This is a genomic window from Roseateles asaccharophilus (assembly GCF_031458115.1).
GTDB classification, from domain to species: Bacteria; Pseudomonadota; Gammaproteobacteria; order Burkholderiales; family Burkholderiaceae_C; genus Pelomonas; species Pelomonas asaccharophilus_A.
The window spans coordinates 1-56,400 of record NZ_JAVDXV010000012.1 but is presented as its reverse complement, the minus strand read 5'-3'; the positions used below and the strand labels follow the sequence as shown (position 1 = coordinate 56,400).

General features: G+C 66.9%; 53 protein-coding genes and 1 tRNA gene (1 of these 54 only partly in view). 29 read left to right on the top strand and 25 right to left on the bottom strand.

What is annotated here, in order from left to right:
- The 3 genes in view from J2X21_RS25205 to kdgR are tightly spaced (at most 45 nt apart) and all read left to right on the top strand, a layout consistent with a single transcriptional unit that may run on beyond the window.
- On the top strand, positions 1-546 hold the 3' portion of the coding sequence (locus tag J2X21_RS25205; RefSeq protein ID WP_310332896.1) for a pectinesterase family protein. 534 nt of this gene lie to the left of the window's left edge; the window shows 546 of its 1,080 coding nt (coding positions 535-1,080); the start codon falls outside the window, past its left edge; it ends in the stop codon at positions 544-546.
- A complete protein-coding gene (locus J2X21_RS25200; protein WP_310332895.1) occupies positions 543-1,781 on the top strand; it encodes a pectate lyase family protein in 1,239 nt (412 codons plus the stop codon). Before J2X21_RS25205 ends, J2X21_RS25200 begins: the two co-directional genes overlap by 4 nt.
- 45 nt (positions 1,782-1,826) lie before the next feature.
- Positions 1,827-2,627, top strand: coding sequence for a DNA-binding transcriptional regulator KdgR (kdgR, locus tag J2X21_RS25195; RefSeq protein ID WP_310332894.1), 801 nt, complete (start codon positions 1,827-1,829; stop codon positions 2,625-2,627).
- A gap of 34 nt (positions 2,628-2,661) precedes the next feature.
- Here kdgR and J2X21_RS25190 read toward each other — a convergent pair whose 3' ends face one another.
- Complete coding sequence (locus tag J2X21_RS25190) at positions 2,662-3,657, bottom strand: PEP-CTERM sorting domain-containing protein (RefSeq protein WP_310332893.1); 996 nt, start codon at positions 3,655-3,657, stop codon at positions 2,662-2,664.
- A gap of 203 nt (positions 3,658-3,860) precedes the next feature.
- Here J2X21_RS25190 and J2X21_RS25185 point away from each other — a divergent pair, with 203 nt between their 5' ends.
- From J2X21_RS25185 to J2X21_RS25165, 5 genes are all read left to right on the top strand, one after another.
- On the top strand, positions 3,861-4,880 hold the full coding sequence (locus tag J2X21_RS25185; protein ID WP_310332892.1) for an NADP-dependent oxidoreductase: 1,020 nt from the start codon (positions 3,861-3,863) through the stop codon (positions 4,878-4,880).
- The gene (locus J2X21_RS25180) at positions 4,880-5,326 is read left to right on the top strand and encodes a GNAT family N-acetyltransferase (protein ID WP_310332891.1); all 447 of its coding nucleotides are present in this window, start codon (positions 4,880-4,882) and stop codon (positions 5,324-5,326) included. Before J2X21_RS25185 ends, J2X21_RS25180 begins: the two co-directional genes overlap by 1 nt.
- 2 nt (positions 5,327-5,328) lie before the next feature.
- On the top strand, positions 5,329-6,213 hold the full coding sequence (locus tag J2X21_RS25175) for an SDR family oxidoreductase (protein WP_404666577.1): 885 nt from the start codon (positions 5,329-5,331) through the stop codon (positions 6,211-6,213).
- Between the two features lie 19 nt (positions 6,214-6,232).
- Complete coding sequence (locus J2X21_RS25170; RefSeq protein ID WP_310332889.1) at positions 6,233-7,486, top strand: TIGR03862 family flavoprotein; 1,254 nt, start codon at positions 6,233-6,235, stop codon at positions 7,484-7,486.
- Positions 7,487-7,579: 93 nt separating this feature from the next.
- On the top strand, positions 7,580-8,584 hold the full coding sequence (locus J2X21_RS25165; protein ID WP_310332888.1) for a PEP-CTERM sorting domain-containing protein: 1,005 nt from the start codon (positions 7,580-7,582) through the stop codon (positions 8,582-8,584).
- A 1-nt stretch (position 8,585) separates the two neighbouring features.
- Here J2X21_RS25165 and J2X21_RS25160 read toward each other — a convergent pair whose 3' ends face one another.
- Together J2X21_RS25160 and J2X21_RS25155 are read right to left on the bottom strand one after the other, a co-directional pair.
- Positions 8,586-9,758 (bottom strand): hypothetical protein, encoded by a 1,173-nt coding sequence (locus J2X21_RS25160; protein ID WP_310332887.1) that lies wholly within the window; start codon positions 9,756-9,758, stop codon positions 8,586-8,588.
- Positions 9,755-10,639 carry a hypothetical protein gene (locus tag J2X21_RS25155; RefSeq protein WP_310332886.1) on the bottom strand — a complete coding sequence of 295 codons (885 nt, stop codon included), beginning with the start codon at positions 10,637-10,639 and terminating at the stop codon, positions 9,755-9,757. Before J2X21_RS25155 ends, J2X21_RS25160 begins: the two co-directional genes overlap by 4 nt.
- 252 nt (positions 10,640-10,891) lie before the next feature.
- Between J2X21_RS25155 and J2X21_RS25150 the strand changes: the two genes are divergently transcribed.
- From J2X21_RS25150 to J2X21_RS25095, 12 genes are all read left to right on the top strand, one after another.
- Entirely contained in the window at positions 10,892-13,219 is a 2,328-nt protein-coding gene (locus J2X21_RS25150; protein WP_310332885.1) for a Tex family protein, read from the top strand.
- A 170-nt stretch (positions 13,220-13,389) separates the two neighbouring features.
- Entirely contained in the window at positions 13,390-15,657 is a 2,268-nt protein-coding gene (locus J2X21_RS25145) for a TonB-dependent receptor plug domain-containing protein (RefSeq protein WP_310332884.1), read from the top strand.
- A gap of 61 nt (positions 15,658-15,718) precedes the next feature.
- The gene (locus tag J2X21_RS25140; protein ID WP_310332883.1) at positions 15,719-16,816 is read left to right on the top strand and encodes a patatin-like phospholipase family protein; all 1,098 of its coding nucleotides are present in this window, start codon (positions 15,719-15,721) and stop codon (positions 16,814-16,816) included.
- A gap of 192 nt (positions 16,817-17,008) precedes the next feature.
- Entirely contained in the window at positions 17,009-18,916 is a 1,908-nt protein-coding gene (thrS, locus tag J2X21_RS25135) for a threonine--tRNA ligase (RefSeq protein WP_310332882.1), read from the top strand.
- A gap of 69 nt (positions 18,917-18,985) precedes the next feature.
- Positions 18,986-19,531 (top strand): translation initiation factor IF-3, encoded by a 546-nt coding sequence (gene infC, locus J2X21_RS25130; protein ID WP_310333015.1) that lies wholly within the window; start codon positions 18,986-18,988, stop codon positions 19,529-19,531.
- Positions 19,532-19,650: 119 nt separating this feature from the next.
- A complete protein-coding gene (rpmI, locus tag J2X21_RS25125) occupies positions 19,651-19,854 on the top strand; it encodes a 50S ribosomal protein L35 (RefSeq protein ID WP_028601240.1) in 204 nt (67 codons plus the stop codon).
- A gap of 26 nt (positions 19,855-19,880) precedes the next feature.
- Positions 19,881-20,237, top strand: a complete 357-nt coding sequence (gene rplT / locus J2X21_RS25120) for a 50S ribosomal protein L20 (RefSeq protein WP_025564000.1) — start codon at positions 19,881-19,883, stop codon at positions 20,235-20,237.
- A gap of 84 nt (positions 20,238-20,321) precedes the next feature.
- On the top strand, positions 20,322-21,365 hold the full coding sequence (pheS, locus tag J2X21_RS25115) for a phenylalanine--tRNA ligase subunit alpha (RefSeq protein WP_310332881.1): 1,044 nt from the start codon (positions 20,322-20,324) through the stop codon (positions 21,363-21,365).
- A gap of 15 nt (positions 21,366-21,380) precedes the next feature.
- Complete coding sequence (pheT, locus tag J2X21_RS25110) at positions 21,381-23,822, top strand: phenylalanine--tRNA ligase subunit beta (RefSeq protein WP_310332880.1); 2,442 nt, start codon at positions 21,381-21,383, stop codon at positions 23,820-23,822.
- A gap of 19 nt (positions 23,823-23,841) precedes the next feature.
- On the top strand, positions 23,842-24,210 hold the full coding sequence (locus J2X21_RS25105; protein ID WP_310332879.1) for an integration host factor subunit alpha: 369 nt from the start codon (positions 23,842-23,844) through the stop codon (positions 24,208-24,210).
- A gap of 35 nt (positions 24,211-24,245) precedes the next feature.
- Complete coding sequence (locus J2X21_RS25100) at positions 24,246-24,782, top strand: MerR family transcriptional regulator (RefSeq protein WP_310332878.1); 537 nt, start codon at positions 24,246-24,248, stop codon at positions 24,780-24,782.
- A gap of 57 nt (positions 24,783-24,839) precedes the next feature.
- Positions 24,840-24,916 (top strand) — tRNA-Pro (locus J2X21_RS25095).
- Positions 24,917-25,432: 516 nt separating this feature from the next.
- Here J2X21_RS25095 and J2X21_RS25090 read toward each other — a convergent pair.
- The 7 genes from J2X21_RS25090 to J2X21_RS25060 all read right to left on the bottom strand — a co-directional run bounded on the left by J2X21_RS25090 (position 25,433) and on the right by J2X21_RS25060 (position 36,505).
- Positions 25,433-28,609: an efflux RND transporter permease subunit gene (locus J2X21_RS25090; protein WP_310332877.1), complete on the bottom strand. Its 3,177-nt coding sequence runs from the start codon at positions 28,607-28,609 to the stop codon at positions 25,433-25,435.
- The gene (locus J2X21_RS25085; protein WP_310332876.1) at positions 28,606-29,844 is read right to left on the bottom strand and encodes an efflux RND transporter periplasmic adaptor subunit; all 1,239 of its coding nucleotides are present in this window, start codon (positions 29,842-29,844) and stop codon (positions 28,606-28,608) included. Before J2X21_RS25085 ends, J2X21_RS25090 begins: the two co-directional genes overlap by 4 nt.
- A complete protein-coding gene (locus tag J2X21_RS25080) occupies positions 29,841-31,073 on the bottom strand; it encodes a TolC family protein (RefSeq protein ID WP_310332875.1) in 1,233 nt (410 codons plus the stop codon). The genes J2X21_RS25085 and J2X21_RS25080 overlap by 4 nt, the downstream gene beginning before the upstream one ends.
- Before the next feature lie 77 nt (positions 31,074-31,150).
- Positions 31,151-31,534, bottom strand: a complete 384-nt coding sequence (locus J2X21_RS25075; protein WP_310332874.1) for a hypothetical protein — start codon at positions 31,532-31,534, stop codon at positions 31,151-31,153.
- Between the two features lie 65 nt (positions 31,535-31,599).
- Positions 31,600-32,403 (bottom strand): sulfite exporter TauE/SafE family protein, encoded by an 804-nt coding sequence (locus J2X21_RS25070; RefSeq protein ID WP_310332873.1) that lies wholly within the window; start codon positions 32,401-32,403, stop codon positions 31,600-31,602.
- 28 nt (positions 32,404-32,431) lie between these two features.
- A complete protein-coding gene (locus J2X21_RS25065; RefSeq protein ID WP_310332872.1) occupies positions 32,432-34,372 on the bottom strand; it encodes an FTR1 family protein in 1,941 nt (646 codons plus the stop codon).
- Between the two features lie 57 nt (positions 34,373-34,429).
- Positions 34,430-36,505: a heavy metal translocating P-type ATPase gene (locus J2X21_RS25060; RefSeq protein ID WP_310333014.1), complete on the bottom strand. Its 2,076-nt coding sequence runs from the start codon at positions 36,503-36,505 to the stop codon at positions 34,430-34,432.
- A 345-nt stretch (positions 36,506-36,850) separates the two neighbouring features.
- Here J2X21_RS25060 and cadR point away from each other — a divergent pair, with 345 nt between their 5' ends.
- A complete protein-coding gene (cadR, locus tag J2X21_RS25055; protein WP_310332871.1) occupies positions 36,851-37,303 on the top strand; it encodes a Cd(II)/Pb(II)-responsive transcriptional regulator in 453 nt (150 codons plus the stop codon).
- An 81-nt stretch (positions 37,304-37,384) separates the two neighbouring features.
- Here cadR and J2X21_RS25050 read toward each other — a convergent pair whose 3' ends face one another.
- The gene (locus J2X21_RS25050) at positions 37,385-37,720 is read right to left on the bottom strand and encodes a YnfA family protein (RefSeq protein ID WP_310332870.1); all 336 of its coding nucleotides are present in this window, start codon (positions 37,718-37,720) and stop codon (positions 37,385-37,387) included.
- Positions 37,721-37,818: 98 nt separating this feature from the next.
- Here J2X21_RS25050 and J2X21_RS25045 point away from each other — a divergent pair, with 98 nt between their 5' ends.
- The 4 genes from J2X21_RS25045 to J2X21_RS25030 are packed head-to-tail and all read left to right on the top strand — an operon-like array spanning position 37,819 to position 39,358.
- Positions 37,819-38,073 carry a hypothetical protein gene (locus J2X21_RS25045; protein ID WP_310332869.1) on the top strand — a complete coding sequence of 85 codons (255 nt, stop codon included), beginning with the start codon at positions 37,819-37,821 and terminating at the stop codon, positions 38,071-38,073.
- The gene (locus J2X21_RS25040; protein ID WP_310332868.1) at positions 38,060-38,434 is read left to right on the top strand and encodes a hypothetical protein; all 375 of its coding nucleotides are present in this window, start codon (positions 38,060-38,062) and stop codon (positions 38,432-38,434) included. Before J2X21_RS25045 ends, J2X21_RS25040 begins: the two co-directional genes overlap by 14 nt.
- A 10-nt stretch (positions 38,435-38,444) precedes the next feature.
- Positions 38,445-38,918 (top strand): MerR family transcriptional regulator, encoded by a 474-nt coding sequence (locus J2X21_RS25035; RefSeq protein ID WP_310332867.1) that lies wholly within the window; start codon positions 38,445-38,447, stop codon positions 38,916-38,918.
- Entirely contained in the window at positions 38,915-39,358 is a 444-nt protein-coding gene (locus J2X21_RS25030; RefSeq protein WP_310332866.1) for a GNAT family N-acetyltransferase, read from the top strand. Before J2X21_RS25035 ends, J2X21_RS25030 begins: the two co-directional genes overlap by 4 nt.
- 71 nt (positions 39,359-39,429) lie before the next feature.
- On the opposite strand, the gene J2X21_RS25025 is transcribed toward J2X21_RS25030, so the two are convergent.
- From J2X21_RS25025 to J2X21_RS24975, 11 genes are all read right to left on the bottom strand, one after another.
- A complete protein-coding gene (locus J2X21_RS25025; protein WP_310332865.1) occupies positions 39,430-39,966 on the bottom strand; it encodes an arsinothricin resistance N-acetyltransferase ArsN1 family B in 537 nt (178 codons plus the stop codon).
- Positions 39,963-41,168 carry an MFS transporter gene (locus tag J2X21_RS25020; RefSeq protein ID WP_310333013.1) on the bottom strand — a complete coding sequence of 402 codons (1,206 nt, stop codon included), beginning with the start codon at positions 41,166-41,168 and terminating at the stop codon, positions 39,963-39,965. The genes J2X21_RS25025 and J2X21_RS25020 overlap by 4 nt, the downstream gene beginning before the upstream one ends.
- A gap of 2 nt (positions 41,169-41,170) precedes the next feature.
- Positions 41,171-43,033, bottom strand: a complete 1,863-nt coding sequence (gene arsN2, locus J2X21_RS25015) for an arsenic resistance N-acetyltransferase ArsN2 (RefSeq protein WP_310332864.1) — start codon at positions 43,031-43,033, stop codon at positions 41,171-41,173.
- Positions 43,024-43,512, bottom strand: a complete 489-nt coding sequence (locus J2X21_RS25010; protein WP_310332863.1) for a MarR family winged helix-turn-helix transcriptional regulator — start codon at positions 43,510-43,512, stop codon at positions 43,024-43,026. Before J2X21_RS25010 ends, arsN2 begins: the two co-directional genes overlap by 10 nt.
- A gap of 114 nt (positions 43,513-43,626) precedes the next feature.
- Positions 43,627-44,355 carry an arsenical resistance protein ArsH gene (gene arsH, locus J2X21_RS25005; protein ID WP_310332862.1) on the bottom strand — a complete coding sequence of 243 codons (729 nt, stop codon included), beginning with the start codon at positions 44,353-44,355 and terminating at the stop codon, positions 43,627-43,629.
- Positions 44,348-45,034 carry an aquaporin gene (locus tag J2X21_RS25000; RefSeq protein ID WP_310332861.1) on the bottom strand — a complete coding sequence of 229 codons (687 nt, stop codon included), beginning with the start codon at positions 45,032-45,034 and terminating at the stop codon, positions 44,348-44,350. The genes arsH and J2X21_RS25000 overlap by 8 nt, the downstream gene beginning before the upstream one ends.
- 2 nt (positions 45,035-45,036) lie before the next feature.
- Positions 45,037-45,540 (bottom strand): arsenate reductase ArsC, encoded by a 504-nt coding sequence (locus tag J2X21_RS24995; RefSeq protein WP_310332860.1) that lies wholly within the window; start codon positions 45,538-45,540, stop codon positions 45,037-45,039.
- A gap of 8 nt (positions 45,541-45,548) precedes the next feature.
- Positions 45,549-46,043 carry an arsenate reductase ArsC gene (locus tag J2X21_RS24990; protein WP_310332859.1) on the bottom strand — a complete coding sequence of 165 codons (495 nt, stop codon included), beginning with the start codon at positions 46,041-46,043 and terminating at the stop codon, positions 45,549-45,551.
- Positions 46,044-46,054: 11 nt separating this feature from the next.
- Positions 46,055-46,381: an ArsR/SmtB family transcription factor gene (locus J2X21_RS24985; RefSeq protein ID WP_310332858.1), complete on the bottom strand. Its 327-nt coding sequence runs from the start codon at positions 46,379-46,381 to the stop codon at positions 46,055-46,057.
- Positions 46,382-46,653: 272 nt separating this feature from the next.
- Positions 46,654-47,415 carry a hypothetical protein gene (locus tag J2X21_RS24980; protein WP_310332857.1) on the bottom strand — a complete coding sequence of 254 codons (762 nt, stop codon included), beginning with the start codon at positions 47,413-47,415 and terminating at the stop codon, positions 46,654-46,656.
- On the bottom strand, positions 47,412-48,413 hold the full coding sequence (locus J2X21_RS24975; RefSeq protein WP_310332856.1) for a hypothetical protein: 1,002 nt from the start codon (positions 48,411-48,413) through the stop codon (positions 47,412-47,414). Before J2X21_RS24975 ends, J2X21_RS24980 begins: the two co-directional genes overlap by 4 nt.
- A gap of 1,514 nt (positions 48,414-49,927) precedes the next feature.
- Between J2X21_RS24975 and J2X21_RS24970 the strand changes: the two genes are divergently transcribed.
- From J2X21_RS24970 to J2X21_RS24955, 4 genes are all read left to right on the top strand, one after another.
- The gene (locus J2X21_RS24970) at positions 49,928-50,047 is read left to right on the top strand and encodes a rubrivinodin family lasso peptide (RefSeq protein WP_310332855.1); all 120 of its coding nucleotides are present in this window, start codon (positions 49,928-49,930) and stop codon (positions 50,045-50,047) included.
- A gap of 56 nt (positions 50,048-50,103) precedes the next feature.
- Positions 50,104-50,832, top strand: a complete 729-nt coding sequence (locus J2X21_RS24965; protein ID WP_310332854.1) for a lasso peptide biosynthesis B2 protein — start codon at positions 50,104-50,106, stop codon at positions 50,830-50,832.
- 6 nt (positions 50,833-50,838) lie between these two features.
- On the top strand, positions 50,839-52,476 hold the full coding sequence (locus tag J2X21_RS24960; protein WP_310332853.1) for an asparagine synthase-related protein: 1,638 nt from the start codon (positions 50,839-50,841) through the stop codon (positions 52,474-52,476).
- 377 nt (positions 52,477-52,853) lie between these two features.
- Positions 52,854-54,068: an endonuclease/exonuclease/phosphatase family protein gene (locus J2X21_RS24955; RefSeq protein ID WP_310332852.1), complete on the top strand. Its 1,215-nt coding sequence runs from the start codon at positions 52,854-52,856 to the stop codon at positions 54,066-54,068.
- A 334-nt stretch (positions 54,069-54,402) separates the two neighbouring features.
- Here J2X21_RS24955 and J2X21_RS24950 read toward each other — a convergent pair whose 3' ends face one another.
- The 3 genes from J2X21_RS24950 to J2X21_RS24940 all read right to left on the bottom strand — a co-directional run.
- On the bottom strand, positions 54,403-54,939 hold the full coding sequence (locus J2X21_RS24950; protein ID WP_310332851.1) for a DUF6900 domain-containing protein: 537 nt from the start codon (positions 54,937-54,939) through the stop codon (positions 54,403-54,405).
- Positions 54,940-54,950: 11 nt separating this feature from the next.
- Positions 54,951-55,625 carry a DNA methyltransferase gene (locus J2X21_RS24945; protein ID WP_405048810.1) on the bottom strand — a complete coding sequence of 225 codons (675 nt, stop codon included), beginning with the start codon at positions 55,623-55,625 and terminating at the stop codon, positions 54,951-54,953.
- Between the two features lie 549 nt (positions 55,626-56,174).
- A partial coding sequence (locus tag J2X21_RS24940; protein ID WP_310332849.1) for a hypothetical protein occupies positions 56,175-56,400 on the bottom strand: 226 nt, incomplete at its 5' end.

Here is a 56,400-nt window from a genome sequence, read left to right as displayed (position 1 = left end):
GAGGTGGGCGAGAACGGCGGCGCGCAGGCCGTGGCCCTCACGCTGACCGGCGACCGCATCCAGCTGGAAAACGTGCGCCTGCTGGGCCACCAGGACACGCTGTACGTGAAGCGCGCCAAACCCGACGCGCCCGCTCGCCAGCTGATCCGCCACAGCCTCATTGCTGGCGATGTGGACTTCATCTTCGGCGCCGCGACGCTGGTCATCGAGCAGTCCACCATCCTGACCCGCGCCAACCGCCGCAAGCCCGGCCAGGGCGGCATCGTCCTCGCGCCCAGCACGCCGCCGGGCTTGAAGCAGGGGTTCCTCGTCACACACAGCCGCATCGTCGGCGAGCCTGGCATCAACCCCGGCGCCACGGCGCTGGGCCGTGCCTGGGACGCGGGCGTGAAGGCCGGCACCTGGACGGCCGGCGTGAGCCCTGACGGCATGGCCGTCGTGCGCGACAGCGACCTCGGCGCGCATGTGGGCCCCTGGTCGGCCAGCACCTCGCGCCGCCCGCCCGACGCCAGCCGCCTGACCGAATTCAACAACCGACAGCCATGAACTTCACCCGTCGCGACCTGCTGGCCCTCGCCGCCCTGCCCGCCCTGGGCGCTCGTGCCAGCACGCCGGCTGCAGCAGGTGCTCCGCTGGGCTGGGCCGGTGTGGGCAAGACCACCGGCGGCAACGGCGCCCGCCCCGAACACGTGTTCGACGTGCGCGACCGCGCCGGCCTGGATGCCGCGCTGAAGCGGGGCGACGTGCCCAAGATCATCCGCGTGCACGCGCTGATCGACCTGGGCCCAGGAGGCGCCGAGTCCTTCCGCGACCCCGCCTTCAGCTTCGACGCGTTCGACCGCGCCTTCGACCCCGCCACCTGGGGCCGCGTCGACCCCAAGGGCCCGCTGGAAGACGCCCGCGCCCGCTCCGCCAAGCGCCAAGCGACGGCCATCGTCGTGCGCGTGCCGTCCAACACCACGCTGATCGGCGTCGCGCCCGGCGCCGGCTTCCAGCACGGCACGCTGCTGCTGGACAAGGTGGAGAACGTCATCGTGCGCCACCTGGACCTGTCCGACGCCTACGACCACTTCCCCGCCTGGGAACCGCGCGACAACGGCCACGGCGAGTGGAACTCCGAGTACGACCCGCTGAGCATCACGGGCGGCGCCCGGCGCGTGTGGGTGGACCACTGCAGCCTGAGCGACGGCAACCGCCCCGACCACCTCGAACCCGTGCGCCTGGGCCGCCGGGTGCAGCACCACGACGGCCTGCTGGACATCACCCACGGCGGCGACCTGATCACCATCTCCTGGTGCCGCTTCAGCAGCCACGACAAGACCATGCTGATCGGCGGCGACGAGAAGCACACCGAGGACATCGGCAAGCTGCGCGTCACGCTGCACCACAACCACTTCCACGGCTGCAAGGAGCGCACGCCGCGGGTGCGCTACGGTCGCGTGCACGTCGCCTGCAACCTGTTCAGCGCCGACCACGCCGACGACTTCGGCTACTCGCTGGGCGTGGGCTACCAGTCGCAGATCGTCGCCGAGTCCAACAATTGGCAGCTGCCGCCCGGCATAGCCGCCAACCGCCTGATCCGTCGACTGAAAGGCAACGCCCTCACCGACCGCGGGGGCAACCGCCTCAATGGCAACCCCGTGGTGTTGGCGGGCGAAGGCCTGTCGCCGGACGTCGGCTGGCGACCGGAAGACAGCTACGACACCGCCCTGCTGCGGACGGCCGACGCCAATCGTCTTGTTGAGCAAATCCGCGCTGGCGTGGGCCCCCGCCCGGTCTGAGTCAGAATCCACCATCCGGAACAAGCGCCCGAAAGAATCAAAACGATGGATGAAGACATTGGCGACTCAAAGCAGCCCGAATCGGTCGCCGCGGTTCTCAAGGTGTTCGCCATCCTGAACGCCCTGGGCGAACGCAGCGACATCGGCATCACCGACCTGTCGGTCCGGCTGGCCATGCCCAAGGCGACGGTCTACCGTTTCCTGCAGACCATGAAGGGCCTGGGCTATGTGCGCCAGGAGGCCGACAGCGAGCGCTACGGCCTGGCCATGCGCATGTTCGAGATCGGCGCCAAGGCCCTGCCCTCGCCCGACCTGGTGGACCTGGCCAAGCACCACATGCAGATGCTGGCCGACGCCACCGGCGAGACAGTCCACCTGGGCAACTTGATCGACAGCGAGATCATCTACATCCACAAGGTGGACTCGCGCCACATGCTGGGCATGTACTCCCGCGTGGGCCGCCGCGCGCCGCTGCACTGCACGGCCATCGGCAAGGTACTGCTGGCCTGGGAACACCCGGCCCGCCGCGACCGCATCCTGGACGGCGCCGTGTTCACGCGCTTCCGCGACAAGACCATCACCGAGCGCCCGGCCTTCCTGGCCGAACTGGAGCAGGTCAAGAAGCAGGGCTTCGGCGAGGACCGTGAGGAGTTCGACGACCACATCCGCTGCCTGGGCGTGCCCATCTTCGACCGCCTGGGCCAGCCCATCGCCGGCATGAGCGTGTCCTTCCCGACCTTCCGCTTCGACGTGGAGAAGGCGCCCGAGGTCGTCAAGATGCTGCAGACCGCCAGCCGCGAAATCTCCGAGAAGCTGGGCTGCACCAAGTACCCGATCTCGATCTGAGCGCCCTGCGTGTGAGGCACTCGGCCTTCGAGCATCAGAGGTGCCGACGCAGTCGGCGCGCCCTGGCTGCCAGCACTACCAGGCCGGCCGTCAATGCCCAGACCGTGCCCGGCTCCGGCACTGCGGCCACAGCGGCGAAGCGGTAGTCCAACCCGCTGTCACTAACGCTGAGCGCCGTGAACTCACCGATCAACTGGCCACTGGCATCGCGCAGCTCGCCGATGCCGCCCCAACCCATCGTGTGGCTGAGATCAGCCGCGAAGGCGCTGCTGGCGGACGACCCACCCAAGCCGCCCTGGCTGGCATAGAAGTCGTAGCCCACGCTGGCGCCCGAGTAGACGTGTCCCAGCATGCTGAACGTGATGTTTTGGCCGAAGATGAACTCGATGGTGTAGAGCTGACTGCCTGCGCCGCTGCCCGTCACCGAGCTGTGGATGACGCCGGCCTGGTTCTCGGAGACCGACTCTCCACGCAGCCACTCGACGTAGCTCGGCTGTACCTGGCCAGGCACCCACCCCGCGTTGACGCCCCCGCTGGTGTCCCAGGCCGCATTTCCGGACCAGCCGCCCACGCCGCCGCCGGGGGTACTCGTGCTGTACGCGCCGCTACCTCCGATGCCTCCATTGACGTTGATGGCGAAGGTCATCGTGCCGTGCGCGCCGGCCCCACACAGGCCGGCGCTCGCGCAACCCGGGACGTTGATGACGAAACTGTCGCTGATGCTGCCCCAAGCCGAACTCCCGCCCGTGCCGACGATGGCGCCACCATTGGTGCTGATCATCGCCGCAGAGCTCTCGGCCAGCAGATGGATGGCACCCCCGCCGGCCGTGGCGGCCGACTGGCTGCTGCCCCAGCCGTAGCCACTGCTGAAACCGCCCGGCGTGACGGTCTCGTCCTGGTAGGAGTTCACCGCCCGTGACTGCCCCGCTGGGCCGCTGCCCGAGTCGTTGTTGGTCGGGCCGGGACGGTTGATCGTGCCGCTGGCCGCGTTAACGCCGACGCCATAGGTAGCGGCTGTCGCAGGCGGCATGATCAGTACCAGCGGCGCAACAGCCGCAAGCAGGGATGACAGACGGTACTTCATGGGAACCCTTTGCACGGGTGGTGGCCGCCAATTGTGAAGATCCTGGGCAGAGCCCTCCACCCCTAGCCATATCTCTGTCGCCCCTGGGACGCGGGGGACTACCGAGGCAATGCTTCAATGGCAGCTGTTTGTTGAACCGACAGCCCGCCATGAGCCAAACCAACCGCCAGATCGTCCTCGCCTCGCGTCCCAAGGGCGAGGTCAGTCCCGACAACTTCCGCCTGGTCGAGGCCGCCCTCGCGCCACTGGCCGACGGCCAGGTGCGCGTGCGCAACCACTACCTGAGCCTGGACCCGTACATGCGCGGCCGCATGAACGACAGCAAGAGCTATGCGGCCTCGCAGGCGCTCGATGAAGTGATGATTGGCGGCACCGTCGGCGAGGTGGTCGAGTCCAGGAACGACCATTTCAAGGTCGGCGACAAGGTCGTCGGCATGGGCGGCTGGCAGGAGTTCCAGACCGTGGACGCCAGCCAGCGCGGCGTGCTGCAGAAGGTCGACACGGCGCACATCCCGTTGTCGGCCTACCTGGGCGCCGTCGGCATGCCCGGCGTCACGGCCTGGTACGGCCTCGTGAAGATCATCAACCCCAAGGCCGGCGAGACGGTGGTCGTCAGCGCCGCCAGCGGCGCGGTCGGTTCGGCCGTGGGCCAACTGGCCAAGGCGCGCGGTGCGCGCGCCGTGGGCATTGCCGGCGGCGCCGACAAGTGCCGCTACGTCGTCGAGGAACTGGGCTTCGACGCCTGCATCGACTACAAGCAGCACGGCGACGTGAAGTCGCTGTCGGCCGCGCTGAAGGCCGAATGCCCCAACGGCATCGACGGCTACTTCGAGAACGTCGGCGGCTACATCCTGGACGCCGTGCTGCTGCGGGCCAACGCGTTCAGCCGCATCGCGATGTGCGGAATGATCTCCGGCTACGACGGCCAGCCCATCCCTATGGCCGCGCCGCAATTGATCCTCGTCAACCGCATGAAGGTCGAAGGCTTCATCGTGTCGGAGCACATGGAAGTCTGGCCCGAGGCGCTGAAGGAGCTGGGCGGCCTGGTCGCTACCGGCAAGCTCAAGTACCGCGAATCGATCGCCGATGGCATCGCCGCGGCGCCCGAGGCCTTCATGGGCCTGCTCAAGGGCAAGAACTTCGGCAAGCAGCTGGTCAAGCTCATCTGATGCGCTGGACCTGCCTGCCGTTTGCCGAGCTGAGCGTGCAGCAGCTCCACGACGTGCTGCAGCTGCGCTCTGAGGTCTTCGTCGTCGAGCAGAACTGCGTGTTCCTCGAGATCGATGGCCTGGACCCCAAGACCTCGCACCTGCTGGGCCGTGGAGATGACGGCGAGATCAAGGCCTATGCGCGGCTGATCCCGCCGGGCGTGAAGGCGCCCGACGCGCTGATCGGCCGCGTCGTCACATCGCCCACGGCGCGCGGCGGCGGCACCGGCCGCCTGCTGATGACCGAGGCCATCGCGCAATGCGAGCGCCTGTGGCCCGGCCACGCGATCACGCTGCATGCGCAGGCGCACCTGGAGCGCTTCTACGACAGCTTCGGTTTCACGCCTGTCGGCGAGCAATACATGGAAGACGGCATTCCCCACGTGGAGATGCGCAAGGAGACATGACCTTGAAAAAGACCGCAGTCATCACCGGCGCCGGCTCCGGCTTCGGCCTGGAAACCGCCCGCCTCGCCGCCCAGCGCGGCATGAACCTCGTGCTCGTGGATGTGCAGGCCGACGCGCTGGACAAGGCGGCTGCCGAGTTCACGGACGTGGAGGTTTTGTCCCGCGTCGTCGACGTCGCCAAGGCCGACCAGATGGAGGCGCTGGCCGCCGCCGTGCAGCAGCGCTTTGGCGCGCCGCACTTCGTCTTCAACAACGCGGGCGTCGGCTCCGGCGGGCTGATCTGGGAGAACTCCTTAAGCGACTGGGAATGGGTCATGGGCGTCAACGTGATGGGCGTCGTGCACGGCGTGCGCCTGTTCACGCCCCTGATGCTGGCCGCCGCCAAGGCCGACCCGGCCTACTCGGGCCACATCGTCAACACGGCGTCCATGGCCGGCGTGCTGAACCCGCCGAACATGGGCGTCTACAACGTCTCCAAGCACGCGGTGGTGGCGCTGTCCGAGACGCTGTACCAGGACCTGTCGCTGGTGACGGAGCAGGTCCACGCGTCCGTGCTGTGCCCCTTCTTCGTGCCCACCGGCATCAGCCAGAGCCACCGCAACCGGCCGGCCGAATTCGCCAGTGCCAAGCCCACCAAGAGCCAGTTGATCTCGCAAGCCCAGACCGACAAGGCCGTGTCCTCCGGCAAGCTGACCGCGGCCGACGTCGCGGCGCTGGTGTTCGACGCCATCGACCACAACAAGTTCTACATCTTCAGCCACCCGCAGGCGCTGGCCGGCGTGCAGACGCGCATGGAAGACGTGATGCTGCAGCGCAATCCCACCGACGCCTTCGCCGACCGGCCCGAGATCGGCGCCGGGCTGCGCGCCAAGCTGCGCGCCGAGTAGCAGCGCAGACAATCGGGGCATGAGTTCCCCGATTTCCATCGCCATCATCGGCGGCGGCCCCGCCGGCCTGATGGCTGCCGAGGTGTTGGCCGCCACCGGCCACGCCGTGACGGTCTATGACGCCAAGCCCTCCGTCGGCCGCAAGTTCCTGCTGGCCGGCAAGGGCGGCCTGAACCTGACCCATTCCGAGCCGTTCGAGCCCTTTGTGGGCCGCTTCGGCGCGCGCGCACCTCAGATCGAGCCGCTGCTGCGCGGCTTCGATGCCGATGCGCTCCGCACATGGGCCGCCGGTCTGGGCGTCGACACCTTCGTCGGCACCTCGGGCCGCGTCTTCCCCAAGGACTTGAAGGCCGCGCCGCTGCTGCGCGCGTGGCTGCAACGGTTGCGCGCCCGCGGCGTGAAGTTCGCGATGCGCCACCGCTGGACGGGCTGGAGCGACGACGGCGCGCTGCGCTTCGACACGCCCGACGGCGAAAACCTCACCCGACCGCAGGCGACGCTGCTGGCGCTGGGCGGCGCCTCCTGGCCGCAGTTGGGTTCTGACGGCGCCTGGGCGCCGTGGCTGGCTGCACGCGGCGTGGATGTGGCGCCGCTGCAGCCGGCCAATTGCGGCTTCGACGTGGGTCCGACGACGGCACATTCCGCTAGCCCCGGCTGGAGCGAGCGCTTCGCCACCGAGTTCGCCGGCCAGCCGGTCAAGCCGGTCGCACTGGCCACCGACGGCTTTGCCAGTCGCGCGGGTGAATTCGTCATCACGGCCAGCGGCATCGAGGGCTCGCTGGTCTACGCCGCTAGCAGCGCGCTGCGCGAGCAGATCGCCCGCGCCGGCCATGCAACGCTGCAACTGGACCTGCTGCCGCAGCTGACGGCCGAGCGCGTGCTGGCCGAGGTGAAGCATCCGCGCGGCAGCCGCTCCCTCTCCTCGCACCTGAAGAGCCGGCTGCATCTGAGCCCGCTGAAGATGGGCCTGTTGCACGAACTGCTGACGCGCGAACAGATGCTGGATGCGGCCACGCTGGCCGCAGCGTTGAAGGCGCTGCCGCTGACGCTGCATGCGCCGCGGCCCGTGGCCGAGGCGATCAGCACCGCCGGTGGCGTGCGCTTCGAGGCGCTTGACGACGGCCTGATGCTGACCGCCCTGCCCGGCGTGTTCGTCGCCGGCGAGATGCTGGATTGGGAAGCGCCGACCGGTGGCTATCTACTGACGGCCTGCTTTGCCAGTGGCCGCGCTGCCGCGCAGGGGTTGGCTCACTGGCTGGCCTCGCGAGCCTAGCGAGTCCATCCCACAAACCGCGGTGCCGATTTCACGGTGCCGGGGCGCATCGCCTCCATAGACTTCGGCGTCATCGTCTAACGGTCTGGTCTGATGCAACTGCTGCGCCCCACCCTGCTGGCCCTGAGCCTCGCTGCCATGCTTACGCCGCGCCCCGCCGCGGCAGATGTCGCGCCACCCGCGCTGCCCATCAGCATCCCTGATCTGTCCAACCTGTGGGGGCTGGAACTCAACCAGTGGTACATCGGCGGCAATGCCGTGGTGGCCGGCAGCATCATTGACGGCAATCTCAGCCAGGCTGTCGACTGGCGCTTCCTGCCCTCCGCTGCCGAGCTGACGCGCAGCATCGAAGATTCGCAGACCTCCGGCAGCAAGCTGGGCTCGGCCTTCGCCCGCGTATCGCCGACCAGCCTGGGCGCCAGCGCTTCGGCGCGCGATCCGCTGAACGCGGCGAGCGCGTCCACCGTGTCGGTCGGCTACTCGGTGATCTCTTACTGGGCCATGCTGGACCAGGACACCGCCTTCAAGTTCAACATCCAGCTCAATGGCCAGCTGCGCACGCTGGGCGAACGTGCGGGCGATCCCGGCCGCTCGGGCGCGGCGGTGGCCGCGCTGGCGCTCGGATCGACGACCGGCATGAGCACGGCCGAGTACGTGGCCACGATGGAAGCCGCTGGCCTGGGTGCGCTGGCCGAAGGAGTCGACGCCGATGCCGCGCTCCTTCAGCTCAGCACGCTGAAGTCCAGCACCCAGACGCACCTGGACGCCTTCGGCGCGCAGACCGACACGATCACGACATCCCTGGACGTGCACGCCTCGCTGCAGGTGACGTCCCACGGCACGCAGATCAACTGCGACAAGCCGATCTCGCCCGCATGCGGCCGCTACTTCTACTCGTTCAGCGTGCTGCTCTTCACCGGTGCGCAGAACGGAGGCGTGGCTGATTTCTCGCACAGCCTGGCAGTGACCGGCGTATCGCTGGATGGCGGCGCGACGCTGCCCTTCAACGCGGTCTCGCCGGTGCCGGAACCGGCGCCTGCCCTGATGCTGACACTGGGTCTCGCGGGCCTCGCGCTGCGGCGCCGGAACGCGCGCTGATTCAGGGGCGCGGGGCCAACTGCCCCTCCAGCTGGCTGACGTCCCTGCCCAGCTCCGCCAGGTAGCGCTCGCGCTCCTCGCTGCTCCACTCGGCGTCGGAGAAGCTCTTGGCCGCATAGCTGCCGCTGCGGTGCACCACGCCCTCGCGGCGCGGCAGCATCGCGCGGTCGGGGAAGCGGTCCTGCAGCAGCAGGAAGCCCTGCAGGTCGCGCAGCTTCAGCGGCATGGCCGGCGCGCCGTCGCGCAGCAGCTTGCCGAACACGCGCAGCCGCGCGGTCTGCGCACCGGTGCCCAGTTCCTCGTTGAACGACACCAGCGCGAACGGCCGGCCTTGCGCGTCGTCCACGCGGGCGTCGACGACGTAGCGGCCGGCCTGCCTCACGTTCAGGCCCACCATGAAGTCCAGCGAGCCGTCGGCCAGGCGCTCCATGATGGCGCCCCAGTCGGCCGGCACCAGCGGCTGGTAGACGATGTCGAAGTTGACGACGCCCTGGCGCCCCTCCTGGTTCAGCATGACCTGCAGACGCACGGTGCCGGCGAAGTCCGCAAACACGGTCTGCGACGGCTGCAGGCGCGCCCTGTAGACGCCGTCCCGGCCCGTGAAGTCCAGTGCCAGCTGCGGCCGGCCGGCCGCCTGGCGCGGGTCCGGCAGGTCGAAGGCGACGGCGCGCGTGATCAGCAGCGGCAGGGTATTGCCGGCATCGTCCTGCGCGGCCACGCTGACCGTCACGGTCTCGTCGCCGCTCATGAACACGCGGTCCTGCGTGGTGACGATGCGCACGCCCGGCACGGCCGCCTTGCTGCCCGGGAAGCGCAGCGGCAGGCTCTCGCGCACCGGCGCGAAGGGCTGGACCTGGTCGGGATGTTCGGCAATCGGGCGCGACTCGTGCGGGTAGCGCGTCTGCGCGCGATACGTGTCCAGCGCGACGCGGGCGCGCTCCAGGCGCTGCTGCAGCAGTTCGCGCTGCGCAAGCCGCTCACGCAGCGCCACGTCGGTGAACGGCGAACCCGCCGGGCGCGACGCGGCAGCGCTGGCCGACGGCATGGGCAGCGCGAGATGCGGCCGTGTCGCCGCATCCGCCACCGATGCCGGCGCCACGGCCTGGCTGGGCCAGGCCCACCAGGCGATCACGCCGGCCAGCACCGTGCCGGCCAGCCATGCGGCGGGCTTCACTTCGCGAAGTTCACCATGTCGGTCCGCACCAGGCCGACCGTGCCCTGCCAGTTGCCGTTCGTGTAGTGGTTGTAGGCCTCGGACGTGTCACGGAAGACGACCGAATGGTTGGTCCACTTGGCCTTGCCGCCCTCGGCCGCGGCCGTGCCCAGCGTGAGGTCGTTGCACAGCCAGTCGCTGGGGTTGCAGTAGCTGCCGCCGCCGCTGCCGGAAATGCCGCCTGCCGAGTGATAGGCGATGGCCTCGTCGTCCTGCCCGGGCAGCACGAAGGAGTAGGCCGTGCCCTTGGCGCCCGCCCACAGATAGAACATCTTGCCGCGCGTGTTGTTGTGGTCGTACATGGCCCGCGCGGTGGCCGTCTTCAGGTCGGCCACGAGCGGCTCGGAGAGCGCCCAGTCGCCCGCGTTGGCCAGTTCGCTGCCGCCGGCCGCGCCGGCCGCCACGTCCACCCACTTGATGTTCCAGCCGGTCTGCGTCGTGCCGTCGCTATTGGCGCAGGTGCCATCGCTGCCGGGCGTCGCGTTCTTCTTGTAGCGCGCCGAGCCGCCGTACATGGACAGCGTGTAGCCGATCATCAGATTGCCCGCGCTGTGCACGGCCACGTAGCACCAGTTGGGGCCGGTGCAGTAGCAGTCCAGCGCGTTGCGGATCAGGTAGTTCTGGTCGGAGATGCGGTTGTAGCCGTCCCAGTTGACGGCCTTCTTGTTGACGCCGGCCGCCGTGCTGCCGGGGCCCCAGTAGGTGAAGTCGGCATAGTTGCCGGCCACGCCGCCGCCGGTGCGGCCGTTGATCCACAGCGAGTAGTTCGTCGCGAGCGCGGCGCCAGCCAGCGTCGCGATACCGAGGACCACGAGAAAGCGCCGGGGAAGGAATCGTCCCATTCTTGTCTCCTGTTGATGTCGTTGTCGGTACTGCGCTGGCGACTGTATGGAGCCACATGTCGAGGCAAACCCTCGGTAACCCGCAGAAACCGCCGCCACCCATCACGGGCCGACGGGACAGGAAAACGTGAATTGATGCGACCCGCATCAGCAGGCCGGAAGGCCTGAGAGCCGCGCAGCGGCTCGCTTACGTTTCGCCAGAACCCCTGTGGGAAACTGCCGCCCCTTGTTTTTGTCCTTGCAGTCGCTGTTGTGGATCACTTGATCGTTTCCCAAATCGCCGCCGAACTGAAGGTGCGGCCCGCCCAGGTGCAGGCCGCCGTCGAGCTGCTGGACGGCGGGGCCACCGTGCCCTTCATCGCCCGCTACCGCAAGGAGGCCACCGACGGCCTCGACGACATCCAGCTGCGCGAGCTGGACGCACGCCTCGCCTATCTGCGCGAGCTTGGCGAGCGCCGCGAAGCCGTGCTGAAGAGCATCAACGAACAGGGCAAGCTCACGCCCGAGCTGGAGGCCGCCATCCGCAGCGCGCCCACCAAGCAGGAGCTGGAAGACCTCTACCTGCCCTACAAGGTGAAGCGCCGCACCAAGGGCCTGATCGCCCGCGAGGCCGGACTGGAGCCGCTGGCCGACCAGCTGTTCGCCGACCCGGCGCTGGAGCCGCTGGCCGAGGCCGCCAAGTTCGTCAACGCCGAGGCCGGCTTTGCCGATGCCCACGCGGTGCTGGACGGCGTGCGCGACCTGCTAAGCGAACGCTGGGCCGAGGACGCCGTGCTGGTGGGCAAGCTGCGCGAATGGCTGTGGGCGGAAGGGCTGTTCCAGTCCAAGCTGATGGAGGGCAAGAACGGCGAGCTGCCCGACAACGCCAAGTTCCGCGACTACTTCGACTACGCCGAACCCATCCGCACCGTGCCGTCGCACCGCGCGCTGGCCGTGTTCCGCGGCCGCACGCAAGAGCTGCTGGACGCCAAGCTGGTGCTGGACGAGGAGCCCGTCGCCGGCCAGCCAGGCCTGGCCGAGGGGCGTATTGCGTCGCACCTGGGCTGGCGCCACGCCAACCGGCCGTCCGACGCGCTGATCCGCAAGACCGTTGGCTGGACCTGGAAGGTCAAGCTGAGCCTGAGCCTGGAGCGCGACCTGTTCGCCCGCCTGCGCGAGGCGGCGGAGGCCACCGCCATCAAGGTGTTCGCCGAGAACCTGCGCGACCTGCTGCTGGCCGCACCCGCCGGCAAGCGCGTGGTGATGGGGCTGGACCCCGGCATCCGCACCGGCGTGAAGGTGGCCGTCGTCTCCGACACCGGCCGCGTGCTGGACACGGCCACCGTCTACCCGCACGAGCCACGCCGCGACTGGGACGGCTCGCTGCACGCCCTGGCCAAGCTGTGCGCGACGCACGGCGTGAACCTCATCGCCATCGGCAACGGCACGGCCAGCCGCGAAACCGACAAGCTGGCGGGCGAGCTCATCAAGAAGCTGCAGGCACTGGACGCCAACGTGAAGATCGAGCGCGTGGTGGTCAGCGAGGCCGGTGCATCCGTCTACTCGGCCTCCGAGTTCGCCTCCAAGGAGCTGCCCGACCTGGACGTGTCGCTGCGCGGCGCCGTGTCCATCGCACGCCGCCTGCAGGATCCGCTGGCCGAGCTGGTCAAGATCGATCCCAAGAGCATCGGCGTGGGCCAGTACCAGCACGACGTGAACCAGAGCGAGATGGCGCGCGCGCTGGACGCCGTCGTCGAGGACTGCGTGAACAAGGTGGGCGTGGACCTGAACACCGCGTCGCAGGCGCTGCTGGCCCGCGTGTCGGGCCTGTCGGCGTCGGTGGCCAGCGCCATCGTGCGCTGGCGCGACGCCAACGGCGCCTTCCGCAACCGCCAGCAGCTGCTGGACGTGACGGGCCTGGGCCCCAAGACCTTCGAGCAGTCCGCCGGCTTCCTGCGCATCCGCGGTGGCGACAACCCGCTGGATTTCTCCGGCGTGCACCCCGAGACCTATCCCATCGTCGAGAAGGCGCTGGCACAGCTCAAACGCACGGCCGACGAGATCGTGGGCCGCAGCGAAGTGCTGCGCACGCTGAAGCCCGAGCTGCTGGCCGACGACAAGTTCGGCGTCATCACGGTCAAGGACGTGCTGGCCGAGCTGGAGAAGCCCGGCCGCGACCCGCGCCCAGACTTCAAGGTGGCCCGTTTCAACGACGGCGTCGAGGACGTCAAGGACCTGCAGCCCGGCATGCTGCTGGAAGGCACGGTGAGCAACGTCGCCCAGTTCGGCGCCTTCGTGGACCTGGGCGTGCACCAGGATGGGCTGATCCACGTCAGCCAGCTGAGCAACAAGTTCGTCAACGATGCCCGCGAAGTGGTCAAGACCGGCGACATCGTCAAGGTCAAGGTGCTGGAGGTGGACTTGGCACGCCAACGCATCTCGCTGACGATGAAGCTGGACGCGCAGGCGCCGCGTGGCCCCAAGACCGACAACGCCTTCCGCCCGGCCGCCCGCAACGAGCGCGCCGGCGGCGGTGGGCGCGACGCGCAGCCCGTTGGCGGCAACGCGATGGCCGCGGCCTTTGCCAAGCTCAAGCGCTGAAACAACAGTCAAGGCCTGACCTTAGTCATTGACACATGGGGCCGCCAACATGCGGCCCGTACGCCCAGCCGTCGCTTGGTGCCTCGCAAATCGCAGTTGGTCGCAGCACCGCTGCGTTGTGTCGCTCCCGCCGCTATGGTCCGCGCCGCAAAGAATCCCCGGAGCCCGTCTTGAGAACCCTCACCCTCGCCTCGCTGTGTCTGCTGTGCCCCACGCTGGTCCTGGCCCAGCAGGAGGTCGACCGCGCCGCCACGTCGCCCACCCAGAACAACAATCAGCTGGAGCGCGTGTCGATCACCCGCCAGCAGACCGACACCGACCTGCGCCGCCGCGAGCCGGTGGCCAAGCAGCTGTACGGCCGCGACGAGCTGGACAAGTACGGCGACACGCAGCTGTCCGACGTGCTCAAGCGCCTGCCCGGCATCAACGTCTCCGGCGGCCAACTGCGCATGCGCGGCCTGGGCGGCGCCTACACGCAGATCCTCGTCAACGGCGAGCCGGCGCCCCCGGGATTCAGCCTGGACAACCTGAACCCCGCCCAGGTCGAGCGCCTGGAGGTCACCAAGGCACCGACGGCTGACCAGAGCGCCCAGGCCATTGCCGGCACGCTGAACATCATCCTGAAGGACGCGCCGCGCGTCGTGCAGAAGGACCTGCGGCTGGGCCTGGCCTACGCCAGCGAGAAGCCGGTCATCAACGCAGGGTTCACCTATGGCGACCGCGTGGTGGGCGGCTTGGGCTTCGTGCTGCCAATCTCGGTCTACCAGTGGAACTTCGTCAATGAGACGGAAAGCGAACGGCTACGCGATGGCGGCGCGACCCGCCTGAGCAGTGCAGGCTGGGACCGCGCCCATGGCCGCGGCTTCAACGTGTCTCCGCGCCTGAACTGGAAACTGGGCGACGACGAAACGCTGACCGTGCAGGGCTTCTTCGTGCAGAACAGCTTCCGCAACGAAGGCGAGAACACGACGCAGGAACTGTTCTTCGACCCGGCCAGGAGCGTGCGGCCGGTCAGCGTGCTCGACGAGACGCGCAACCGAGGCACGTTCTCCGCCAACCGCGTCAACCTGCAGTACAACAACCGCTTCGGCGAAGATCGCCGCATCGAGCTGCGCGCCGGCACGGGTAGCGGCGGCGCCGATTTCAACTTCAACTTCTTCGGTCGTAACAAGGACGGCGTGCCCGTCATCGAGCGCACCACGACGGGCGACAACCGCAACCGCAACACGACGCTGTCGGGCAAATACAGCCAGTACGCCGGTGAAGCGCACACGGTGACCGTCGGCAGCGAGATCGAGCGCCGCACGCGCGATGAAGTCCGCAGCACCGTCGAACGGAACCCGGTCACCGGCGTGGTCAAGGACCTGCTGCCCGGCCTGGAAGGCCAGCCCTTCAACGCGACCATCACCCGCACTGCCCTCTACGGACAGGACGAGTGGGAGATCAACAAGCAATGGTCGGCCTACTTCGGCGTCCGCCATGAGCAGATCAAGACGGTCAGCGAGGGTGTGGGCAGCGAGTTCAACAGCACCAGCAAGGTGACGACTCCCTTGCTTCATTTGAACTTCAAGCCGGACCCAAAAGGCCGCGACATGGTCCGTGCCAGCTTGACGCGCAGCTACAAGGCGGCGGACGTGCAGCAGCTGATCGCGCGACCCAGCATCAACACGGACTACCCGGCCACGAGCCTCGCGGTAGGAGACCCGGGCGGGCCGCGCGTAGCGGTCGAGAACACGCAGTCGGCGCCGGACCGCGTCGGCAACCCCGACCTCAAGCCCGAGCTGGCAACAGGCCTCGACATCGCCTGGGAGAGCTACCTGCCCGCGGGCGGCATGATCTCGGTCGGCATGTTCCATCGCCGCATTACGGGCCTTGTGCGCAACTCGCTCGTCAAGGAGAACAACGTCTTCTGGGCTGAAAAGGCTCGCTGGGTCGCCAAGCCGATCAACCTCAGCAGAGCGACGACACAAGGCCTCGAACTCGAGGTCAAGGGCCGCGCTGGCGAACTCTTCCCCAGCTTGTTCGACCCGGCGACGGCACTGAGCCTGCGTGCATCGCTAAACCTGTACCGCTCCAAGGTCTACGACATCATCGGCCCGGATAACCGCCTGGAAGGCCAGCAGCCCTGGCAGCTCAACTTCGGCGCGGACTACCGCATGAAGACCTTGCCGATCAGCATGGGCTTCAGCGCCCAGATCGCGCCGAAGTTCGACGTGCAGCAGACCAACCTGCAAAGCCAGGAAAGCCTGGCAGCACGTTCGCTGGATGCGTTCGCCATGATGCAGGTCAGCAAGCAGGACAGCGTCCGCGTCAGCGTGAACGGCCTGTTCCAGCCCAAGCAAGGCTCGTATGTGACCTACACCGGGTCGCCTGACTTCGCGCTGAACCGCCGCCAGCCCGTCGCCTGGTACGCCGTGAACTGGGAGCACAAGTTCTGAGGCCCAGCGCCGTCCCGACCGCGTCAGGCGATGCGGCCAGCGTCGGCTATCTTGTAGGGCGATGAGTTCTCCCGCCCTTCAAATCTTTGCCGGTCCGGCCGCCAGAGCGCGGCTGGCCGAGCGTGGACTGCGCGCCGAGGATGTCGGGCTGATCCCCGCAGCGGCCGGCGGCCCCAAAGGCCTGATCCTCAACGGCCTGGACCGCTTCGTCTTCGGCGATTGGCTGCCGCAAAGCCGCCAAACCGTGCACCTCGTCGGCGCCAGCATCGGCGCCTGGCGCATGGCCACTGCAGCACTCGCCCACCGTGATGTCGCCGACGCGTTCAACGTGATGGCTGAGGCCTACGTGACGCAGCAGTACGACGTGCTGCCGGGCGAGAAGCGCCCGCGGCCGGAAGGCGTCAGCAAGCGTTTCGGTGAAATCCTGGGCGAGATTTTTGAGGGCCGCGAAGCGGAAGTGCTGGCCCACCCGCGCTGGCGACTGCATATCGTCACGTCACGTGGCCAGCACAAGGGCTTGGGCCTGCTGGCGCGCGAGGGCCGGCTGCGCACACCGCTGGGCTACCTGGGCGCCTTCGCGGCCAACGCGGTGTCGCGCCCGCTGCTGGGCCGCTTCCTGGAGCGCGTGGTTTTCTCCGACCCGCGCGACCGGCTGCCGCTGAAGCTCAACGACTTCACGACCCGCGAGGTCCACCTGTCGCGCGCCAACCTGCGCGGCGCACTGCTGGCCAGTTGCTCCATCCCGTTCTGGCTGCAGGCCCAGCATGACCTGCCCGGTGCACCACGCGGCGCCTACTGGGACGGCGGCATCACCGACTATCACCTGCACCTGGACTACCGCGCGCTGCAGCAGGCCCACGCGCCGTTGGTGCTGTACCCGCATTTCCAGCGACAAGTCGTGCCCGGCTGGCTGGACAAGGCCCTGAAGCACCGCCACCACGCCACGGCCTTCCTCGACAACGTCGTGCTGCTGTGTCCGTCCCCCGAGTGGATCGCCACACTGCCCGGCGCCAAGTTGCCGGACCGCAACGATTTCATCAAGCTGGACGCCGACGAACGCCGCCGCCGCTGGCGCATCGCCGTGAACGAAAGCCAGCGCCTGGCCGACGAATTCGCCGCGTTGACCTCGCGCGACACGATCCAGGCGCTGTCGCTTTAGAATCCGCGCTCCCACCCCTCAAGACTCCTTCAACAAGAGCGAGAAAGGCACCCAGGTTATGACACCGCGAACTACGACCACCGTCACAGGTACCTAGTCGGCCGCGGCTCGTCACGCCAGTCCTTTTCGGACTTCACCAATCAAGCGCGGCAAGTGGCCGCGCTTTTTTGTTTGTCGCTCTCGGAGCACCCCATGATTTCGATTCAACTCCCCGACGGCTCGCGCCGTGAGTTCCCCGCCGCGCTGACGGTCGGCGATGTCGCCGCCAGCATCGGCGCGGGCCTGGCCAAGGCCGCCTTGGGCGGCAAGGTCGACGGCAAGGTCGTCGACCTGTCCCATGTCATCGACCACGACGTCCAGCTATCCATCGTCACCGACAAGGACGAAGACGGTCTGGACATGATCCGTCACTCGACGGCCCACCTGCTGGCCTACGCCGTCAAGGAGCTGTACCCCGACGCCCAGGTCACCATTGGCCCCGTCATCGAGAACGGCTTCTATTACGACTTCTCGTACAAGCGCCCGTTCACGCCCGACGACCTGGCTGCCATCGAATCCAAGATGACGGAGCTAGCCAAGAAGGACGAGAAGGTCCAGCGCCGCGTGCTGCCGCGCGACGAAGCCGTCGAGCACTTCAAGGCCATGGGCGAGGCCTACAAGGCCGAGATCATCGGCAGCATTCCGGCCGACCAGGATGTGTCGCTGTACTCGGAAGGCAAATTTGAGGATCTGTGCCGCGGCCCGCACGTGCCATCCACGGGCAAGCTCAAGCACTTCAAGCTGATGAAGGTGGCCGGCGCCTACTGGCGCGGCGACCACCGCAACGAGATGCTGCAACGCGTCTACGGCACGGCCTGGGCGACGAAAGACGACCTGCAGAAGTACCTGACGATGCTGGAGGAGGCCGAGAAGCGCGACCACCGCAAGCTCGGCAAGGAACTGGACCTGTTCCACATCGACGAGCACGCGCCCGGCGTCGTCTTCTGGCATCCCAAGGGCTGGACGGTCTGGCAGGAGGTGGAGCAGTACATGCGCCGCGTCTACCGCGACAACGGCTACCAGGAGGTCAAGGGCCCGCAGCTGCTGGACAAGACGCTGTGGGAGGCCTCAGGCCACTGGGAGAAGTACAAGGACAACATGTTCACGACGGAATCGGAGAAGCGCGACTACGCGCTGAAGCCGATGAACTGCCCGGGCCACATCCTGATCTTCAAGCACGGCGTCAAGAGCTATCGCGACCTGCCGCTGCGCTTCGGCGAGTTCGGCCAGTGCCACCGCAACGAACCCACGGGCGGCCTGCACGGCATCATGCGCGTGCGCGGCTTCACGCAGGACGACGGTCACATCTTCTGCACGGAAGACCAGATCCTGGCCGAGTGCGTGGCCTACACCGCCCTGCTTCAGAAGGTCTACAAGGACTTCGGCTTCACGGACATCATCTACAAGGTCGCGACGCGCCCCGACGCGCGCATCGGCTACGACGAGGTCTGGGACAAGGCCGAGCATGCACTGATGGAATCGCTGCGCGCCTCCGGCGTGGAATTCATCATCGCCCCGGGCGATGGCGCCTTCTACGGTCCCAAGATCGAATACACGCTGAAGGACGCTCTGGGCCGCCAATGGCAGTGCGGCACGATGCAGGTCGATTTCTCCATGCCGGGCCGCCTGGGCGCCGAGTTCGTCGACGAGGACGGCCAGCACAAGACGCCCGTCATGCTGCACCGCGCCATCGTAGGCAGCCTGGAGCGTTTCATCGGCATCCTGATCGAGCAGCACTCGGGCGCCCTGCCCACGTGGCTGGCTCCGACGCAGGTTGTGGTGGCCAACATCACGGACTCCCAGGCCGACTACGTGTCTGAAATTGTGAAATCGCTGCAAAAACAAGGGCTTAGGGCCTCAGCCGATTTGCGCAATGAGAAGATCACCTATAAAATCCGCCAGCATTCCATGCAAAAGCTGCCGTACATCCTCGTCGTGGGTGACAAGGAAAAGGCGAATGGCAGCGTTGCGGTACGCGCCCGTGGCAACCAGGACCTCGGCGTGATGCCCCTGCAGGACTTCCTCGCCAGGATCTCCGCAGACATCACCAACAAGGTCTGAAAGAGCCGTCCGGGCGCTATTTGTTTTGTTTGGGTCCCTCGCCTTGGGGCCCGTTGAAAGGTCCACACCATCGCTACGTTTGCCGACCGTCGCGCGATTCCGGAGCGCAAGCACCGCCTGAACCGCGAAATCATGGCTCCCGAAGTCCGTCTGAACGGCCCCGAGAATGAACCCATCGGGGTCGTCAGCATCCAGGAAGCCCTGCGCATGGCGGGCGATCTGGACGTGGACCTGGTCGAGATCTCTGCCACCGCCAATCCGCCGGTCTGCCGGCTGATGGACTACGGCAAGTTCAAGTACCAGGAACAAAAGCGCGCCGCTGAAGCCAAGGCCAAGCAGAAGATCATCGAAATCAAGGAAGTCAAGTTCCGCCCGGGTACGGACGAAGGCGACTACCAGATCAAGATGCGCAATCTGCGCCGCTTCATCGCCGAGGACGGCGACAAGGGCAAGGTCACGCTGCGCTACCGGGGCCGCGAGATCACGCACCAGGACATCGGCATGCGCCTGCTGGAGCGGATCCGCGACGAACTGGCCGACGTGGCGGTGGTCGAGAACATGCCGAAGCTCGAAGGTCGGCAGATGATCATGGTCCTGGCGCCCAAGAAGCGCTGAGACCCGCAGAGTTCAACCGGTGGGTTTGGTCGCCCGCCGGTTCACAAGTCTCCTGAGGCCAACAAGCGTGGCGGGCCCTCCGCCACCGCCCCAGGGACACACTTAAAAGGAGCATTCACATGCCCAAGATGAAGACCAAGAGCAGCGCGAAAAAGCGTTTTCGCGTTCGTCCGGGTGGCACCGTCAAGCGCGGTCAGGCGTTCAAGCGCCACATCCTGACCAAGAAGACCACGAAGAACAAGCGTCAGCTGCGCGGCGCTGTGAACGTGCACGAAACCAACATGGGCCACATGGCTCAAATGTTGCCTTTCGCCGGCCTGTAATCCACCAAGACTAGAAGGAGAAACATATGCCTCGCGTCAAACGTGGTGTTACCGCTCGCGCCCGTCACAAGAAGGTCCTGGCCCTGGCCAAGGGCTTCCGCGGTCGTCGTAAGAACGTCTTCCGCATCGCCAAGCAGGCGGTGATGAAGGCGGGCCAATACGCCTACCGTGACCGCCGCACCAAGAAGCGCGTGTTCCGTCAGCTGTGGATCGCCCGTATCAACGCCGCCTCGCGTGGCCTGGGCCTGTCCTACAGCAAGTTCGTGGCGGGTCTGAAGAAGGCCCAGATCGAGATCGACCGCAAGGTCCTCGCCGATCTGGCCGTGAACGACCCGGCTGGTTTCGCCAGCATCTTCGCCAAGGTGAAGGCCGCGCTCGCCTGATTGCGAACCATCCCGATTCGTCGGGATACGCAAACTTTCAGGGCCGGCCCACTGGGTCGGCCCTTTTTCATTCCGAATTCCCGAATGTCTGATCTCGACGCTCTTCTTGAAGCGGCTCGCAGCGACTTTGCCGCCGCGCCGACGCCCGCCGAACTCGAAAACGCCAAGGCGCGCTTCCTCGGCAAGTCTGGTCGCGTGACCGAGCTGATGAAGGGCCTGGGCGCCCTCAGCATCGAGGAGAAGAAGACCCGCGGCGCCGAGATCAACCAGACCAAGGTGGCCATCGAGGCGGCCCTGACCGCCCGCCGTGACGCGCTGGCCGCCGCCGAGCTCGAAAAGCAGCTCAAGGCCGAGGCCCTGGACGTGACGCTGCCCGGCCGCAGCCGCGGCACCGGCGGCCTGCACCCGATCACGCGCGCGATGGAGCGCATCGAGGCCATCTTCGGCTCCATGGGCTTCGACGTGGCCGACGGCCCCGAGATCGAGACCGACTGGTACAGCTTCTCGGCGCTGAACAACCCCGAGAACCACCCCGCCCGCTCCATGCAGGACACGTTCTACGTCGACATGAAGGACGAGAACGGTTCGTGGCTGAACCTGCGCCCGCACACCAGCCCCATGCAGATCCGCTACGCGCAGGCCCACGCCAAGCGCTATGCCGGCCAAGAAACGATGCCCGAGATCCGCGTCATCGCGCCGGGCCGCACCTACCGCGTCGACAGCGACGCCACCCACTCGCCGATGTTCCACCAGGTCGAAGGCCTGTGGGTGGGCGAGAACATCTCGTTCAAGGACCTGAAGGCGGTCTACCTGAACTTCATCACCGCCTTCTTCGAGACCGACCAGCTGCAGCTGCGCTTTCGACCCAGCTACTTCCCCTTCACCGAGCCGAGCGCCGAGATCGACATCATGTTCGAGAGCGGCCCGCTGAAGGGCCGCTGGCTGGAAGTCTCGGGCTCCGGCCAGGTGCACCCGCAGGTCATCCGCAACATGGGCCTGGACCCGGAGCGCTACATCGGCTTTGCGTTCGGCTCCGGCATCGACCGCCTCGCCATGCTGCGCTATGGCGTCAACGACCTGCGCGCCTTCTTCGATGGCGACCTCCGCTTCCTCTCGCAGTTCAAGTAATTCCCAAGAAGAGCTATGCAATTCCCCGAGTCCTGGCTGCGCGAGTTCTGCAATCCGCCGCTCAACACCCAACAGCTCGCCGAGCTGCTGACCATGTCCGGCATGGAAGTCGAAGAGCTGCGCCCCGTCGCACCGCCCTTCCATGGCATCGTCGTCGCCGAAATTCTCGAAGCCGAGCAACACCCCAACGCGGACAAGCTGCGCGTGTGCAAGGTCAATGCGGGCGCTGCTTTCAACGATGGGGAACCGCTGCAGATCGTCTGCGGCGCGCCCAACGCCCGCGTCGGCATCAAGGTGCCGCTGGCCACCGTCGGCGCCGAGCTGCCCTCCGGCGAAGATGGCAAGCCCTTCAAGATCGGCGTCGGCAAGCTGCGCGGCGTGGAGAGCTTCGGCATGCTGTGCTCGGCCCGCGAGCTCAAGCTCAGCGAAGACCACGGCGGCCTGCTGGAGCTGGCCGCTGACGCCGTCATCGGTGAGGACATCCGCAAGCACCTGGCGCTGGACGACACGCTGTTCACGCTGAAGCTCACGCCCAACCTGGGCCATTGCCTGAGCGTCTACAGCGTCGCCCGTGAAGTCGCCGCCCTGACCGGCGCGCCCCTGCTCAAGCCCGAGTTTCCGGCTGTCAAGCCGACGCTGGATGACAAGCTGCCCGTCCGCGTGGAAGCCACCGACCTGTGCGGCCGCTTCTCGGGCCGCATCGTCAAGGGCATCGACACCCAAGCGAAAACGCCGGCGTGGATGGTCCAGCGCCTGGAGCGCTGCGGCCAGCGCTCGGTGACGGCCCTGGTCGACATCTCCAACTATGTGATGTTCGAGTACGGCCGCCCGTCGCATATCTTCGACCTGGACAAGATCAGCGGCGAGCTGGTGGTGCGCTGGGGCAAGGCGGGTGAGCAGCTCAAGCTGCTGAACGGCAACACCCTCACCGTCGACGAGAAGGTCGGCGTCATCGCCGATGCGCGCGAGGTCGAGTCCCTGGCCGGCATCATGGGCGGCGACCACACCGCCGTGTCCGACGACACGAAGAACGTCTACGTCGAAGCCGCCTTCTGGTGGCCCGAGGCCGTCATGGGCCGCGGCCGCCGCTACAACTTCTCGACAGACGCCGGCCACCGCTTCGAACGCGGCGTGGACCCGTCGCTGACCGTCGAGCACATCGAGCACATCACCCAGCTCATCATCGACATCTGCGGCACGCCGGAAACCAAGGTCGGCCCGATGGACGACCAGTCGCCCAATGTCCCGAAGGCCAAGCCCGTGACGCTGCGCGTCGCACGCGCCGCCAAGGTCATCGGCATGCCGGTCACGCAAGCGCAATGCGAAGGCGTGTTCACGCGCCTGGGCCTGCCCTTCACGTCTGCTGACGGCACCATCACGGTGACCCCGCCGAGCTGGCGCTTCGACATCCAGATCGAGGAAGACCTCATCGAGGAAGTCATCCGCGTGCTGGGCTACCCGACGCTGCCGTCCACCGCGCCGCTGGCGCCCATCGTCGGCCGCACCGGCTCGGAATCGCGCCAGGCCAAGCATGCACTGCGCCGCGCGGTCGCTGCGCGCGACTACTTCGAGACTATCAACTTCAGCTTTGTCGAGGAACGCTGGGAGCGCGAACTGGCCGGCGTCACCGACCCGATCAAGCTACTCAACCCCATCGCCGCGCCGCTCTCGGTGATGCGCACCAGCCTCATCGGCAGCCTCGTGCAGGTGCTGCGCCACAACCAGGCGCGTCGTGCGACGCGCGTGCGCGTGTTCGAACTGGGCCGCGTGTTCAAGCGCGATGCGTCGGTCACCAACGGCCCGCTGTCGGTCGCCGGCATCGAGCAGCCGCTGCGCCTGGGTGGCCTGGCCTGGGGCCCGGCCGACCAGCAGCAGTGGAGCCAGAAGGATCGCGCCGTCGACTTCTTCGACGTGAAGGGCGACCTGGAAGCACTGTTCGCGCCTCAGACGCTGACCTTCGAGGCCGCTGAACACCCTGCTCTGCATCCGGGCCGCAGCGCACGCGTGAGCCTGAACGGTGCCGTCATCGGCGTCGTCGGCGAACTGCACCCGCGCTGGCGCCAAGGCTACGAGATCACGGGCGGCGCGCCGGTCGTGTTCGAACTGGACCTGGACGCCGCGCTGACCCGCACGCTGCCGCAAGGCCAGCCGCTGCCGCGCCAGCAGGCCGTGCAGCGCGACCTGGCGCTGGTCGTCAAGGACAGCACGCCTCATGACGCGCTGATGGCGGCCATCAAGGACGCCGGCGGCGCGCTGCTGCGCTCGGCCAAGTTGTTCGACGTCTTCAAGCCCGCCGCCGGTGCCAGCACCGACCTGCAGGCCGACGAACGAAGCCTGGCCGTGCGCCTGGAACTGCTGGACGACGAGGCCACGCTGACCGACGAACGCATCGACGCCGCCGTGGCCGCCATCGTGGCGGCCACCGGCAGCCAACTCGGCGCGCGCCTGCGCGGTTGAGCCCGGAGGAGGACGGAACATGGACGCCAACGACGCGAAGAAGCCCGAACCCGCCGTGGTCATCGGCAGCCTGGAAACGCCCACGCTGACCAAGGCCGAACTGGCCGAACTGCTGTTCGACAAGCTGGGCCTGAACAAGCGCGAGTCCAAGGACATGGTCGAGGCTTTCTTCGACATCCTGCACGACAGCCTCGTCAAGGGCCAGGACGTGAAGCTCTCGGGCTTTGGCAACTTCAACATCCGCCGCAAGGCGCCGCGCCCGGGCCGCAACCCCCGTACGGGCGAGTCCATTCCCATCAAGGCGCGCAACGTCGTCACCTTCCACGCCAGCCACAAGCTTAAGGGGTTGGTGCAAGGTGATACGCCGGGCGGCGAAGACTTCGAGTAGAGTCTGCCTTCCCCTCGCGAACTTGTTGATTTGCAATGGAAAAGGCGCTTCCCGCCATCCCCGCCAAACGTTACTTCACCATCGGTGAGGTCAGCGAGCTGTGCGGCGTGAAGCCCTACGTGCTGCGCTACTGGGAGCAGGAGTTCACCCAGCTCAAGCCCATGAAGCGGCGCGGAAACCGGCGCTACTACCAGCACCACGAGGTGCTGCTGATCCGCCGCATCCGCGACCTGCTCTACGACCAGGGTTTCACGATCAGCGGCGCGCGCAACCAACTCAGCGAGGGTCTGCCTACTTCGGCCGCGCAGAACTTCCGCGACGAAGCCGAGGCCGCGCAGGCGCTTGATGCCGCCGAGGGGCTGGAGGACGACGATGAGGTCGCCGTCGTCGATGTGCCGGTCGAGCTGGCCACCGCGGCGATCCATCGCGCTCATCATCACCACGTGTCGGCTCAGCCGTTGAAGGCCGCCGAAGCCTCGCTCACGCTGCCGGTGCTGGCGGTCGAGAACATCACTTCGCTGGAGCAGGTACGCGCCGAACTGCTGGCCATCAGAGCCAGCCTTCTCGGCTGAAAAAGGCCGGAACCGGGTCTAAGGGCCGAAAAACTCGGCTATACTGATTGGCTCATTCGGGGCGTAGCGCAGCCTGGTAGCGCACTTGCATGGGGTGCAAGGGGTCGCGAGTTCGAATCCCGCCGTCCCGACCATTTTATTGAAGTAGATCAACGGGTTAGCTGCTCAGGTAGCTAGCCCGTTTTTCTTTGCCCGCCTCGAATTCTTGTCCAGGGGGATACCCAGGGGGATACCAGCGTGGAGCTGCCCTGGGACATCACGAGACGCAGCGGGACGCGTCTTCGTCATTAGCCGCGACAGCTTGGGGCCCCAGCAAGCACACTCCCCGGCTTGGCGATCACGCCGCCATCAGCGGCGCTCGTGCACGGACTGCAGTTCTCGGCCGAGCGTGCATCGACGGCCTCCAGAGGCCTGGGCGGGTCGCGCAATGATGCTCGGCGAGGTCAGCATGGTTTCCCCTTTGCGTATTCCGGCGTTGTTGAGCACCGGGGCCGGTCGCCAAAGTCGCCCCGTCCGGTGCTCGGAGTCAGCGTAGTTTTGAGGACAAGATTTTTGCAGCGGTGGGCAACGCGACGCGTTGTCCACCGCCAGCCGTGGCGCGCAGCGCCCGGCCCCTTCCGTTTGGCGAGCCCCGAAGTCTTGAGTGAGCTTCAACCTCTCGTTTCGACCAGGGTTTGAACCTGCATCCGCAGCGATGCAACTCGCTGACTTAAACGGCGGCGATGCAGCAGCATCCACGCCGCCGGGATGACGAACATGCTCAGCAGCGGTGCGCTGACCATGCCGCCCACCATGGGCGCGGCGATGCGCGTCATGACCTCGGAGCCGGTGCCGTGGCCAAATAGCACGGGCAGCAGGCCGGCCATGATGACGGCCACCGTCATGGCCTTGGGTCGCACACGATGCACCGCGCCCTCGCGCACAGCGGCCAGCAGCGTGACCTCGTCGTCGACAGCGCCCGTAGCTAGGCGCTGGTCGTAAGCCTGTTTCAGGTAGACCAGCATCACCACGCCAAACTCCGCCGCCACGCCCGCCAGCGCAATGAAGCCCACGGCGGTTGCCACCGAGATGGCATGCCCCAGCGCCCAGATCAGCCAGAAGCCGCCCACCAGCGAGAACGGCACCGCAGCCATCACGAGCAGCGCGTCGCCCGCCGATCGGAAAAGCAGGTACAGCAGCACGAAGATGACGACCAGCGTCAACGGCACAACCGCCTTCAGCCGCTCTGTCGCGCGCTCCAGGTATTCGAACTGCCCCGACCACGACACCGCGTAGCCGGCCGGCATGGCCACCTGCGCGGCGACGGCCGCCTGCATGTCGCGCACCACGGAGCGCAGGTCGCGGCCGCGCACGTCCACATAGACCCAGCCCGACAGGCGCGCGTTCTCGCTGCGCACCATGGGCGGGCCGTCTTCGACATGCACGCGAGCCACGTCCTGCAACAGCACGGTCGCGCCGCCCGGCGTCACAAAGGGCAAGCGGCGCAGGCCCTCCAGTGAATCGCGCAGCTCGCGCGGGTAACGCAGATTGATGGGGAAGCGCTCGCGGCCCTGGATGATCTCGCCCACGTTGTCGCCGCCGATGGCCGAGGCCACGATAGCCTGCACGTCGGCCACGGCCAGGCCGTAGCGGGCGGCTGCCGGGCGGTCCACGTCCACGTCCACATAGCGCCCGCCGGTCAGCCGCTCGGCCAGCGCCGACGACACGCCCGGCACCGCCTTGACGACGGCCTCGATGCGCGTGGTGAGCCGGTCCAGCGTGGCCAGGTCAGTGCCGGCGACCTTGATGCCCACGGGGCTCTTGATGCCTGTGGCCAGCATGTCGATGCGGTTGCGAATGGGCGGCACCCAGACGTTGGAAAGGCCCGGCACCTTGACGACGCGGTCCAGTTCCTCGACCAGCTTGTCCGGCGTCATGCCGGGCCGCCACTGCTCGCGCGGCTTGAACTGGATGGTTGTCTCGAACATCTCCAGCGGCGCGGGATCGGTGGCCGTGTCGGCCCGCCCGGCCTTGCCGAAGACGCGCGCCACCTCAGGCACCGTCTTGATGAGCCGGTCCGTCTGCTGCAACAGCTCGGCCGCCTTGGACACCGGCAGGCCCGGCAGCGCCGAGGGCATGTAGAGCAGGTCGCCCTCGTCCAGCGGCGGCATGAACTCGCCGCCCAGCCGCAGCACCGGCACGACCGTGACAGCCAGCACCAGGACAGCGATGACCAGCGTGGCCTTGGGCCAGCGCAGCACGACCTCCAGCGCTGGCCGGTAGACCGCGATAAGCCCGCGGTTGATGGGGTTAGCCGTTTCCTTAGGGATGCGACCGCGAATGAGATAGCCCATCAGCACCGGCACCAGCGTGACTGACAGGCCTGCGGCCGCCGCCATCGCATAGGTCTTGGTGAAGGCCAGCGGCGAGAACAGCCGCCCCTCCTGCGCCTCCAACGTGAACACGGGCAGGAAGGACAGCGTGATGACCAGCAGCGAGAAGAACAGCGCCGGCCCCACCTCTACCGCGGCCTTGGCCATCAGCGCCCAGCGCTCGGCGTCGCCCGGCTGGCGGCTGTGTTCTTCCTCGAAATGCTCCACATGCTTGTGTGCCGCCTCCACCAGCACGACGCTGGCGTCCACCATGGCGCCCAGCGCGATGGCCACGCCGCCCAGGCTGAGGATGTTGGCGCTGACGCCCTGCCAGTGCATGACGATGAAGGCCGTGAGCACGCCCACGGGCAGCGTGACAACAGCGACGAGGGCCGAGCGCAGATGAAACAGGAACACGGCGCAGACGAGGGCCACGACGATGAACTCCTCCACCAGCTTCTCGCGCAGGTTGTCCACGGCGCGGTCGATCAACAGGGAGCGGTCATAGGTCTCCACCACCTCCACGCCGGCCGGCAGGCTGGGCTTCAGGGCCTCCAGCCGCGCCTTCACCGCAGCGATGACGCTGCGCGCGTTCTTGCCCGACCGCATCACCACGATGCCGCCCGTCACCTCGCCCTGGCCGTCCAGTTCGGCCACGCCGCGGCGCATCTCGGGACCGACCTGCACGAAGGCCACGTCCCGCAGCAGCACAGGCGTCGCGCCGACCACCTTCAGCGGGATGGTGCGGAAGTCGTCCAGCGACTTCAGGAAGCCGCGCGAGCGCACCATGACCTCGGTCTCGGCCATTTCAACGACCGAGCCGCCCGAAGCCTGGTTGGCCTTGCCCAGCGCCTCCACCACCATGGCATGCGTGATGCCCTGGGCGCGCATGCGGTCGGGGTCCAGTACCACCTGGTACTGGCGCACCATGCCGCCCACGCTGGCCACCTCGGCCACGTCGGGCACGGTCTTCAGCTCGAACTTGAGGAACCAGTCGTTCAGCGCGCGCAACTGCCCCAGGTCGGTCTTGCCGCTGCGGTCCACCAGCGCGTACTCGTAGACCCAGCCCACGCCGGTCGCATCCGGCCCCAGAGCCGCCGTTGCGCCGGCCGGCAGCTTGCTTTGCACCTGGCTCAAGGACTCAACCACCCGCGAGCGTGCCCAGTAGGGGTCGGTCTTGTCGTCGAAGAGGACATAGACGAAGGAGTCGCCGAAGAAGGAATAGCCGCGCACGGTCTTCGCGCCCGGCACACTGAGCAGCGTGGTGGTCAGCGGATAGGTGACGAGGTCTTCCACCACCTGGGGCGGCTTGCCCGGGTAGCTGGTGCGCACGATGACCTGGGTATCGGACAGGTCCGGCAGCGCGTCGACCGGCGTGTGCAAGGCCGACCAGATGCCGGCGGCCACGAGGGAGGCCGTGGCGATGAGCACCAGGAAGCGGTTGCCCACCGACCAGCGGATCAAGGCGGCAATCATTGCGCGCCTCCCTGCGGCGCCGAGGCTGCCGACATGCCGCCCAGCACCGAGCGCAGGCGCGCTTCGGAGTCGACAAGGAACTGGCCGCTGGCCACGACCTGGTCGCCCTCGCTCAAGCCCTCCACCACCTCGAACTGCTCGCCCAGCTCGGCGCCCAGCTTCACGTCACGCGGCTCGAAGCTGCCATCGCCCTTGCGAACGATGACGACCGCGCGGGTGCCGGTGCGAATGACCGCCTCGGCCGGAACCAGCAGGCGTGAGACGGATGGCCCGGCCACCTGAACGCGCAGCAGCATGCCGGGCGTCAAGCGCCCGGCGCGGTTGTCCACCTCGAAGCGGGCCTGCAGCGTGCGGCTGCTCGGGTTGACCTGCGGGATGACCTCGGCCAGCGTGCCGGTGAAGGTTTGCGTGACGTCGGCCTGCGCGGTGGCCGTCACTTTCTGGCCAGGCTTGAGCTGCAAGGCTTGCGCCTCAGGCACGTCGACGACGGCCCAGACCTTTTCCAGCCCTGCGATGCGGAACAACGTCATGCCCGGGCTGACGGCGGAGCCTTCCCGTACGCCCAGCTCCGCGACGACGCCACCGGCCGGCGCGTGCAGCGTGTAGCGCGCCTGCGCGATGCCTCTCTCTTCGCTCTGGCGCACCAGGCCATCGGGGACAGACATGGCCTTGAGCCGCTCGCGCGCCGCTGCAACGAGGGCTGGCGCTACGCCCGTGCGCTTGAGCGCCAGCAGCTCGTTGATCGGTCCCAGCCATTCGGGCGCGTAGACGGTGGCCAGCGCCTGGCCCGGGCGTACCCGTTCCATTGCGGCGCGCACCTGCAGCTTCTCGACATAGCCGGCCACGCGGCTTTGCACAGCCACGTCCAGCCGCTCGTTGAACTGCACGGCACCCACAGCCTCAAAGCTGGACGCGGTGCTGGCCCGAGTCACCATGGCCGTGCGTATGCCCAGGTTCTGCTGCAGAGCCGGGCTGATGCGCACACCGGCGTCCCCGCCCTCATCGGCGTAGACCGGCACGAGCTTCATGTCCATGAAGGGTGACTTGCCCGGCTTGTCGAAGCGCGGCCCGGGAACCATGGGGTCATGCCAATACAGCGGCTTGCGCTCTGCCGCGGTGGCAGGGGCTCCCGGTGCGGAGGCGGTGGGTTGCGTCGAGCGGCCGGTGTAGAACCCGCCAACGGCCAGCAGAGCGCCGCCAGCGACGAGCGTGGCGACCAGAGTTGCGCGCTTCATCGTGCGGCTCCTTCGAGGATGGGTTTGAGGGCAAGCTGGGCCTGGGTCTTGGCCAGGTCGCGCTGCAGGGCAAGCAGCTTTCTCTGCGCTTCGACCTCGGCATGGCGCGCCTCGAACAGCGTCATGAGAGGAACTTGGTTGGATCGGTAGGCGGCCAACGCAGCGACTGTGCGCTGCTGCGCCACCGTGGCAACGGTCGCGCGGTAGCGCTCGATGCGCTCGGCAAGGCGTTTTACGTCGCTCGCAAGCGCGCGGTATTCGCCAGTGGCCATCCGCATGGCCTCGGCCAATGCGGCCTCCGCCTTCTCCGTCAGTGCCAGCTTGGACGCGATGTCGCGGTCCTGACGCCGCGCCGGCGCGACGGTCAGGGGGATGCTGACGCCGACTGAGACCATGTCGGGATAGCCAGAGCGCTGACCGTAGCTGACCTCCCAGGACCAGTTCGGGTTGCGGCTGCTTCGTGTCAGCTCTGCTTCCCTGCGCGCCAACTCAGCGTCCAGTTGCGCAGCGAGGACCGCAGGATGGTTGACCACATAGGCCTGCTCTTCCGGTATCGCGAGGCTCGCAGGCGCAGCCAGGTCGTCGACTTGTGCGCCCACCCAGCGCTCCAGCACCGCCCGCGCCGTGGCCTGCTGCTGTCGCACCTCGGCGGTCTCGTCTTCGGTGACGCCCCGTGCGCCGGTCAGCGCCAGGACTTCCTGGCTGCTGCCGGTCGCGGAGGACAGCCGGGCGCGCGCGGCTTCAAGCTCTTCGTGGGCGTGGTGCTCCGTCAGTGCCGTGAGCTGGAGCGTCTCGCCAGCGAACCAGGCTTCCAGATAGGCCAGGCCCGTCTGGAGACGCACTTCGGCGGCGGCGGCCTGCACAGCAGCACCCTCACGCCCGACCATCGCATCGGCAGCGGCTTGCCGCGCGGCGCGCTTCTCGGCCGAGAGCCATTCCTGGCTGATGCCGATGCGCTTCATCGTCATCGAATCCCGGGAACTGAAGCGGTCGGTCCCGGAGATGGGCAGGTTGTCGACGCCCGCGCGCAGCACAGGGTCGGGTAGTTGGCCGGCAGCCTGGGCGGCCTCGGCCGCGCTGGTCACACCAGCTCGGGCAGCACGAGCGGACTCGGAACGCTGGACGGCCAGTTCGAAGGCCTGGTCGAGCGTGAGGGGGGCTGCACCGCTCAGGGCGGGCAGCAATGCGGCAGCCAGGGCGACTGCACGCAGGAAACGTGGTGATGGCATGAAAACTCCGTGGACGAGCGGCGGCGTTGCCGGGATGCGGACGTGCCGCACCGGCGCCTGTCAGTCGACGGAGCTGGTCAGACTCGCAGTCTGAGCGTGGAAAGGAAGAGTGGGTCCGGAGGCGGCTGTGCCTCGGTCGTGGCGGCAGCGGGGACGGTCGCGGCCTCGACGGCGTCGAGCACCAGCGGCAACTCCAGCACTTGGACCACCATCGGCAGCGACACCGTCGGAACCTTGACGGCCTCGAAGGACTGCGCAGCACTGGACGAGTGCTCGGCACACAGCGCCGGCTGGTCCTGGTCCATGCCCTCGCAGGGCACGCCGGCCGCCATCACCTCCACCATCGCCGCTGCGTTTGCCTGTTGCGGGCAGACGTAGCTCGCCAACGCCAACTGCGAGAACAGCAGTGACAACACCACGAAAAACGCGGTGGTCAGGCGGCGGGTTGAACGGCGGAACATGGTCACGCCAAGTTTAGCGGGCTCGGTTTAGCCAGCGACGTGGGACTACTTTTGCAGGCTGCCCGTCACTTGTGACGCCAGACCTTCACCGCCGAGATGAGCAAGATGGCGGCCAACACGGGCAGCAACACCTGGCTTGGAACGATGCCCAGCAGCTGGCCGCCCGCTGCGGCGCCGACTATCGACCCAGCCGCCATCGCGAGCACAAACCGCCCGTTGTGCCTCAGCACGTCGAAGGCGCTGTCTCGGCTGTAACGAGCGAAGCCCACGACCATGGTCGGCAGGCTGATGGCCACGGAGAGGCTGCCGGCGAGCTTGATGTCCGCACCGAAAAGCAGGATGAGCGTGGGGATGAGCAGTTCGCCACCGGCCACGCCCATGACCGCGGCTACGACGCCGATGACGAAACCTGCCACGAGCCCCGCCACCACCTGTGCCGGCCCATGCAGCAGCGCCCCGTCTGAGTGCACTTCATGCGCCGACAGCAGCACGACCGCAATGGCAACCAACATCACGCTGATGACCTGATAGAGCCGTCGACTGCTGAGTCGCGTTGCCCATCCTGCGCCCAGCCAGGCACCGACCAGGCTGCCCGCCAGCAAGTTCACGATGCTCGGCCAGTTGGCCAGAAGCTCCCCCGCCGGCACTGTCCCCATCCGAAAGAACAGCGCGCTGGTCACCACGACCAGGCTCATCGCCTTGTTCAGGATGACAGCGTGCAGCGCTGCAAAGCCGAACAAGCTGATGAGGATGGGCAGCCGGAACTCCGCGCCGCCCAGACCAATGAGCCCGCCCAGAATGCCGACGGCTGCGCCGGCCAGCGTGGCACTGAGGATGCGTCGGGGACTCTCTGCTGTGGATGCGGTCATGGCCGCGCATTGTGAGTCGCCAGGGTGCTCATCGTGTCTGGTCTTGCTGGGGTTGCGCGCGGCCATGCCAAAGGAAGAATCCCAGCACGACAGCGAGGACGACGGCCTGCGCGGCAAGCCCGATGGTCGATGGGTACACCCCCAGCAGCTCAAACCGAGGAGCGGTCAGCGCGCTCGGCGCAATCCAGCCCGCCTCCTGCAGCGCAGCCACGCCCTTGCCGGTGAGCACGACGGCGAGCACGGCAACCAGCCAGGAACTGGCAGAAAAGAACTTGCCGATGGGCAGCCGGGCGCTGAAGCGCAGCAGCAGGACGGTGATGGCCATCAGGCAAACGACGCCCGTCGCCAGCCCGGCGAGGATGGCGTGGTCGTTGCCCTGGCCCCAGAGCGCCGCGTAGAACAGGATGGTCTCGAAGACCTCGCGATACACCGCGATGAAGGCCAGGCCGAACATGAAGAACGCCGACTTGCGGTTCAGGGCCGCAGACATGCGTTCCCGCAAGTAGGTCTGCCACTGGCCGGCGACGCTCTTCTGGTGCATCCAGACGCCGACGCTCACGAGCACGGCCGCCGCGAAGAGGCTCGATAGCCCCTCCGTCACTTCCCGGTTCGCGCCGCTGATGGTGACGAGATAGGTCGCCACACCCCACGTCGCCGCGCCAGCGAGGAGCGCCGTCACCCACCCCGCGTGCACGTAGGCCAGGACATCCGGGCGCTCCGCCTTGCGCAGGAACGCGATCATGGCGACGACAACCAGGAGGGCTTCAAGGCCTTCGCGCAGCAGGATGGTGAGGCTGCCCAGGAAGGCGGCCGTCGCGTCTGCCCGCGAGTCCGCAAGCACCTGGTCGCCCAGCGTGAATAGCCGCTCCACATCCGCAGCGGCTGCAGCGACTTGGTCAACTGGGGCCTTGTCCGAGATGCGCGACCGGTAGAGGCTCATCCCCACTTCAATCTGGTTCTTCAGCGAGCCGTCCTTGGCCGCGAGCGCCTGCTCGTAAGGCTCGACACCGTCCAGGTAGGACGACAAGGCCAGGTCCTGCGCCTTCTTCAGGTCGCCGGCCTTGTACGCCGTCAGGCTGTCCTCAAGCTGTTTGCGCGCGAGCGTCAAGCCACCTGTGGGCGCCTGGTTCAGCACCTCTGGACTTGCGTGCAGATAGGCCATGACCGCGCTCGCGTCCTTGGCACCCAGCGACTCGGCCAGGTCGTTCTGCGTCAGGCCCACGAAGCGGTCGAGATTGGGGACGGCGGCTTTCGCCTTCTCGCCTTCCGCCCAGACCTTCTTGCCTTGCTCGACCTCGCTGCCATCGTGAGCGAAGGTGCCCAGATAGGTGGCCACTGCCCACCGGTCCTCTTCCGAGAGCTGACTGAACGCGGGCATCGCTGTACCAGCGATGCCTTGCGACACCGCCTGGTAGAGCGCAAAGAGGCTGCGCTGGCTCGCACGTTCCTTGTCGGTAAACGCTATGGGCGTCGGGTCCAACGACTTCCCAATGGGACCGTCGCCATTGCCGGTGGCGCCATGGCAACTGGCGCAGTTCTCCGCATAGACCTTCGCACCGAGTTTGACGTCGGGGACGGTCGAGGGCGCCAGCGGCACGGGGTACACGGCGATCAGGTGTTTGGCCAGCGCCTTCGACAGCGTGCCGACTTTGCCCGCGTCGGCGCGGGACGCGATGGCCGCCTCAAGTTCGGCCGCCTGGGCAACCAGCGCGGCCTGCTCGGTCTTGGCTCCCAGCGCGGTGATCTTGGTTCGCGCGGTCAGCGCGAACTCCTTCATCTCGTCGTACTCGGACTGTGAGAGCACCTTGCCATCCTGGACGGCACCGGCGTAGTCGACGGCTAGGTAGTCGAGGATTTGCCAGACGCGCTTCACATCGGCCTCAGATGCCTGCAACACGCCCGAGAAGAGGAACGCGGCGACGACGGCGAGCACCTTGGCGCTGCGATGGACGAACTTAGTGAGACGCATTTCGGTTCTTGTGCAAAAAGATGGCCCGCGCGTTGCGGGCCCATGTGGCCGTTGGGATCAGCGCGAGCTTTTCAGCAGGCGCAGGCCGTTGAAGACAACCAGCAGGCTGGCGCCCATGTCGGCAAAGACCGCCATCCACATCGAAGCGTTACCGAACACGGCCAGCACGAAGAACACCGCCTTGATGCCCAGCGCCAGGATGATGTTCTGCCAAAGGACAGCATAGGTTCGCTTGGACAACCGGATGGTTTCGGGCACCTTGCGCAGGTCGTCGTTCATGATGAGCACGTCCGCCGCTTCCTTGGCGGTGTCCGTGCCGGCACCACCCATCGAGAAGCCGACCGCGGCGGCGGCGAGGCTTGGTGAGTCGTTCACGCCGTCGCCGACCATGCCGACCCGCATGCCGGTGCCCAGGTCGGTCACGACCCTGAGCTTGTCCTGGGGGAGCAGATTGGCCTGGATGTCGTCGATGCCGACCTGTGCGCCGATGGCGCGCGCCGTCGAGGGGTTGTCGCCGGTCAACATGACCGACCGGATGCCCAAGGCCTTGAGGTCCGCGACCGCCTGCTTGCTCGTTTCTTTGGTGGTGTCGGCCACGGCAAAGAGCGCGAGGACACGGCCTTGGTCAGCCAGCAGAGAAACCGTGCGGCCTTGCACCTCGTGCTCTTCGAGTTTGGCCTCCAGCTCCGGCGAGCAGAGTCCGCTGTCGTGAATCCAGCGATGGTTGCCGAGGATGTAGGCATGGCCGTCGATAGCGCCATGCACGCCGAGGCCAAGCTCGGCACCGAAGTCGGCGACTTCGAGCGGCTCTACGGACAGGCCCGCTGCAACGGCCTTGGAAACCGGGTGGTCAGAGCGACCTGCCAGGCTGCGCGCGATGCGCAGGACTTGCTCTTCGGCCAGGTCGCCGGCCAGCACGGACTGCGCAACCAGCTTGGGCTTGCCTTCGGTGAGGGTGCCGGTCTTGTCGAGTGCGACGACCTTGAGCTTGCGCGCCTCTTCCAGATAGACGCCACCCTTGATGAGGATGCCCCGACGGGCTGCCGCAGCCAGGCCGCTGACCACGGTCACCGGGGTGGAGATAACCAGGGCGCATGGGCAGGCGATGACCAGCAGGACCAGCGCCTTGTAGATTGCGGTGAGCCATGGCCAGCCCATGAGGAACGGCGTGCCGACGGCGATGGCCAGCGCCAGCACGAACACCGCCGGCGTGTAGATGGCCGCGAACTTGTCGACGAAGCGCTGCGTCGGCGCGCGCTGACCCTGCGCTTCTTCCACGGCGTGGATGATTCGCGCCAGCACGGTGTCGCTGGCAGGCTTGGTGACCTCGAACTCCAGCGAGCCGCTCTGGTTGATGGTGCCGGCGAAGACGTCGTCACCTGGTGCCTTGTCGACAGGGATGCTCTCGCCCGTCACGGGCGCCTGGTCGACGGCACCCTGACCCGCAGTCACGCGCCCGTCCAGCGCGAACCGTTCACCGGGCTTTACGCGAGCGACAGCACCAACCGCGACGGTCTTGGCATCTACGCTCGCCCACTGGCCATTCGCCTGGCGGACCTCGACCTGCGGTGGCGACAGCGCGAGCAGGCCAGAGATGGCATTTCGAGCCCGCTCCACCGAGCGTGCTTCGATGAGTTCGGCCAGCGAATACAGGGCCATGACCATGGCCGCCTCTGGCCACTGCCCGATGGCGAAGGCGCCGATGACCGCGACGCTCATCAGCGCGTTGATGTTGAGCTTGCCGTGCAGCAGGGCCGTGAGGCCCTTCTGGAAGACGGACAACCCGGAGAGCGCGATGGCGATGGCGGCGACGGCCATGCCCGCAATCTGCCAGGCCGTCGAGTCGGGACCGACCAGGTGCAGAAGCTCAGCACCGAAGGCCACGACGAGGGCCGCAATCAGGCGCCAGAGCTCGACACGCTGCGACTTGGCTGTGTCATCCGCAGATGGGGGCGTCGACAGCACCTCCGTCTTGAAGCCGGCGGACTGGATGGCGCTTACGACCGCACCCCATTGGTCGGCCTGGGCATCCAGCGTCAGCATGCGGGCAGGCAGATCGAAACGCGGGCGCTTGATGGCAGGGAAGCCTTCGAGGACGCGGCGAATCTGGCCCTCCTCGACGGCGCAGTCCATGGCGGGGATGCGTAGCAGGAGGGCCCCGTCGGGCGCTTCGGCGACCGACGGGCTGGCCACGGGCGTCGAGCATGAGTCGTCGTCGCAGCATGCGGTGGCGGCCGGCTTTGGCGCGGCAACCTGCAAGGGAATCACCGTGCGGGGCTTCGGTGCGGGCGTCGAGCTGCAAGACGAGCTTGAACAGCAGTCGTGGCCGCCATCGGCGGCCGGCTCGGCGTCCTTGGACGGGTGAGGGAGATGGGTGTTCGGCATGGGCATTCCGGCGATATGAGCGGATTAGAAGACCTGTAGCCACTACAGAGTCAAGTCCCTACACTTCTGTTGGAACAGGCTTGGACCATCCCCATGAAGATTGGCGACTTATCGGCGGCTTCGTCGACCCCCATCGAGACCATCCGGTACTACGAGCGTGAGGGGTTGTTGCCGGCACCCGGACGAACGCAGGGAAATTTCCGGGTGTACGAGGCGCCGCACCTCGAACGTCTGCAGTTCATTCGGTACTGCCGGGGGCTCGACATGTCGCTGGACGAGGTCCGTGTTCTTCTGCGGTTCAAGGATGCGCCTGGCGAAGACTGCGGCGACGTCAACTCGCTGCTCGATGAGCACATCGGCCACGTATCCAAGCGCATCAAAGAACTGCGTCTGTTGGAAACGCAACTGCGGGGGCTGCGGCAGCGTTGTAGCGACGCTCACAAAACAGATCAGTGCGGCATCCTTTCTGGTCTACGCGAAGCTTCGCAGGAACTGCCGCCAGCCGAGTCGCCAAGCCAGCACTTACGCGCAGTGCACAAGCATTGACGCCGCGGCGTGCACGTACCGGCAGTCGCTTGATCGCGCCGGCCGACGCTATGCGCCGGCTTGTCCCCGCCAACTCGAAGCTCAGGCCTGCGGGCGCGGCCCGAACATGATGACCGCCATGCCCAACAAACACAGCCCCATGCCGAGCCAGTCCGTCGTCGTTGGCGTCACCCGGTCCACGCCCCACAGCCACAACATCGCCACGGCGATGTAGACGCCGCCATAGGCGGCATACACGCGGCCGGCAGCCGTTGGGTGCAGTGTCAGCAGCCAAGCAAACAGCGCGAGGCTCGCAGCGGCCGGTACAAGCAGCCAGATCGGTTTGCCCTGTTTCAGCCACAGATACGGCAGATAGCAGCCGACGATTTCGGCCAGCGCCGTGGCGGCGAACAGGCCCAGCGTTTTCAGCATTTCCATGGCTCCATTGTCGTGAGGCCGGTCCACCGAAAGTGCTTGCTCCTCAAGTAGCTTGAGGTTCTACCTTGCGGGCATCGCCTACTGCGAGGAGATTCCTCATGAAGTCCTGGAAGCTGGCCTTGGGCCTGGGTGCAGCCTGCGCTGCCTGTTGCACGATTCCCCTGCTCGGCGGCGCTGCGATTGCCGCGTCTGCTGCTGCGCTATGGGCTTGCGCCGATGAACTTCTGCCGCTCGCGCTGCTCTTGCCGGCCCTTTCGGTGCTGTGGGTCTGGCGGCGCAGACGAGTTGCCCGCCGTCAGGCTTGCGCCTGCACCACGGCCTGTGCGACGGGAGGCGACCATGCCTGCCGCTGAGTTCAATGGTGCCGCACCTCTTGCCTGCACGCTGCGCCCCGGTGACATGGCTGCGCGTCTGACCCGCATTCAACAACTCACGCGCAACCACCTGCGTTCCCACTGCCTTCAAGGCTCGACGCTGCGCCTCTTCTACGCCCCCAACGCCGCCCCCGAGCTAGCCGCCATCATCGTGCTGGAGCGCGAATGCTGTGCCTTCCTGACATTCCACTTGGCCGAGAGCCGCGATGCCGTGGAACTTCTCATCATTGGCCCGACGGACCAAGCCGATGATGCACAGTGGCTGTTCTCTCAGTTCCTCCCTGCAACACCCACCTTGCCACCCCCAGGACCGGGCGCTTGCGGCTGTGTCAAAGGCTAAGCTCGCTGGCATGACCACATCACCCGCCTTCTCCATCGGTGTGTTGGCCCGGCGGACCGGGTGCTCCGTTCCCACCATCCGCTACTACGAGACCATCGGCCTGCTACCCCCAGGGCCTCGCACGGAAGCCGGCAGGCGCGTCTACGACGAGGCGGCGGTGCGTCGACTGGGCTTCATCCGTCGCTGTCGCGACTTCGGCTTCGGCCTTGAGCAGGTGCGAGAACTCGTCGGCTTGATGGACGAACCGCAGCGTCCTTGTGTCGAAGTCCGCGAGGTCGCAGCACGCCACCTGGGACAGCTCCGAAGCAAGCTGGCCGAGTTGAAAGCTTTGGAGGGCGCCATGGCAGCCTTCGTCGGCAGTTGTGACACGGCCTGTGCGGGTGGTGCGGCAGTGGACTGCAACATCCTTGAAGACTTGGCCACGCCGATGGGAGAAGCCACGCTGCTGCACGCTCCCGCCTGTTGCGCCGCTAGTGCACCATGACGACAGCTTGGAACTTGAGGCCGGTGACCGCCTGTGACACAGAGCAAGTGACGGCTCATGGCTGCTACCGCAAGGAAGATGCTGAACGACGGCCTGGTTACGCGGCCTGGCTAGGCCCGCGCATCGAAGCCGGCCGATATGTCGGCTGGCTGGCAGTGCAAGGTGACGTCGTCGTCGGTGGTGCCGGCGCGGTGCTGCTGGACTGGGGGCCGACTCGTGCCAATCTCAGCGGCCAGATGGCCCGTATCGTCAATGTGTTCACCGCTGAAGCCTGGCGTGGTCAGGGTGTGGCCCGCGAGTTGCTGCAAGCAGTCATGCGGCAATGCGAGACACTTGAGGTGCGGGAATTCAACCTTGGCGCGACGCCTGACGGCCGCGCCTTGTACCGCTCGCTGGGCTTCGAGGACTACCCCGCAGAGATGCGCCGCCGCGTGGCGTGACGGCACGAACCAGAGCACAGCAGCCTTGCCGATGGCCTTGATGATCGCAGAGAACCCGCAGCGAATCCCGCTCAAGTCAGCGCGGCGAACTGACGCAACTCCTGCGGCGCTCCAGGTTCGCGCAGAGGCTTTTGCCACCACCCCACGTCGCGCCATGCGCCATGCTTGAAACCGACGTCCCGGTACACGCCGATGGCCTCGAATCCCATTGCTTCGTGCAGGCCGACGCTGCCCGCGTTGGGTAGCGCGATGCCTGCAAAGGCCTGGCAGTAGCCCAGATCGGCCAGCACCGCCAAGAGTCTGCCGTACAGCGCCCGGCCCACACCTCGGCCGCGCATGTCTTCACGCACGTACATCGTCACATCCACAGACCACTGGTAGGCGGCGCGCTCGCGGTGCTTACTGGCGTAGGCGTAGCCGCACACCGCGCCGGCTGCGTCCTCGGCGACCAGCCAGGGCAGGCTGGTGAGCGTTTTCTCGATGCGGGACCGCATCTCGGCTTCGTCCGGCGGTTCTGTCTCGAAGGAGATCGTTGTGTCGCGAACGACCGGGTCATAGATCGCAGCCACGGCTGCGGCATCGGCAGGCGAGGCAGTTCGGATGTTCATGTCGGCTCCTCCAATGTTGTCGATGTGCTTTCGTCTTGCATGCGCGACGGCACGCGGATGAGCATCAGCGCCGCCAGCGCACTCAGCGCCAGGCCGGCCGACACCCACAGCACGCGCGTGCCCAGCACCGCCAGCAGCAGCCCGAAGAGCCACGGCGCCAGCGCCTGCGCGAGCCGGGCCGGCAACATCAACATCCCTTGCCTGTGCCCGTAGCCCGTGGGGCCGAACAGCGCCAGCGGCAGCGTGCCCTTGGCGATGGTCAGGATGCCGTTGCCAGCGCCATGCAGCAGGGCGAAGGCGGCGGCCACCGGCCCGCCGAGCGCAAGCAGCAGCATCGCGCCAACCGGGTGCATCAGCGCCGCCACCCGCGCCGAGTACAGCGGGTGCAGCCGCCGTAGGAAGCCGAACTCCAGCAACCGCCCACCGACCTGTGCCGGGCCCACCAGCATGCCGATGGCGATGACGACGCCCGGCGCGGTGCCGGTGCCTGCCAACAGACCTGGCAGATGCGCCGCCATCGCCGTGCTGATGAACCATGTCACTGCGAACACCCAGGCGAGCGAGATGGCCACGCCGAGCGGCGGTTCGGCTGGCTCGCTCTTGACGTCGGTCGGCGTCTCGCCTGCCGCCGGCGCGGTGTACTCCGCGCGAGGCAGCCACGCATTCAGCGGCAAGCCGACCAGCAGGTGCAGAGCCGCCCACGTCCAGCATGCGCCGCGCCATCCCAGTCCATGCTCCAGCGCCGCCGTCAGCGGCCAGCCCACGGTGCTGGCGAAACCTGCGATCAACGTGATGCCCGTGATGGCCCCGCGCGCTTCATGCCCGTACAGCCGCACCAGCGACGCGAACGCCGCCTCGTAGAGGCCACTACCCATCGCCACGCCCAGCACCGCCCAGGCTACAAAAAGGCTGACGGGGCCGGTCGCAACTGCCAGCAGCCCAAGCCCCAGCGCGAAGATCGCGCTGGTCGTCATGAGCACCGGACGCCCACCCCATCGGTCGATGCGTCGGCCGCTATGCGGGCCGACTAGCGCCGACACAACCAGTGCCACCGAGAACGCCGCGAACACGGTCGGCTGGGACACGCCCAACTCACTCGCTATCGGCCGCACGAGCATGGCCGGCAGGTAGTAGGACGATGCCCAGGCCAAGGTCTGGGTCGTGCCTAACGAGGCGACGACGCGCGCGCGATGGGTCTGCATCGTCAACCGCAGCAGCGCTTCGGCGCCACAGCTTCGGGTGCGGGCTTCGGTGCGCAACTGCTCGGGCCGCAGCCGCGCTTCGGAGCCACCATAGCCTCCGGCGCCGATTCAACCGCCGGCCCACAGCAGCCCGTGGCCGAACCCTCAACCGTCAGGTTCGACGAGCAGACCCCGGTCTCCGGCAGTTCCAGCTCGACGCGATCCGCCGCCGCGAGGTCGCCCGCGATGGCCGCGACGACGGAGCGCGCCTGCTCAAAGCCGGTGGCCATCAGGAACGTCGGCGCGCGGCCGTAGCTCTTGACACCGAGCGTGTAGAAGCCCAGCTCCGGATGAGCCAGCTCGCGGTGGCCGTGCGGACGCACAGTGCCGCAGCTATGCAGGTTGGGGTCGATCAGCGGTCCCAGGGCTTCGTTGGATTCCAGCCAGGGGTCCAGCTTCAGGCGCAGCTCACTGGTGAGCGTGAGGTCGGGCCGCTGGCCCGTGGCGCAGATCACCTCGTCGATGCCATCCACCACGACAGCCTGCTGCTTGGCGTCAAGGCCGGTGAGGCGCAGTTGGCCACCGAAGCGCTCGATGCGCGTGACGCGCAGGCCGCTGAAGAACTCCAGCGTGCCGCCATCGCGCAGCCGCCGCAGCGACGCACCCAGCGCGCCCCGGGCCGGCAGCGCATCCGCATCGCCGCCGCCGAACACGCGCTGCAGGGCCGGCGATCGCACGGCCCAGGCAAGGCGCGTGGTGCTCGACTGCTTGGCCAGGTCAGCCAGGGCCAGCAGCGCGTTTGCGGCCGAGTGCCCGGCGCCGACCACCAGCGTACGCTTGCCCTCGTAGCGGCCGCGCAGCGCGCCGGCCACGTCGGGGATGCCGTAGAAGATGCGGTCGCGCGCGTCGGCCTCGCCGATGGCCTGCAGCCCGTTGGCGCCCACCGGGTTGGGCTGGTTCCAGGTGCCGGTTGCGTCGATGACGGCGCGGGCGCGCAGCTCGTGGACCTCGCCGTCCTGCTCGTAGCGCACCAGGAAGGCCGCCTTGTCGCGGCCGGCGCTCTTCACCTTGTCGAAGCCCTCGCGGCTCACCGCCAACACGCGGGCGCCCAGCTTGATGAAGGGCGCGACCTGGGCCAGTGCGGCGAACGGCTGCAGCACGCGCTCGACGACTTCGCCGGCACGCGGCAGTTCGGCTGCCGGCGGCATGGTCCAGCCGGTGGGCGCCAGCAGGCGGGCCATGGCGTGGTCCACGTCGTACTGCCAGGGTGAGAAGAGCTGGACGTGGCCGTAGTCGCGCAGGTTGGCGCCGACCTGTTTGCCGGCCTCTAGGGCGATGAAGGGCAGGCCTCGCTCGACAAGCTGGGCGACGGCAGCCAGCCCCACCGGGCCCGCGCCAAGCACTGCCACCGGCAGCGCGGCATCCACGACGGGCGCCTCACGCAGCGTCAGCGCCATCAACGCGGCGCAGGCCGGGCAGGCCCCCTGGAACTCGGCCGAGGCCTTCAGCGCCGCCGGCACGGCCTCGATCTTCATGCGCTTGAAGCCGTACTGCGCGAAGTATTCGGGTGCGGTGACGGTCAGGAGATACAGCGCCGCGATGTCGCGCGAGCGGGCCTCGTGCAGCAGGCGCTCGACGAGCAGCCGGCCGATGCCCTGCTTCTGCAGGCCGGGCGCAACGGCGACCGACCGCACCAGGGCGAGCGTGCCGTAGACCTCGGCGCCGGCGCAGCCGACGACCTCGCCGTTGCTGACGGCGAGCAGGTAGGTGGTCAGATGGGCCTGCGCGCCATCGGTCGGCAGCTTGTTGGCCAGCAGCAGGGCTTCGATGGCGGGCCAGTCGGAAGCGCCGGCCTGGCGAAGGGAGATGGCGTTGTTCAGCAGCATGGTTTGGAATCCCGTTCGGGCTCCTTCGGCTCTGGCGGCAGGCAGCACATCGCTGCCGGGTCTTCGCGCAAAGCCTTCAGGAGCGTCAGCAATGAGTTCTCGACGGCATCACGCTGGCGCGGGCTCAGTGAGGCCAGCAGCGCCTCGGCGTGGTCATCGAGGGTCTTGTTCAGCTCACGGACGGTGCGCTCGCCGTCGGCGGTGAGCGTGACGAGCCAGCTCCTTGCGTCGGACGGGTTCGGCTCCTTCGTCACCAAGCCACGGGCTGCCATGGCCTCCACGGCTCGCGACACCCAACTCTTCTCCAGGCTCACCCGCGTACCCAGCTCGGACAGCGGCAACGGTCCGGACCGACCCAGCTCGGTGAGCAGGTGGCACTGGGTGTTGGTCGTGCGGCAGCAGTCGGCCACGACGCGCTGGGCGCGGGTGTACATGCGGGCGACTTCGCGCAACAGGCTGCCTGGGCTGGACTCGGACATTTGGATGTGAATAGCAACTATCTGGGCGCATGTTGGAACTCGCCTTCTTGGTTGTCAATAGCAACTACCTGGGTCAAAGAAACGGGGCCGTAGCCCCGTGCCATCTGTGCTGGCTCAGATGGCGCGCTGATTTACGCGCTTGGACAGCTCGTCGGCGCTTTCTTTGCGTTCGCTGTAGCGGTCCACGAGGTAGGGCCCGAGGTCGCGCGTCAGCAACGTGAACTTGAACAGCTCCTCCATCACGTCCACCACGCGGTCGTAGAACGACGAGGGCTTCATGCGCCCGTCCTCGGTGAACTCGGCAAAGGCCTTGGCCACCGACGACTGGTTGGGGATGGTGAGCATCCGCATCCAGCGGCCCAGCACGCGCATCTGGTTCACCGCATTGAAGGATTGCGAGCCGCCGGAAACCTGCATGACGGCCAGCGTCTTGCCCTGCGTGGGCCGCACGGCGCCGGACGACAGCGGAATCCAGTCGATCTGCGACTTCATGATGCCGGTCATGGCGCCGTGCCGTTCGGGCGACGTCCAGACCATGCCTTCGGACCAGGCGGCCAATTCGCGCAGCTCCTGCACCTTGGGGTGGGTGTCGGGCGCGTCGTCGGGCAGCGGCAGACCGCTGGGGTTGAAGATGCGCACCTCTGCGCCCATGGCTTCCAGCAGACGCGCGGCCTCGAAGGTCAGCAGGCGGCTGTACGAGCGCTCACGCAGCGAGCCGTAGAGCATCAGGAAGCGCGGGCGGTGCTGCGACGGCGTGGGCGTCAGACGCTCCTGCGTCGGCACGTCGAACAGCTCAGTGCGCAGCGCGGGAAACGTGGCGTCAGGGAACAGAGGCTCAGACACGTTGGGCCTCCCCGGTCACCGCCGCCGAGGCTACAGCCGGCTGCGACAGCAGACCGTGCACGCCAACGGCCACCGCTGCGCCGATCAGTTCAGCCACCACGAAGCCCAGCGCGCTGTTGGGGGCGATGCCAGCGAAGCTGTCGCTGAACATGCGGCCGAACACGGCGGCCGGGTTGGCAAAGGACGTGGAAGCGGTGAACCAGTAGGCCGCGCCGATGTAGGCCGCGACCATCGCGGCCATGCGCGAGCCTGGAGCACGCAGGATGACCAGCAGCAGCCCGAAGGTCGCCACGCTCTCGGCGATCCACTGGCCGGTGCCGCTGCGCACCTTGGTCGAGAACTGCAGGATGCTCATGTCGAACATCGCGTGGGCCAGCCAGGCGCCGAGCATCGCGCCAATGAGTTGGACGGCGATGTAGGGCACCAGCGAAGCCACCGGCAGCTCGCCGCGCCAGGCCATGACGGCGCTGACGGCGGGGTTGAAGTGGGCACCGCTGACCGGGCCGAAGACCTCGATGAGGATGTACAGGCCGCCGACCGTCGCCAGCGTATTGGCCAGCAGCGCGATGGCGACGTTGCCGCCAGACAGGCGCTCGGCCATGACGCCGGAGCCGATGACGACGGCCAGCAGCAGCGCCGTGCCCAGGCCTTCGGCGAGGAGCTTGCGGGACAGGCTCATGCTCAGCTCTTGTAGATGTCGGCCAGCGCCTGCTGCAGCTCGGCCTTGCTCAGGTCTTCCAGCGGCAACTGAAGGAGCTGCAGCATGCGGTAGCCGATGGCCTGGCGGGTCAGCTCGAAGGCGCGGCGCTTGCCTTCGTCGCCGCCCTCGGCGTTGGACGGGTCGGGATAGCCCCAATGCACCTTGACGGGCTGGCCCTGGCCACCGAAGAACACCGGGCATTGCTCGGCGGCGGCGCTGTCGCAGACCGTGATGACGATGGACAGCGGCGGCGCGCCGTCCTGGCTGAACTGGTCCCAGCTCTTGCTGTAGTAGCCGCTGGTGTCCACCCCGGCGTTCTGCAGCGCCTCGACGGCGAACGGGTTGATGCGACCGCTGGGGGCGCTGCCGGCGCTGTGAGCCTGCACGTCCTTGCCGAGTTTCTTGGCCCAGTGGTTGAGCATGCCCTCGCTGAGGACGCTGCGAGCGGAGTTGTGCGTGCAGAGGATGAGAACGTGGGTCGTCATGGGAGGGCTCAGCGGGTGCCGATCTGTTGAATCTCGTGCTGGATGGCCAGGGGCTCCAGCTTGGTGATGGGCAGCGCTAGCAGCAGCTCGATGCGGCGCTTGAGGGTGATCGCCACGTCGAGGAAGGCCTGCAGCTTCGCTGCCTCGGTTCCTTCCACATGGCCGGGGTCGGGCACGCCCCAGTGGGCCGTCATGGGTTGGCCGGGCCACACAGGGCAGACCTCGCCCGCTGCCGAATCGCAGACGGTGAACACGAAATCCATGATGGGCGTACCGGCCACCGCGAACTCGTCCCAGCTCTTGCTGCGAAAGCCCTCGGTCGGGATGTGCAGCGAAGCCAGTGTCTGCAGGGCCACCGGGTTGACCGTGCCGTTGGGATGGCTGCCGGCCGAATAGGCCTTGAAGCGCCGTTCGCCCAGGCTGTTCATCAGGCCCTCGGCCATGATGGAACGGGCCGAGTTGCCGGTGCAGATGAAGAGGACGTTGAAGGTGTTGTCGAGCATGGTGGTCTCAGTCAGCAGCCGCAGGAAGCTGAACTGCTCTCAACGGCGCACGCTTCGCCCTGGCAGCAGTTCTGGGTCAGGTAGGCGAGCAGCTCGTTCATCTGCGCGTAGTGGGCACGGTAGATCAGGTTGCGGCTGGCTCGTTCCTGTGTGACGAGGCCGGCGTTGACCAGCTCCTTCAGGTGGAACGACAGCGTGGCGGGCGCGATGCCGAGCGCCTCCTGGATGGCACCTGGCGTCAGGCCGGCTTCACCGACCACCACCAGGGCGCGGAACACCTGCAGCCGCAACGGCTGGGCCAGCGCGGCGAGGCCTTTGATGACTTCGATTTCTTCCATTATTCCATTTTGGTGGAATCATGGAATCAATGCAAGCCTTTTCGTGGACTTCGGGCGACCGAGGTGCTCGACAACCGAAGGCAGGCTGTCGCGAGGGCATCTGCACAGCCTCGCCGACGCGGTGCGCCCGCTTGTACAGAGCGGCAAAGCAGCCGCGGGAAGCTCAGTCGTGCGTTCCGACCACGAACAATGCGGTTGGACCGATTTCCGAGACCAATGCTCGCGCTGCGGTGCTGCGTTCAGCCAGACCCGGCCAATGGTTTGCGCTCGGATCAAGCCAACCCAAATCCTGCCGCGACTCGCCCGAGGATGTCATCAAGCTTGGCATTGATCTTCAGCGTCTTCGGGTCAGGTGGGGCATCGGCCGGAAATTCCGCGAGGAAGCGCCGAAGCGCCTCTTCTACGCGACCCGCGACGGTGACGGTTGCCCCTTCGCTGAGCAACTGCGACAGGCGCAAGATGTCCAGGCCATGCTTCCTGATGCTGTCTGAATCGATTTGCGCGCCTTGGCGACGTCGATCTGTCATGTCGACCCAGGCCGCAGCCTTGAGGGGTATCAGCCGTGTCTCGTTCACCCACACAAGGCCGTCGCGCACCGTGCGATCGTCGAGGATGAAGGCGTAGAACTCATCGTCAAGAAGGATGGCCGAGAGGCTTGAGAGATCCTCGTCCAACGGAATCGGGGTCAGGTGTCCTTCCGCGATCGGCCGCAAGGCGTCGGGCGCTCTTGCGAAGAGCTCGATCATCACAGGGAAGGACGCGTCGCTCGGCTTGATGAAGCGATAGAAGCTGCGCTTTCCCGTTTCGCTGGCCTGCTGGATCTCGTAGCCTCCACTTTTGATGAAGTCCCAGAATGCCCGGCCGAAGTCTGCTGTCAGGGCCTCAACGATGAGCACGACATCGAGATCCTTCGTGGCCCTGAACTTGAGCCCTTGATCTTGCATCGTGAGCGTTGCCGCAGTGCCCCCGATCAGAACGTACTGATCAGTCCAGTCTGCAAACGCTTTCGTGAAGGCGTCCAGGCCCTTGATCATTGGATCTGTCCTTCAAGTTCCCGTACTGCCAGCCGCACCCGCTCGTCGACAGAGTCTTTCAAGCTTGCGACCAGTGACAGTGGGTCGACGAGGTGGCCGTCATCCAGGCCTGGGCTGTAGCTCCACAGCTGCACTTCAACGGCGCCAGGTTCCGGGCGAGTGAGGATGAGGCCTTCGTTTGTGTCCGACCAGTGGTCACGATGAATGGCGTAGGTTTGATGCTCAGGCTCGCCAAGCATGGTTCGCTTGGCAAGCGCCATCTCGCCGGCCTCGCGGGCGAACGGGCTGATGTCCGACGGAAGCATGTGGAGCCACCGGCGCCTCAGCACCGGGCTCTTGACGTATGGCTTTGCAGCCTCCCAGATGGCTGCTGTTGTGTCTTGCTTGAAGCGCAGATGTACAGCGCGTCCGATTTTCTCGACCTTGGCGAGGCCCAGCGCAACGAGCTCGTTGGCGGCGCGGGACCCAGTCATCTTGGTGTAGCCCAGTTTCTCCACGGTCGGAGCAACGTGCCAACTAGACCTGCGTTCATTGGTCGACATCCGATCGATCAGGTGACTGAACAGCAGCGCTTGAGTAGCAGCCACCATGTGCGTCATCGAGCCGATCTCGGCTTGGCGCCGGAAGTGCTCGCGGAAGTCGATGCCCAGGTCCGGCAGGTACAGCTGATTGCCTGGCACCACAAAGGGCACCTTCTGCTCAACAAGGCGTCGACGATCTGAAGCGTCGACGGCTGGCGCCACGTAGAGAGCGAGACTGCCCTGCGCCCGGATCTTTCGAATGCGCAGGGCGACCTCCATAGGCGTCAGAGATGCCTGCTCCTTGAGGATGGCGAGCGTCACCAATTCGCCGAACAATTCAATCTCCATGAGGTCGAAGCTGTCGATGACGAAAAATGGCAACCCTGGCCCCGAGCGAGGTTTCAGCGCGCTCAAGCGCTGGCCGAGCGCTTCGAGCAAATACGCCTGTGTCTGGTGTGCGAGTTCGATGACGCCCATGGTCCGCGCCTGAGAAACATGAATGCGCATCGTAACATCACAAATGTTATGGTGCAAAATCAAGTTACCAAAAGGTGCGGGGAGGGGGCAAATCAGCGGCTAGCGCCGGGGCCGTTTCGACAGCTTCTTGAGCTCATCCAGGATCAACTGGACCGGCATGCCGAGGAGTTGTCGGTCAGCCGGCCGCCCTCGCGAAGCAGTCATCTGTTCGCACAGGGTAGCCCGAGCGCGATCGAAGTAGCGAGCAACCGAAGCAGCTGGGCAGAGGTCGGACTGGACGGCCAGCCCAGCTACCAACGCTCGCGCTCTCGTTCCTACCGCGCCTGGCACCGTCGACAGGTCATCCCCAGACGGTAGCTCAAGCCGATGCGCCACCCAGCGAGCCAGCAAGGCGAGTGCGCCATCAATATCCTGCGTAGCGGAGGCCGCCACAAGGGCCGCTGCCGGCCCACCAACTTCGCGGGCCAAACCGAAGCTCGCACCCGCAGAACCAGTGGCGATGGCCAAGCCATGGTTCAGCTCCCACTCCCGAAGATCCGACCTCGATGGTCGGTGCCGTATCAACCGGCGCATTGCTTCACGCGCCTCGAATACGGTCCCGTCGAACACGCGGAGCAGCGTCCGAGACTCGAATCCGTAAGCACGCCGCAGTCCCAGCGTCGTGCGCAAGGACGAGTTCACGTAGACCAGAGGCTTTGAGCACTGGCCCGTCGTGACAGGTCGCCACGCCAGCATCCGTATCTCGTACTTCAGCTCGGCGTCAGTCCTGACCTGATGCGTGCGATATCGGTCCGCAAACACTGGCCCTCTCACCCCTTGAAGCTCCCGCACCCATCGGGCCACGATGGTGGCGACCTCTCGAGCCACCTCTCGCGGACTGTCGCCAGGCTCAACTCGCGACAAGACGTGTATCTCCGTGGCCGTCAGCAGGTAGTACAGCAACGCCCTGCCCCGCTGTTGATGGGCATCCAGCAGTCGATCCGTGATCATCTCGACGAGCTTCGGGCTCGACACCAGGTCACGCCCGACCGCTGCCTTCCAGCAGAGGTGCCAGGTGGTCGCGGGGCCTCGATCTGAAACGGAGTTCTCCATGACTCCATGACGTTTCAGCCGCCAAAAACCTCAGCGCCGAAAACACAGCACCACACCAAGTGTTCGGTTCAGCAGCCGGAAATCACCCGAACTCACCTCGCTCCGCGCAGGGATACCGAGCCAGCCACCATCGCATCGGTCACATGACCCGCGCGACATGTGGCGATCCGAGACCGGACAGAAGCGTCTGCGCCGTCCATTTGCTAGCGGAACAACCGAACGGATGCAGCGATGAACGGCTATGCCGCGACCGCGCCTTGACGTCCCCTACGCCCGGTCACCCGAGCTGGCGGATCGCCGAACGCCGCAACTCATCGGCATCTCAAGTTGCCGGGCCACGCGACCAGCCTCAATCTTCCGATCGCCGGATGGCCAAGCGCTGACGGCACTTCTGACCTCAACGCAACTTCAAGGAGATCGTGATGAACGAAGCACCGCAACTGGAGATCGTGGACCTGGGCGACGCCAAGGAAGAAACCAAGGGTCAGCCCGACCTGCCGCGGGTTGAAGACAACCAGGTCGGGATCTACAAGCAGTTCTGATCCCCCGGCAGCAGAAACGGCGTGCGGCGACAAGCTGCACGCCTAGCAGGATCACCATGCCAACGACAACACCGATTCAGCCGGAATATCGCCTTGCCGATCATGTGCGCGCGTGCCACGTCGACGGACAGGTGATCCTGCTCGACCTCCAAAGAGACAAGTACATCGGCGCGGGTGGCCCCCTCATGGCCGCCCTGTCCGCAAGGATCGCCGGCTGGCCCGCCAAAGATCTCGACCAAGTCGAACCCGCGAGCAACGGGGTTGATCACTGGATTGGCCATCTGCGCGATCAGGCCCTGCTGGTTCCAGCGTCGTTGCCAGCACCCGCCCACGAAGCGCTCGCATCGCCGCGCAACAGCCTGTCCCACGGTGAGCATGTGCCATCGCCGGGCGTCCCGTGGCGCAGGTTCCTCGGCCTTGCCTATGCAGCGCTCCTCACAACGCACTGGCTCAAGCGACACAGCATGGCCACCATCGCTTGCAGCGTACGCGCTCTGCGTCCTGCGAGGGGGATGAAGACCGATGACGAGCAGGTAGGCGCGCTGAGAAGAGCCAGCGCCTGGTACCTGCGCATGCGCCCCGTGGTCATCACCTCGCACGACAAGTGCCTGCACGACTCTCTGACGCTGCTGCGTTTCCTGGCCGCAGAGAAGCTGTATGCCAGCTGGGTCGTCGGCGTGAGGACTCGACCCTTCGCCGCGCACTCTTGGGTGCAGTCAGGCGACCTTGTACTCAACGACACCCACGAGTACGTGCGGGGCTTCACGCCCATCCTGGTCGTGTGATCAGCGATGTTTCGCTACATCGCATTCAGTTGGGCACCCGCCAACGAAAGCCAGAACGCACTGGCCAGAAGGCTCACGGGAACCTTGATCGACGGAGGATGGCATCGCGCCTTCTCGTCGTCCGGATTCAGCGTCTACATGGTGGGTCACACAAGAGGCATCAACGGCGTCTACACGCTGCCATCTCACGCCGGCGTCGTGCTCGGACGGCTGTTTCGTCGAGCAGATCCTTCGCCCGCCCCCGGCGAGGACGTTGAACTGACCGATCAGGAAGGCGATGAGATCGTCCGGTCTGAGGGCCGCGCGTTGGTCGAGCAGTTCTGGGGGCGCTGGGTAGCTTTCATGCCTTCGTGGGCCGGCGAAGGCCGCGTGCTGCGCGATCCCACCGGAACCCTGCCATGCTTCCACCTCGAGCTCGACGGCTTGTCGATCGCGTTCTCATGGCTGGAGGATGTCTCTGCACTGCTGGAGCTACCGCCACCAGAGGTCAACTGGGATGCGATCGCAGCGGTCCTTGTGTACGGACGGCTCGGCGCACAAGAAACGGCGCTCAAGGGTGTAACGAACGTACTGCCTGGCGAGCTGACTTCCATGACGTCGCTACAGCGTGCGGCGACTCCCCTCTGGCGCGCCGTCGACATCGCACGTCATCCGATCGAACCGGAGCCCGCCCTGGCTGCCGAGTTGCTAAAGGAAGCAACGACCCAGAGCGTGCTCTCTTGGCTGTCCTGCTATGGAGACGTCGTGCTGCGACTGTCGGGCGGCGTGGACTCAGCCATCATCCTCGGCAGCTTCTACTGCGGGCCGCCCACGGCAGGCATTACCTGCCTCAACTACTTCTCGCCCGGTTCAGACAGCGATGAGCGAGCCTATGCACGGCTCGCCGCCACCCGCGTCGGGTGCACCTTGGTGGAACGACATCGTGACGTCGACTTCCACCTCGACCAGGTCGCAGACCCAGCCCTCACCCCAGTCCCGGGAAGCCACATCGGCCGGCTGGGGTCGGACCGCATGGACGCCGAGGTCACCAACGCTGCAGGCGCATCGGCGCTATTCACGGGCGCTGGCGGCGATCAGCTGTTTGAGGAGGTGCGGTGCACCTGGCCAGCCGCCGACTACCTCCAACTGCGGGGGCTCGATCGAGGCTTTCTAGGGGCAACGCTGGATGCTGCACGACTGGGTCATGTGTCCTTCTGGCAGACCCTGCGGGAGGCTTTCCAGTACCGCTTCACCAAGCGGAGCGCGCTGACCAACGCAGGACAGTACCTGGCGCTGATGCCTTCCGACATCGTCGCGAACGCACTCGGACAAGCCTCACGCTTTGTCCATCCCGGCCTGATGGAGGGATCAGATCTACCCATCGGGAAGCTGATGCAGCTGCGCGCGCTGATCTGCCCCTTCGACTACTACAACCCCTACGCTCCAGCGGCATCGCCGGAGCTCGTCCATCCGCTGATGTCGCAGCCCCTGCTTGAGCTCAGTCTGCGGCTGCCAGTCCCCCTCACCCAGGGACGGGGGTTGTGGGGGGAGCGCGGTGGGACGACCGACGCACAGGCTGCCCCTCGGGCGCCGAAGCGCCGCAGCCGATGTGCCGGCTCGGCTGGCGCAGCGGTTGCAGCGAAGTCGCCCGCATTGCCCGAGTAGCGGCGACTCCGCGAACGGCGTGACACCAAGCGCAGCGACTGGCGCGATGGTCGAGCCGCTGCGAGCAGGTCCGGCATTCGCGGCCCGGCTCCGGGCATGGCGGGTGCGAGGGGTGGCGATCTGGCCGGTCGCGCGCGAAGCGCAGCCGATCAAGTCCGGCCAGTTCGCCAAGTGGGCCTGTTCACGCACAGCGTGAAGGAAATTGGCTCGCGAGCCCCTCGCACGGGCGGGCCGCCCCATCCAATCCACGCGTGCGCAGCACGCCATGCGAAGGGCTCTCGCGGTGGTGCCGAGCAGGCCCGGCGCAACCCGCGCCGAGGTGTCGCCGCGCAGCCATATCATCCGCGCGGACACAACGCCCAGTACCCGGAGGATCTATGCGCAGATGGCAAGCTGTACTGGGAGCATCGCTCGCCAGTCTGACCTTGTGCGGCCACGCCGCCGAACTCGGCGTCGCCTCGTTCAACATCGCATGGGCGGGCACGGAAGCGGACTTCAGCGAACACATCCGCGTCTGCACGACCCCGGCCGTGAACTGGTGTGACACGCGCGCCAGGATCCCCAGAGGTGCGACAGCACCCACTCCGGAAGAGGACGCGCGCGCCAAGCAGTGCCAGGCCGACTTCGACGCGGCATCCGGTGGGGCTGCCAAGGCAATGCTCGTCGCGCCGTGCAATGCCTACCGGCTCACCGCATCAAAGTGGAAGAAGGGGCCGCCTTCGGTTCACACTGAAAAGCTTGAAGGCCTGCGCAACACCGTGAACGGGCTCATTCGCGACCAGGGCATCGATGTGATCGCCTTCCAGGAGGTGCGATCCGAGGCAGCCATCAAGGACATCCTCGGCAGCCACGCGGCCGACTTCGACGCATGCGTCGCACCCCACACGGCGTTCCAGACCGTCGGATTCGCATGGCGCCGGTCCGTCTCCTCCAAGCCTGGCGCGTGCAAGCCGGAGCCGGGCCTTGCGATCAAGGAAGACCCCAAAGCCGCCGCTTCCTTGCGCTACCTGCGTCCCGGCCTCGCGCTCTCGCTGACGATCGGCAAGGAGACGGTCACGTTGATGAACGTGCACCTCAAGTCCGGTTGCGCCAACCTCATCGACAGTCCGGCCTTCAAGGGGAATGAACTGACGGACGACCGCGCGGCCTGTCAGGTGCTCAACCGCCAGGTCGCACCGCTGGAAAACTGGGTCGACAGCGTGGCCACCGCGTCTCCGCTGTTCGTGCTTCTCGGTGACTTCAACCGGCGTGTGGACGAGGAGGCCGCACAGAAGCTGGCAGCAACGGACGTTCGCAAGGACCACACCGATCCCGCATCGCCGAACCGGACCGGACCTGATGGCGAAGTCACCTCCCGCTTCCTCTGGCAGGAGCTGTCGGATGGTCGACCATCGGCCCTGTTTCAGGTGCCACTGGCCGAGTCACCCGACTGCAAGGGCTTCGTGGGTCTGGACCACATCCTGATCAGCGAGGCATTGAAGTCTCGGCAGACTGCTCCCCTCTCCTCGAAGAAGCTCAAGATCGACCAGAAGGACGCGCAGGTGATCCTGACCAGCGACCACTGCCCTCGAGTCACCAGACTCACGCTCTGACATCCTGAGGAGAGCACCAGGCATTGGCATCCGGTCGGCCAAGCGACGTCGTCACCGCCACAGCTCGCGGGCCTTGGTCTTGTCGCGGCCCGGCAACGGGCGTGGCGGGTGGGCGGGGAGCGGTCAGGAGCCCAGGCGCAGCCGCAGGCCTGCCTGTCCGCCGAGCGGCTCGTTCACGCACAGCGTGAAGGAAGCAAGCCGCGGTCCCCGGTCACGGGAGGGCCGCGATATCGCAGCCGACAGGACCACCCTCCCCATGCAGCCAGCTCTGTTGCAAGGAGATGCGGGCAGCCGGCCTTACGTCTGGGAACCCGGCTGCCCGCAGCTGCACAGATCACGCTGCAGCGTGCCAGCCCTCCTCGTACGCTTCGATCAACGCGTCGCGAACACTCCACACGCTGCAATCCCTGAAGTCCAGCCTGTCGGAGTTCCGGGCATGAAGCACCAGGAAGCCGAGTTGCTTGCGAGCGATCAAAGCGACCGTCTCCTCCATCATGTCGATGACCGTCGGGGGCAAGTCGACCCGGCGCGGCGCATCAATCGCGGCGGGCGCCGCAGCGGCAGGCATGCACGCGGACGTCTCCGCCCTCGCCTCGAGCCTGGCCTCCTCCTCCGACTCGCGCAGTCGGGCCATCAGGTAGCGTCCCTCGACATTCGGATCGAGCGCATGGCTTGCGATGGCCGCCAGCACCTCGTCGTCCAAGGTGGACACGAGGGGATGGCGTCGCAGTTGCTCGATCCGAGCGGCCAGCGCCCAGTCCGGCCGGTCCAGACGGGCCATGCCGGTGGCATCCATACGCGCGAATCCCAGCATGAAGTCGTGAAGCTGCAGCCGAAGCTCGGCCACCACATCGGATGACAACGGGTTCATGGCCATCCCCCTCAAGCCGCGGCTGCCAGCGACACGGCATCCACGCCGAGCGTGTGCAGCATGAGTTGCCGCATGCGAGCCAGGCGGGCGTTGGCAACCGACTGCATGCGCGCCTCCAGCTCGCAGCCCAGGCCGCGGCGCCCGGTCAGTCGCGCGGCCACCAGCGTGGACGCGCTGCCGGCGAAAGGGTCCAGCACCACGCCGCCCACCGGACAGAAGCTCTCGATCAGCGGCATCAGCACCTGCACGGGCTTCTGCGTCGGGTGGAACTGGTTCGTGCTGTAGACCCAGTCGATCACGTCGCCGAGCAGGTACTCCGGCGGCCGCGGCGAGCCCTTGGCCAGCACGAACGCCGATTCGTGCTGATAGCGCACCAGGCCGCTGGACGAGGTGTAGCGCTTCGGGAAAGTGAGATGCCCGCTCAGGCGGAAGCCGACGGCGCGCCAGGCGGACACGAACTCATCCACCTTCGTCCAGCCATAGAAGCTCACGCAGACGCTGTCGCGCTTGAGCAGCCGGTGCACCTCGGCGAAGGCCGGCTTCAACCAGTCACCCACCCGGTCGCCGGCCAGCGAGCGGCCCGACCGGTCACGGTAGTTGACGAGATAGGGTGGGTCGGTGAGGCAGAAGTCCACCGAGTCACCAGGCAGGCCGGCGAGCGCGGTTCGGCAATCACCGAGAAGCACGGTGTCAACGGGAAAGGATGGATGCACGGAAAGCATGGCGTCGCTCCGAAGAACTGGCGACGGGCTCTGGGAGACCCGCCCTGCCCCGATGCCAGGTGGTGGGACAGCGCATGCCCGGAGCTGCCGCAGGCGTTGGATGGGGCGCCAAGGTGACCGTGGAATAAACAGCGCCTGCCTAGGGGCCCGGCCCGGACGGCTTGCCGCCTGGCCCCGACCCTCGGACAGGCGCGGCTTTATGCCGCGAAAGCACCTTGCGAAGCGCCGGGGACAGGCCACCGGCCTGACGCGTCCGCAGGACGCCCCGGAGGGGGCGCGCAGCGCACCCACGCGCTGAACGCGGACAGCGCCGGCGGAAGATCCGGGCATGCGCTCCATCCCGTCGGTCGATCAATCCGAGGCGCCGCAGCCCGGAGGGCACAAGGTTCACGAGCTGCAGGCTCGTCACGCTTCCGCGCAGCGGTTCGAAGTTCAGCGGCCCGGCTCCGGGCGTGGCGGGTGCGAGGGTGGCGATCTGGCCTATACGCGCGAAGCGCAGCCGATCAGAAACGGTCAGTTCGCCAGGCGGGCCCGTTCACGCGCAGCGTGAAGGAGACTGGCCAGCCACTCCCGAGCACGGGCGGGCCGAGCTTCCAACCGCTGCGTGCGCAGCACGCCGAGCTTGCGTAGAGCGGGCGGTTCTGGGTAAGCAGCCAGCGAACACATGTTGACCGCTGCAGAGCGTTCGGTCAGATGGCTGGCACCCAGTGATGAGGCAGCAACTCGTCGATTGCGCAGG

Excerpts from the sequence above, each read along its gene's own strand:
- J2X21_RS25200 (WP_310332895.1), top strand. The coding sequence starts at position 543 with ATGAACTTCACCCGTCGCGACCTGCTGGCCCTCGCCGCCCTGCCCGCC.
- kdgR (WP_310332894.1), top strand. The coding sequence starts at position 1,827 with ATGGATGAAGACATTGGCGACTCAAAGCAGCCCGAATCGGTCGCCGCG.
- J2X21_RS25190 (WP_310332893.1), bottom strand. The coding sequence starts at position 3,657 with ATGCCGCCTGCGACAGCCGCTACCTATGGCGTCGGCGTTAACGCGGCC.
- J2X21_RS25185 (WP_310332892.1), top strand. The coding sequence starts at position 3,861 with ATGAGCCAAACCAACCGCCAGATCGTCCTCGCCTCGCGTCCCAAGGGC.
- J2X21_RS25180 (WP_310332891.1), top strand. The coding sequence starts at position 4,880 with ATGCGCTGGACCTGCCTGCCGTTTGCCGAGCTGAGCGTGCAGCAGCTC.
- J2X21_RS25170 (WP_310332889.1), top strand. The coding sequence starts at position 6,233 with ATGAGTTCCCCGATTTCCATCGCCATCATCGGCGGCGGCCCCGCCGGC.
- J2X21_RS25165 (WP_310332888.1), top strand. The coding sequence starts at position 7,580 with ATGCAACTGCTGCGCCCCACCCTGCTGGCCCTGAGCCTCGCTGCCATG.
- J2X21_RS25155 (WP_310332886.1), bottom strand. The coding sequence starts at position 10,639 with ATGGGACGATTCCTTCCCCGGCGCTTTCTCGTGGTCCTCGGTATCGCG.
- J2X21_RS25140 (WP_310332883.1), top strand. The coding sequence starts at position 15,719 with ATGAGTTCTCCCGCCCTTCAAATCTTTGCCGGTCCGGCCGCCAGAGCG.
- thrS (WP_310332882.1), top strand. The coding sequence starts at position 17,009 with ATGATTTCGATTCAACTCCCCGACGGCTCGCGCCGTGAGTTCCCCGCC.
- rpmI (WP_028601240.1), top strand. The coding sequence starts at position 19,651 with ATGCCCAAGATGAAGACCAAGAGCAGCGCGAAAAAGCGTTTTCGCGTT.
- rplT (WP_025564000.1), top strand. The coding sequence starts at position 19,881 with ATGCCTCGCGTCAAACGTGGTGTTACCGCTCGCGCCCGTCACAAGAAG.
- pheS (WP_310332881.1), top strand. The coding sequence starts at position 20,322 with ATGTCTGATCTCGACGCTCTTCTTGAAGCGGCTCGCAGCGACTTTGCC.
- pheT (WP_310332880.1), top strand. The coding sequence starts at position 21,381 with ATGCAATTCCCCGAGTCCTGGCTGCGCGAGTTCTGCAATCCGCCGCTC.
- J2X21_RS25105 (WP_310332879.1), top strand. The coding sequence starts at position 23,842 with ATGGACGCCAACGACGCGAAGAAGCCCGAACCCGCCGTGGTCATCGGC.
- J2X21_RS25100 (WP_310332878.1), top strand. The coding sequence starts at position 24,246 with ATGGAAAAGGCGCTTCCCGCCATCCCCGCCAAACGTTACTTCACCATC.
- J2X21_RS25090 (WP_310332877.1), bottom strand. The coding sequence starts at position 28,609 with ATGATTGCCGCCTTGATCCGCTGGTCGGTGGGCAACCGCTTCCTGGTG.
- J2X21_RS25085 (WP_310332876.1), bottom strand. The coding sequence starts at position 29,844 with ATGAAGCGCGCAACTCTGGTCGCCACGCTCGTCGCTGGCGGCGCTCTG.
- J2X21_RS25080 (WP_310332875.1), bottom strand. The coding sequence starts at position 31,073 with ATGCCATCACCACGTTTCCTGCGTGCAGTCGCCCTGGCTGCCGCATTG.
- J2X21_RS25075 (WP_310332874.1), bottom strand. The coding sequence starts at position 31,534 with ATGTTCCGCCGTTCAACCCGCCGCCTGACCACCGCGTTTTTCGTGGTG.
- J2X21_RS25070 (WP_310332873.1), bottom strand. The coding sequence starts at position 32,403 with ATGACCGCATCCACAGCAGAGAGTCCCCGACGCATCCTCAGTGCCACG.
- J2X21_RS25065 (WP_310332872.1), bottom strand. The coding sequence starts at position 34,372 with ATGCGTCTCACTAAGTTCGTCCATCGCAGCGCCAAGGTGCTCGCCGTC.
- J2X21_RS25060 (WP_310333014.1), bottom strand. The coding sequence starts at position 36,505 with ATGGACTGCGCCGTCGAGGAGGGCCAGATTCGCCGCGTCCTCGAAGGC.
- cadR (WP_310332871.1), top strand. The coding sequence starts at position 36,851 with ATGAAGATTGGCGACTTATCGGCGGCTTCGTCGACCCCCATCGAGACC.
- J2X21_RS25050 (WP_310332870.1), bottom strand. The coding sequence starts at position 37,720 with ATGGAAATGCTGAAAACGCTGGGCCTGTTCGCCGCCACGGCGCTGGCC.
- J2X21_RS25045 (WP_310332869.1), top strand. The coding sequence starts at position 37,819 with ATGAAGTCCTGGAAGCTGGCCTTGGGCCTGGGTGCAGCCTGCGCTGCC.
- J2X21_RS25040 (WP_310332868.1), top strand. The coding sequence starts at position 38,060 with ATGCCTGCCGCTGAGTTCAATGGTGCCGCACCTCTTGCCTGCACGCTG.
- J2X21_RS25035 (WP_310332867.1), top strand. The coding sequence starts at position 38,445 with ATGACCACATCACCCGCCTTCTCCATCGGTGTGTTGGCCCGGCGGACC.
- J2X21_RS25030 (WP_310332866.1), top strand. The coding sequence starts at position 38,915 with ATGACGACAGCTTGGAACTTGAGGCCGGTGACCGCCTGTGACACAGAG.
- J2X21_RS25025 (WP_310332865.1), bottom strand. The coding sequence starts at position 39,966 with ATGAACATCCGAACTGCCTCGCCTGCCGATGCCGCAGCCGTGGCTGCG.
- J2X21_RS25020 (WP_310333013.1), bottom strand. The coding sequence starts at position 41,168 with ATGCAGACCCATCGCGCGCGCGTCGTCGCCTCGTTAGGCACGACCCAG.
- arsN2 (WP_310332864.1), bottom strand. The coding sequence starts at position 43,033 with ATGCTGCTGAACAACGCCATCTCCCTTCGCCAGGCCGGCGCTTCCGAC.
- J2X21_RS25010 (WP_310332863.1), bottom strand. The coding sequence starts at position 43,512 with ATGTCCGAGTCCAGCCCAGGCAGCCTGTTGCGCGAAGTCGCCCGCATG.
- J2X21_RS25000 (WP_310332861.1), bottom strand. The coding sequence starts at position 45,034 with ATGAGCCTGTCCCGCAAGCTCCTCGCCGAAGGCCTGGGCACGGCGCTG.
- J2X21_RS24995 (WP_310332860.1), bottom strand. The coding sequence starts at position 45,540 with ATGACGACCCACGTTCTCATCCTCTGCACGCACAACTCCGCTCGCAGC.
- J2X21_RS24990 (WP_310332859.1), bottom strand. The coding sequence starts at position 46,043 with ATGCTCGACAACACCTTCAACGTCCTCTTCATCTGCACCGGCAACTCG.
- J2X21_RS24985 (WP_310332858.1), bottom strand. The coding sequence starts at position 46,381 with ATGGAAGAAATCGAAGTCATCAAAGGCCTCGCCGCGCTGGCCCAGCCG.
- J2X21_RS24980 (WP_310332857.1), bottom strand. The coding sequence starts at position 47,415 with ATGATCAAGGGCCTGGACGCCTTCACGAAAGCGTTTGCAGACTGGACT.
- J2X21_RS24975 (WP_310332856.1), bottom strand. The coding sequence starts at position 48,413 with ATGGGCGTCATCGAACTCGCACACCAGACACAGGCGTATTTGCTCGAA.
- J2X21_RS24970 (WP_310332855.1), top strand. The coding sequence starts at position 49,928 with ATGAACGAAGCACCGCAACTGGAGATCGTGGACCTGGGCGACGCCAAG.
- J2X21_RS24965 (WP_310332854.1), top strand. The coding sequence starts at position 50,104 with ATGCCAACGACAACACCGATTCAGCCGGAATATCGCCTTGCCGATCAT.
- J2X21_RS24960 (WP_310332853.1), top strand. The coding sequence starts at position 50,839 with ATGTTTCGCTACATCGCATTCAGTTGGGCACCCGCCAACGAAAGCCAG.
- J2X21_RS24955 (WP_310332852.1), top strand. The coding sequence starts at position 52,854 with ATGCGCAGATGGCAAGCTGTACTGGGAGCATCGCTCGCCAGTCTGACC.
- J2X21_RS24950 (WP_310332851.1), bottom strand. The coding sequence starts at position 54,939 with ATGAACCCGTTGTCATCCGATGTGGTGGCCGAGCTTCGGCTGCAGCTT.